This is a genomic window from Bradyrhizobium sp. 138 (assembly GCF_023074075.1).
Lineage (GTDB): Bacteria > Pseudomonadota > Alphaproteobacteria > Rhizobiales > Xanthobacteraceae > Bradyrhizobium.
Map to the genome: position 1 here is coordinate 55,675 of NZ_JADPKT010000020.1, position 56,082 is coordinate 111,756.

53 protein-coding genes (2 of these 53 cut by a window edge) are annotated in these 56,082 nt (G+C 64.6%); 35 read left to right on the top strand and 18 right to left on the bottom strand.

Annotated features, from left to right (window positions below; all coding sequences use genetic code 11):
• Positions 1 to 209 carry the 3' portion of an SRPBCC family protein gene (locus IVA79_RS10810; protein ID WP_247552667.1) on the top strand. 331 nt of this gene lie to the left of the window's left edge, so the window shows 209 of its 540 coding nt (coding positions 332–540); its start codon lies beyond the left edge, outside the window; the stop codon is at positions 207 to 209.
• A gap of 30 nt (positions 210 to 239) precedes the next feature.
• Positions 240 to 653: a VOC family protein gene (locus IVA79_RS10815; protein WP_247552669.1), complete on the top strand. Its 414-nt coding sequence runs from the start codon at positions 240 to 242 to the stop codon at positions 651 to 653.
• A 108-nt stretch (positions 654 to 761) separates the two neighbouring features.
• Here IVA79_RS10815 and IVA79_RS10820 read toward each other — a convergent pair whose 3' ends face one another.
• The 3 genes from IVA79_RS10820 to IVA79_RS10830 form a co-directional block, all read right to left on the bottom strand.
• Positions 762 to 1,118: a hypothetical protein gene (locus IVA79_RS10820; protein WP_247553002.1), complete on the bottom strand. Its 357-nt coding sequence runs from the start codon at positions 1,116 to 1,118 to the stop codon at positions 762 to 764.
• Between the two features lie 560 nt (positions 1,119 to 1,678).
• Complete coding sequence (locus IVA79_RS10825; protein ID WP_247552672.1) at positions 1,679 to 2,116, bottom strand: hypothetical protein; 438 nt, start codon at positions 2,114 to 2,116, stop codon at positions 1,679 to 1,681.
• A gap of 127 nt (positions 2,117 to 2,243) precedes the next feature.
• A complete protein-coding gene (locus IVA79_RS10830; RefSeq protein ID WP_247552674.1) occupies positions 2,244 to 3,032 on the bottom strand; it encodes an SDR family oxidoreductase in 789 nt (262 codons plus the stop codon).
• A gap of 295 nt (positions 3,033 to 3,327) precedes the next feature.
• On the opposite strand from IVA79_RS10830, the gene IVA79_RS10835 reads away from it, so the two are divergent.
• From IVA79_RS10835 to IVA79_RS10850, 4 genes are all read left to right on the top strand, one after another.
• Positions 3,328 to 3,732 (top strand): YciI family protein, encoded by a 405-nt coding sequence (locus IVA79_RS10835; protein ID WP_247552676.1) that lies wholly within the window; start codon positions 3,328 to 3,330, stop codon positions 3,730 to 3,732.
• Between the two features lie 54 nt (positions 3,733 to 3,786).
• Positions 3,787 to 4,152: a hypothetical protein gene (locus IVA79_RS10840; protein ID WP_247552678.1), complete on the top strand. Its 366-nt coding sequence runs from the start codon at positions 3,787 to 3,789 to the stop codon at positions 4,150 to 4,152.
• A gap of 128 nt (positions 4,153 to 4,280) precedes the next feature.
• Positions 4,281 to 5,021, top strand: coding sequence for a TetR/AcrR family transcriptional regulator (locus IVA79_RS10845; RefSeq protein WP_247552680.1), 741 nt, complete (start codon positions 4,281 to 4,283; stop codon positions 5,019 to 5,021).
• A 120-nt stretch (positions 5,022 to 5,141) separates the two neighbouring features.
• Positions 5,142 to 5,633 (top strand): DUF2852 domain-containing protein, encoded by a 492-nt coding sequence (locus IVA79_RS10850; RefSeq protein ID WP_247553004.1) that lies wholly within the window; start codon positions 5,142 to 5,144, stop codon positions 5,631 to 5,633.
• Positions 5,634 to 5,783: 150 nt separating this feature from the next.
• Here IVA79_RS10850 and IVA79_RS10855 read toward each other — a convergent pair whose 3' ends face one another.
• Positions 5,784 to 6,947, bottom strand: a complete 1,164-nt coding sequence (locus IVA79_RS10855) for an acyl-CoA desaturase (RefSeq protein ID WP_247552682.1) — start codon at positions 6,945 to 6,947, stop codon at positions 5,784 to 5,786.
• A gap of 316 nt (positions 6,948 to 7,263) precedes the next feature.
• Here IVA79_RS10855 and IVA79_RS10860 point away from each other — a divergent pair, with 316 nt between their 5' ends.
• Positions 7,264 to 8,031 carry a serine acetyltransferase gene (locus IVA79_RS10860; RefSeq protein ID WP_247552684.1) on the top strand — a complete coding sequence of 256 codons (768 nt, stop codon included), beginning with the start codon at positions 7,264 to 7,266 and terminating at the stop codon, positions 8,029 to 8,031.
• Between the two features lie 129 nt (positions 8,032 to 8,160).
• Positions 8,161 to 8,418: a hypothetical protein gene (locus tag IVA79_RS10865; protein ID WP_247552686.1), complete on the top strand. Its 258-nt coding sequence runs from the start codon at positions 8,161 to 8,163 to the stop codon at positions 8,416 to 8,418.
• A gap of 146 nt (positions 8,419 to 8,564) precedes the next feature.
• Here the strand turns inward: IVA79_RS10865 and IVA79_RS10870 are convergent, their stop codons facing one another.
• A complete protein-coding gene (locus IVA79_RS10870) occupies positions 8,565 to 9,083 on the bottom strand; it encodes a DUF2231 domain-containing protein (RefSeq protein ID WP_247552688.1) in 519 nt (172 codons plus the stop codon).
• A 559-nt stretch (positions 9,084 to 9,642) separates the two neighbouring features.
• Between IVA79_RS10870 and tolQ the strand changes: the two genes are divergently transcribed.
• From tolQ to ftsH, 10 genes are all read left to right on the top strand, one after another.
• Entirely contained in the window at positions 9,643 to 10,359 is a 717-nt protein-coding gene (gene tolQ / locus IVA79_RS10875) for a protein TolQ (protein ID WP_028138400.1), read from the top strand.
• Positions 10,360 to 10,402: 43 nt separating this feature from the next.
• Positions 10,403 to 10,852: a protein TolR gene (gene tolR, locus IVA79_RS10880; RefSeq protein WP_220008967.1), complete on the top strand. Its 450-nt coding sequence runs from the start codon at positions 10,403 to 10,405 to the stop codon at positions 10,850 to 10,852.
• A gap of 3 nt (positions 10,853 to 10,855) precedes the next feature.
• Entirely contained in the window at positions 10,856 to 11,815 is a 960-nt protein-coding gene (locus IVA79_RS10885) for a protein TolA (RefSeq protein ID WP_247552691.1), read from the top strand.
• Between the two features lie 41 nt (positions 11,816 to 11,856).
• Positions 11,857 to 13,203: a Tol-Pal system beta propeller repeat protein TolB gene (gene tolB / locus IVA79_RS10890; protein WP_247553006.1), complete on the top strand. Its 1,347-nt coding sequence runs from the start codon at positions 11,857 to 11,859 to the stop codon at positions 13,201 to 13,203.
• Between the two features lie 237 nt (positions 13,204 to 13,440).
• Entirely contained in the window at positions 13,441 to 15,762 is a 2,322-nt protein-coding gene (locus IVA79_RS10895) for an EAL domain-containing protein (protein ID WP_247552693.1), read from the top strand.
• A 206-nt stretch (positions 15,763 to 15,968) separates the two neighbouring features.
• Positions 15,969 to 16,694: a hypothetical protein gene (locus IVA79_RS10900; protein WP_247552695.1), complete on the top strand. Its 726-nt coding sequence runs from the start codon at positions 15,969 to 15,971 to the stop codon at positions 16,692 to 16,694.
• A 289-nt stretch (positions 16,695 to 16,983) separates the two neighbouring features.
• On the top strand, positions 16,984 to 17,472 hold the full coding sequence (gene pal / locus IVA79_RS10905; RefSeq protein WP_247552697.1) for a peptidoglycan-associated lipoprotein Pal: 489 nt from the start codon (positions 16,984 to 16,986) through the stop codon (positions 17,470 to 17,472).
• Positions 17,473 to 17,674: 202 nt separating this feature from the next.
• Positions 17,675 to 18,730, top strand: a complete 1,056-nt coding sequence (gene ybgF / locus IVA79_RS10910; protein ID WP_247552699.1) for a tol-pal system protein YbgF — start codon at positions 17,675 to 17,677, stop codon at positions 18,728 to 18,730.
• A gap of 78 nt (positions 18,731 to 18,808) precedes the next feature.
• A complete protein-coding gene (gene tilS, locus IVA79_RS10915; RefSeq protein ID WP_247552701.1) occupies positions 18,809 to 19,867 on the top strand; it encodes a tRNA lysidine(34) synthetase TilS in 1,059 nt (352 codons plus the stop codon).
• A 290-nt stretch (positions 19,868 to 20,157) separates the two neighbouring features.
• On the top strand, positions 20,158 to 22,083 hold the full coding sequence (gene ftsH / locus IVA79_RS10920; protein ID WP_247552704.1) for an ATP-dependent zinc metalloprotease FtsH: 1,926 nt from the start codon (positions 20,158 to 20,160) through the stop codon (positions 22,081 to 22,083).
• A 121-nt stretch (positions 22,084 to 22,204) separates the two neighbouring features.
• Here ftsH and IVA79_RS10925 read toward each other — a convergent pair whose 3' ends face one another.
• Together IVA79_RS10925 and IVA79_RS10930 are read right to left on the bottom strand one after the other, a co-directional pair.
• Positions 22,205 to 23,410, bottom strand: a complete 1,206-nt coding sequence (locus tag IVA79_RS10925; protein WP_247552706.1) for a hypothetical protein — start codon at positions 23,408 to 23,410, stop codon at positions 22,205 to 22,207.
• Between the two features lie 140 nt (positions 23,411 to 23,550).
• Positions 23,551 to 24,753 carry a hypothetical protein gene (locus IVA79_RS10930; protein ID WP_247552708.1) on the bottom strand — a complete coding sequence of 401 codons (1,203 nt, stop codon included), beginning with the start codon at positions 24,751 to 24,753 and terminating at the stop codon, positions 23,551 to 23,553.
• A 276-nt stretch (positions 24,754 to 25,029) separates the two neighbouring features.
• Here IVA79_RS10930 and IVA79_RS10935 point away from each other — a divergent pair, with 276 nt between their 5' ends.
• Positions 25,030 to 26,475 carry a hypothetical protein gene (locus tag IVA79_RS10935; protein ID WP_247552710.1) on the top strand — a complete coding sequence of 482 codons (1,446 nt, stop codon included), beginning with the start codon at positions 25,030 to 25,032 and terminating at the stop codon, positions 26,473 to 26,475.
• A gap of 1 nt (position 26,476) precedes the next feature.
• On the opposite strand, the gene IVA79_RS10940 is transcribed toward IVA79_RS10935, so the two are convergent.
• The 4 genes from IVA79_RS10940 to IVA79_RS10955 all read right to left on the bottom strand — a co-directional run bounded on the left by IVA79_RS10940 (position 26,477) and on the right by IVA79_RS10955 (position 31,376).
• On the bottom strand, positions 26,477 to 27,160 hold the full coding sequence (locus IVA79_RS10940; protein WP_247552712.1) for a class I SAM-dependent methyltransferase: 684 nt from the start codon (positions 27,158 to 27,160) through the stop codon (positions 26,477 to 26,479).
• Positions 27,161 to 27,167: 7 nt separating this feature from the next.
• Positions 27,168 to 28,163: a glycosyltransferase family 2 protein gene (locus tag IVA79_RS10945; protein WP_247552714.1), complete on the bottom strand. Its 996-nt coding sequence runs from the start codon at positions 28,161 to 28,163 to the stop codon at positions 27,168 to 27,170.
• Between the two features lie 178 nt (positions 28,164 to 28,341).
• The gene (locus tag IVA79_RS10950; protein WP_247552717.1) at positions 28,342 to 29,844 is read right to left on the bottom strand and encodes a hypothetical protein; all 1,503 of its coding nucleotides are present in this window, start codon (positions 29,842 to 29,844) and stop codon (positions 28,342 to 28,344) included.
• 32 nt (positions 29,845 to 29,876) lie between these two features.
• Positions 29,877 to 31,376, bottom strand: coding sequence for a hypothetical protein (locus IVA79_RS10955; protein WP_247552719.1), 1,500 nt, complete (start codon positions 31,374 to 31,376; stop codon positions 29,877 to 29,879).
• A 410-nt stretch (positions 31,377 to 31,786) separates the two neighbouring features.
• On the opposite strand from IVA79_RS10955, the gene IVA79_RS10960 reads away from it, so the two are divergent.
• Entirely contained in the window at positions 31,787 to 31,951 is a 165-nt protein-coding gene (locus IVA79_RS10960; protein ID WP_247552721.1) for a Flp family type IVb pilin, read from the top strand.
• 91 nt (positions 31,952 to 32,042) lie between these two features.
• Here the strand turns inward: IVA79_RS10960 and IVA79_RS10965 are convergent, their stop codons facing one another.
• A complete protein-coding gene (locus IVA79_RS10965) occupies positions 32,043 to 32,960 on the bottom strand; it encodes a phosphatase PAP2 family protein (protein ID WP_247552723.1) in 918 nt (305 codons plus the stop codon).
• Positions 32,961 to 33,316: 356 nt separating this feature from the next.
• Between IVA79_RS10965 and IVA79_RS10970 the strand changes: the two genes are divergently transcribed.
• A complete protein-coding gene (locus IVA79_RS10970; protein WP_212088150.1) occupies positions 33,317 to 33,997 on the top strand; it encodes a TetR/AcrR family transcriptional regulator in 681 nt (226 codons plus the stop codon).
• Between the two features lie 151 nt (positions 33,998 to 34,148).
• Here IVA79_RS10970 and pyk read toward each other — a convergent pair whose 3' ends face one another.
• A complete protein-coding gene (gene pyk, locus IVA79_RS10975) occupies positions 34,149 to 35,585 on the bottom strand; it encodes a pyruvate kinase (protein ID WP_247552725.1) in 1,437 nt (478 codons plus the stop codon).
• Complete coding sequence (locus IVA79_RS10980; RefSeq protein WP_247552727.1) at positions 35,582 to 36,178, bottom strand: DUF1036 domain-containing protein; 597 nt, start codon at positions 36,176 to 36,178, stop codon at positions 35,582 to 35,584. The genes pyk and IVA79_RS10980 overlap by 4 nt, the downstream gene beginning before the upstream one ends.
• Before the next feature lie 175 nt (positions 36,179 to 36,353).
• Between IVA79_RS10980 and IVA79_RS10985 the strand changes: the two genes are divergently transcribed.
• The 3 genes from IVA79_RS10985 to IVA79_RS10995 all read left to right on the top strand — a co-directional run bounded on the left by IVA79_RS10985 (position 36,354) and on the right by IVA79_RS10995 (position 38,985).
• Positions 36,354 to 36,659, top strand: a complete 306-nt coding sequence (locus IVA79_RS10985; protein WP_247552729.1) for a DUF1244 domain-containing protein — start codon at positions 36,354 to 36,356, stop codon at positions 36,657 to 36,659.
• A gap of 204 nt (positions 36,660 to 36,863) precedes the next feature.
• The gene (locus tag IVA79_RS10990) at positions 36,864 to 37,136 is read left to right on the top strand and encodes a DUF2312 domain-containing protein (protein ID WP_008136868.1); all 273 of its coding nucleotides are present in this window, start codon (positions 36,864 to 36,866) and stop codon (positions 37,134 to 37,136) included.
• An 85-nt stretch (positions 37,137 to 37,221) separates the two neighbouring features.
• A complete protein-coding gene (locus IVA79_RS10995) occupies positions 37,222 to 38,985 on the top strand; it encodes an adenylate/guanylate cyclase domain-containing protein (protein ID WP_247552731.1) in 1,764 nt (587 codons plus the stop codon).
• Between the two features lie 52 nt (positions 38,986 to 39,037).
• Here the strand turns inward: IVA79_RS10995 and IVA79_RS11000 are convergent, their stop codons facing one another.
• From IVA79_RS11000 to IVA79_RS11010, 3 genes are all read right to left on the bottom strand, one after another.
• Positions 39,038 to 40,654, bottom strand: a complete 1,617-nt coding sequence (locus IVA79_RS11000; protein WP_247552733.1) for a DUF882 domain-containing protein — start codon at positions 40,652 to 40,654, stop codon at positions 39,038 to 39,040.
• 273 nt (positions 40,655 to 40,927) lie between these two features.
• Positions 40,928 to 43,135, bottom strand: coding sequence for a L,D-transpeptidase family protein (locus IVA79_RS11005; RefSeq protein ID WP_247552735.1), 2,208 nt, complete (start codon positions 43,133 to 43,135; stop codon positions 40,928 to 40,930).
• Between the two features lie 342 nt (positions 43,136 to 43,477).
• On the bottom strand, positions 43,478 to 44,974 hold the full coding sequence (locus tag IVA79_RS11010) for a sigma-54 dependent transcriptional regulator (protein ID WP_247552737.1): 1,497 nt from the start codon (positions 44,972 to 44,974) through the stop codon (positions 43,478 to 43,480).
• 127 nt (positions 44,975 to 45,101) lie between these two features.
• Between IVA79_RS11010 and IVA79_RS11015 the strand changes: the two genes are divergently transcribed.
• Entirely contained in the window at positions 45,102 to 46,982 is a 1,881-nt protein-coding gene (locus IVA79_RS11015; protein ID WP_247552739.1) for a M3 family oligoendopeptidase, read from the top strand.
• A gap of 9 nt (positions 46,983 to 46,991) precedes the next feature.
• On the opposite strand, the gene IVA79_RS11020 is transcribed toward IVA79_RS11015, so the two are convergent.
• Positions 46,992 to 47,774, bottom strand: coding sequence for a sterol desaturase family protein (locus IVA79_RS11020; protein WP_247552741.1), 783 nt, complete (start codon positions 47,772 to 47,774; stop codon positions 46,992 to 46,994).
• Positions 47,775 to 47,860: 86 nt separating this feature from the next.
• Here IVA79_RS11020 and IVA79_RS11025 point away from each other — a divergent pair, with 86 nt between their 5' ends.
• From IVA79_RS11025 to IVA79_RS11070, 10 genes are all read left to right on the top strand, one after another.
• Positions 47,861 to 48,547 carry a TetR/AcrR family transcriptional regulator C-terminal domain-containing protein gene (locus IVA79_RS11025; RefSeq protein WP_247552743.1) on the top strand — a complete coding sequence of 229 codons (687 nt, stop codon included), beginning with the start codon at positions 47,861 to 47,863 and terminating at the stop codon, positions 48,545 to 48,547.
• An 80-nt stretch (positions 48,548 to 48,627) separates the two neighbouring features.
• Positions 48,628 to 48,852, top strand: coding sequence for an AbrB family transcriptional regulator (locus IVA79_RS11030; RefSeq protein WP_027532460.1), 225 nt, complete (start codon positions 48,628 to 48,630; stop codon positions 48,850 to 48,852).
• Between the two features lie 12 nt (positions 48,853 to 48,864).
• Complete coding sequence (locus tag IVA79_RS11035; RefSeq protein ID WP_247552745.1) at positions 48,865 to 49,260, top strand: type II toxin-antitoxin system death-on-curing family toxin; 396 nt, start codon at positions 48,865 to 48,867, stop codon at positions 49,258 to 49,260.
• Between the two features lie 97 nt (positions 49,261 to 49,357).
• Entirely contained in the window at positions 49,358 to 49,510 is a 153-nt protein-coding gene (locus IVA79_RS11040) for an aa3-type cytochrome c oxidase subunit IV (protein WP_018317799.1), read from the top strand.
• A 138-nt stretch (positions 49,511 to 49,648) separates the two neighbouring features.
• Positions 49,649 to 50,776, top strand: coding sequence for a Re/Si-specific NAD(P)(+) transhydrogenase subunit alpha (locus IVA79_RS11045; protein WP_247552748.1), 1,128 nt, complete (start codon positions 49,649 to 49,651; stop codon positions 50,774 to 50,776).
• An 11-nt stretch (positions 50,777 to 50,787) separates the two neighbouring features.
• Positions 50,788 to 51,105, top strand: a complete 318-nt coding sequence (locus tag IVA79_RS11050; protein WP_008546224.1) for a proton-translocating transhydrogenase family protein — start codon at positions 50,788 to 50,790, stop codon at positions 51,103 to 51,105.
• Between the two features lie 39 nt (positions 51,106 to 51,144).
• Positions 51,145 to 52,542: an NAD(P)(+) transhydrogenase (Re/Si-specific) subunit beta gene (locus IVA79_RS11055; RefSeq protein WP_247552750.1), complete on the top strand. Its 1,398-nt coding sequence runs from the start codon at positions 51,145 to 51,147 to the stop codon at positions 52,540 to 52,542.
• A gap of 218 nt (positions 52,543 to 52,760) precedes the next feature.
• The gene (locus IVA79_RS11060) at positions 52,761 to 53,558 is read left to right on the top strand and encodes an alpha/beta hydrolase (RefSeq protein WP_247553008.1); all 798 of its coding nucleotides are present in this window, start codon (positions 52,761 to 52,763) and stop codon (positions 53,556 to 53,558) included.
• Positions 53,512 to 54,990: a sodium:proton antiporter gene (locus tag IVA79_RS11065; RefSeq protein WP_247553011.1), complete on the top strand. Its 1,479-nt coding sequence runs from the start codon at positions 53,512 to 53,514 to the stop codon at positions 54,988 to 54,990. The genes IVA79_RS11060 and IVA79_RS11065 overlap by 47 nt, the downstream gene beginning before the upstream one ends.
• Before the next feature lie 49 nt (positions 54,991 to 55,039).
• On the top strand, positions 55,040 to 56,082 hold the 5' portion of the coding sequence (locus IVA79_RS11070) for an ionic transporter y4hA (RefSeq protein ID WP_247552752.1). 55 nt of this gene lie beyond the right edge of the window; 1,043 of the gene's 1,098 nt are visible here — the first part of the coding sequence; the start codon lies at positions 55,040 to 55,042; its stop codon lies beyond the right edge, outside the window.

The following is a 56,082-nucleotide window of genomic DNA, read 5'->3' on the forward strand; positions in this document are numbered from 1 at the left end:
TCGATTTCGAGCGGCCGTTCGAGGGCCACAACACCGCCGAGTTCACCTTTGTGCCGCAAGGCGATGCCACACTGATCACATGGGCGATGTATGGTCCGGCCCCGTTCCTGTCCAAAGTGATGCAGGTATTCATCAACATGGACAGCATGATCGGCAAGGATTTCGAGGCTGGCCTCGCCAGCCTGAAGAAGCTTACCGAGAAGCAATAAGCCTCACGACCAGCGAAAAGGAGAGAAACGATGCTCAATCCCTATCTGTTCTATCAGGACAATTGCGAAGCGGCGTTCAACTATTACGTCAAGGTTCTCGGCGGCAAGATCGATGCGATGTTGCGCGCCTCGGACGCACCGCCGGAGATGCCCGCCACGCCAGGGCGCGAAAAGACGATCATGCACGCGCGGATGACGTTGCCCGACGGCAGCGTGCTGATGGCTTCCGACGCTCCGCCCGAGCATTTTCACAAGCCGCAGGGCTTCTCGGTCTCGCTCACGGTCAAGGATCCCGCCGATGGCGAGCGCAAGTTCAACGCGCTCGCCGAAGGCGGCGCCGTCACCATGCCGTTCAGCAAGACGTTCTGGGCCAAGGGCTTTGGCATGTGCGTCGACAAGTTCGGCATTCCCTGGATGGTGAACTGCCCGGCGGAAGGAATGTGAAGCGTGCGATCGCGCGCATGATTAGTTGACCTGCAGTCCCCTCTCCATTTTGCTGGAGAGGGGACGCATCGGTTCAATGCGTCATGTCCGGATCAGTCGTGAGCGCGCTCACTGGACCGATCCGGTCACCTCCGCATCGGGCGGCGGCGATTGCACACAGCTGGGGCAGATCACGAGCTTGGTGCCGAGCCGCTTGTCGTTCTCCGCTTCGATCTCGTCATGTACCGCCCACCAGGCCTCGGAGTAGGGCCGCAAGGTGCCGAGCACGCGTTCCCGCTCCTGATTGGGATCGCCCGCCACTTGCGCCGGGGGCGTTGCGCGCCGCTTCGCGATAGGAGGGCGGTTCGAGCTTTTGTTGGGATCTTGGCCGAGGCCATCCCAAGCGATCGGACGACGCTCCTGCGCGACTGCGCATCCCATGAGCGCTGCGCAAAAAGCGAGCAAGACGAAGGCGTGTCGTATCATGCCGGACCCAAAGTTCGGTGCGCGATACGCAAGCGCCGCGTTGGAAACGCGCATCGCATGGACAAATGGAACTTAAGGCAAACAAAGTTTGGCCGGCATGGCCGAGACGAACGTTACGATTCGCATCACTTTGCGCAATCAGTGAGGCCGCATCGTGAAACTGTGCGGATCGCAACGCACAACAATTGGCGCAATATTGGGCTGTAATCTGCACGTCAGAATCGTTATTGGTGATTCATAAAATCTACAAACTGGGGTGGACGTCACTTGTAAGGGGAGCGACCGATGGCGGCGGCGCTGCAGATCAATTTTGCCCTTTGGGGGATGCTTATCTGCGCCAGCATCAAGCTGGTGCCGGTGATCCAGACTCTCTACTGAAGGCAGCCATCGCATTGAAGGCAGCCTTGGCGTGATGGCGCAGGGCCCCGGTGCGCGCGTGGTGCGAGCACCAGGGAACCTGCCTTATGGCCTGGGCCTGCCACGCCAAATGCCCAAATGCCTTTGGAGTGACGCGTTCACATCACTCGTTCGCGTTACATGAGTGGCGGCTGCCAAATTCGTCAGCGGCAGCGCGGATAGATCGCAGCGAGATCACGGCCCTTGAGCAAGAGCAACCGCGCGGTGAGGCCGCCACGGCGGCTGATCCAGTCGCGTACCGGGCCGGGATAGGCCGCAAGCACCGTGACCGATGCTTCCGGCTCGGCATAGAAGCGACCGCGCCGGTCCACCGAACGGGCCGCATGGAAGCCGAGCACGGCGCGCTTGGTGACGCAGATGCGCTCGCCCGGCACGATGCTCAGCACCAACGTGCAGGCAGACAGGCAAGGGCCGTCGATCACCACGCGCTCGCCGCTCTCGCGCACCTTTTCGAACAAATCGAGGAACGGCCCGACCTGCCCGCCCGGAGACTGGATGATCCGGATTTCGGCGGCTGCTGGCGTGACGGCGAGCAGTGCGCATGCAAGCATCGCGGCTTTGAGCAATGAGATGCGTCGCATGAAGCCTCCACCGATTCGATTTTCGTAGGGTGGGCAAAGCGCAGCGTGCCCACCGTAGTCACCGCAAATCCGGAAGAAGTGGTGGGCACGGCGCGCACGCGCCTTTGCCCACCCTACAATTTCGTACCTACCCGTTGCGGCGTTGACCGCGCAGCGTCGGCAGGCCGATGCCTGCCGCATCGAAACCGCCGTCGACGGCCAAAATCTGTCCGGTGATGTAGCTCGCATTCGCCGAGCACAGGAAGTAGATCGCTTCCGCAAGCTCCTCCTCGAGGCCGTAGCGGTTGAGCGGAATCGCGTCGTGATAGTCGGCGCGGATCTCCTTGGTGTGCACCTGCTTCGCCATCGCCGTGTCGACCGGCCCCGGCGCGACCGCGTTGACGCGGATGCCGAGCGAGGCGAGCTCGACCGCAAGCTGCTTGGTGAGGTGCGCCAGCCCCGCCTTGCTGGTGCCGTAGGCCGAGCGCAGCGTCGAGGCGCGCACCGCCGAGATCGAGGTGATGTTGACGATGGCGCCGCCATTGGCCTCGCGCATCAAGGGCACCGCCGCCTTGGTGCAGAGGAACGGGCCGGTGAGGTTGACCTCGAGCACGCGCCGCCAATCGGTCTCCGACGTCTCCATCAGCGGCGCGAACACCGCGATGCCGGCATTGTTGACGAGCGCATCGAGCCGGCCGAACCGCCGCTCGATCGCCGTCATCGCAGCGCTCACGGCGGCTGGGTCCGAAACGTCGCAGGTCAGCGCCAGCGTCGCCGCGCTTTGGTCGATGTCGGCGACCGCCCGGCCGAGCAACTCGCCCTCGATGTCGAGCAGCGCCACGCGCCATCCTTCGGCCAAAAACTTCTTCGCGGTCGCAAGCCCGATGCCGCGCGCGGCTCCGGTGACGAGGGCGGCTTTTTGCGGAGCTGGCGGCATTGTCTGATCGGTCCTGTGTCCGAAGAGGGGGCGGCGCGCGTGAGCGCCGGAGCCCTTTTACTTCGGTTTCGTTCCGACAAGAAAGCCTCGAGCCGAACCTATCGAGCCCGACCGGACCCCGAATGCCTCCGCCGCCGTCGCTTTGGCGGCCCCCAAATATTTCTAGGCGCCGCTGTCGGTTTGGCGAGAGGTCATTCGTCTTGGAGGAGAACGCGGGCCGGCTGATCGCATCCCCGGGGGAACTCTCACGGACTTCGTCGCGCCCCGGAATGACAGCGAGTAACGAGGAGCTCCCATGCGATTCATGATGCTGATGATCCCGCTCGGCTACGAGAGCGCGCCGCCGGACGTTCAGCTCGATCCCGAACGTGTCGCGGCGATGATGCGCTACAACGAGGCGCTGAAGGATGCGGGCGTGTTGATCACGCTCGACGGCCTGCATCCGCCGTCGATGGGTGCACGGGTTTCGTTTGCGACCGGCGAACCCATTGTCACCGACGGCCCATTCGCCGAGGCCAAGGAAGTCCTGGGCGGGTATTGGATGATCGAGGTGGCCTCGCGCGCCGAGGCGATTGCCTGGGCAAAGCAGTGCCCGGCCTCGCCGAACGAAATCATCGAGATCCGGCAGGTGCAGGAGATGGCCGACTTTCCGCCTGACGTGCAAGAGGTCGCAGCCGGATTCGACGATCTGAAGAAGTAGCCGGCCGCCGGAAAATTCGCAGCTAGCGTCAATCAATCAACAACGGAGAGAGCGATGAGCACCGAACACAAATTCCTCGCCGTCTATCTCGGCAGCGTGAGCGGCCAGAAGATGAAGGCTTGGCATGCGCTGCCCGAGGCTGAACGGAAAGCAAAGGAGCAGGAGGGCATGGCCGCCTGGCACGGCTGGGTCGAGAAGCATAAGGACGTCATCGTCGAGATCGGCGGCCCACTCGGCAAGACCCGCAGGATCGACGCGAATGGCATCACCGAGATCAGCAACGCGCTGACCGGCTTCACGGTGGTCCGCGCGGCCTCGCAGGAGGCGGCTGCAAAACTGTTCGAGAACCATCCGCATTTTGCGATCTTCCCGGGCGAGGCGATCGAGGTGATGCCCGTGCTGCCGATTCCGCAGATGTAGCTGCGGAAGAGGCCAATCCCGGGCGCGATGCCGTCGCTCCGACCCAGCGTCAGCCGTGGAAGTACGGGTTAATCACGCCCTATTCCCGCTAGTGACCTTCGCGCCCAGCTCATGTAAAGGTCGTTCACATGAGCTGGCGCAAGGAGCAGCGCCGCGCCGAGCGCGGCTATCACCACGGCAATCTGAAGGAGGCCCTGTTGCAGGCCGCTCTCGGGTTGATCGCCGAGAAGGGCGCGGCCGGCTTCACCTTCGCCGATGCCGCACGCATGGCCGGCGTCAGCGCGGCGGCGCCCTATCGGCATTTCCGCGACCGCGACGAACTGCTGTCCTCGATCGCCCAGCGCGGCTTCGAGCAGTTTGAGTCGCGCCTGGCTGCGGCCTGGGACGACGGACGCCCCGACACCGTCACCGCGTTCGAGCGTGTCGGCAAGGCCTATCTGGCCTTCGCCCGCGAGGAACCCGCCTTCTACAACGCGATGTTCGAATCGGGCGTGCCGGTGGATGCCAATCCCGCACTCCAGGCCGCCAGCGAAAGCGCATTCAACATCATTCGCGCCGCAGCCGAGCGGCTCGCGGCCCTGACGCCGCCAGGCACGCCGCGGCCACCGGCGATGATGATGGCCTTGCACATCTGGTCGATGGCGCATGGCGTGGCCTCGCTGTTCTCCCGCGGCGATGCCGCGCGGCGAAAACTGCCGATGTCGCCGGACGAGCTGTTGGAGGCCGAGGTGCTGATCTATCTCCGCGGCCTCGGCTTCCCGACCGACCGTCGTCCCGCAGGCAAGAGCGCCGAGCCGCCGCCGGTGCCACCGGAAGCGTCCTCCGGTTCAGGCGTGCCTCCAGGTGGACCCTGGGGCAAACCGAAATAAAATTACGCAAATGATCACGCGGGCGTGTCAGGCGACCGGCTTGACAAAATCGCGGAATGGGCTAGCTATGTAAATGTTATTTACATTCACAACGGCGCAGATGCCGTGATGGAGATGGAAATGGCCTACACCGCTGATGTCAATCGATGGCGCGGCCCCACTGACCAATACCAACAGTACGAGCGCCCTCGCATGCTCGATACGCCCTGGCATCCTGGCTGGATCGCCGTGACCATCCTCGGCTTCATCATCTGGTGGCCGATCGGACTTGCCCTTCTCTTTTTCACACTCGGGAGCAGAAGAATGTCGTGCTGGAGCCACCAGGATCGCTGGCAGAACAAGATGGAGCGGATGCAGTACAAGATGGATCGCATGCGCGGCCGCATGGAGCGCAGTGGCTTCGGCTTTGGCTTCGGCCCGCCGTCCTCCGGCAACCGTGCCTTCGACGAGTACCGCTCCGAGACGCTGCGGCGCCTTGAGGAGGAGCAGGTCGAGTTCAGGAACTTCCTCGATCGTCTGCGTCACGCCAAGGACAAGGAAGAGTTCGACCAGTTCATGGCGCAGCACAAGACGCGTCCGACCCCGCCGCCGACCGATCAGCAGCAGGGCTGACCTTCAAGGCTGACACATCTCAAAGCCTTCAGGCGCATGCCCCCAAAGTCCTGATGGCCCCGAGCCGCCCGTCTGCGCAACAAGCAGGCGGGCGGTTTGGTTTTTGGGGAGGCGCGCCTCGCTAAGGCAGCGACGGCTGGATCGCCTTCGTCAGCGCACTGTCACGAGCTGCGCGCGCACCGAAGCGAGGAAGTGCTCGTAGGCGTGATCCACGATCTCGTTGAGCGACCGCGTTCGCGCGAAGATCGCCTTGGCCTCAGCGAGAAACTCCTCGCGCGTCGGGATCCTCGGCAGATGCAGATGGGTCAGCGCGTCGACGCCGTCATGCGCGCGATTGAGGATCTCGTGCAGCGTCGGCAGTTGCAGCTGGGCCAGGTCGGCCCGGTGCAGTGCAGATGAGATCGCGTGCGCCACGGCCTGTGCATCGAAACGTCCGGCAAGCTGGTGGGCTGCCCGATTGATGACCCGGGCGCCGAGCGGCTGCTCGTTGCGCAGCACCTGTTCGGGCGGCGCCTTCATGTTCCAGACGACGCCGATCCACGACAGCACTTTGAGGACGTAATAGGTGACGTCGACTTCCCACCAGCGAAAGCCCTGGCGCACGCTGCTCTGGTAGGCGTGGTGATTGTTGTGCCAGCCTTCGCCGAGGGTGAGCAACGCCAGCAGCCAGTTGTTGCGGGAATCGTCGCCCGTCACGTAGCGCTTGCGGCCGTGCACATGGGCCAGCGAGTTGATGCAGAAGGTGGCGTGATAGAGCAGCACCGTGCTCCACAGGAAGCCGACGACCAGACCCGACCATCCCGCAACCAGGAAGCAGAGCGCCGCAAGTACAGTGGCCGGCAGAAGCTCGAGCCGATGCAGCCACATCAATTCCGGATAGGCCGCGAGATCGCCGACCTTCACCAGATCGGTCGTGTCGTGCTCGCGGTAAAAGATCCAGCCGAGATGGCTGTACAGGAAGCCGCGCTGACGCGGCGAATGCACATCCAGTTCGGTGTCGGAATGCAGATGGTGATGTCGATGCTTGGCCGCCCACCACAACACGCTCTTCTGCGCGGTGCTTTGCGCAAGGCAGGCCAGGATGAATTGAAACACCCGGCTGGTCGCAAACGCGCGATGCGAGAAGTAGCGGTGGTAGCCGGCGCCGATCGCAAACATCCGCAGGCAATAGAGTGAGACGCAGATCGCGACCGCCGGCCAGGTGATGCCTGACCAGATCGCCGCAAAGCAGCCGAGATGGACCAACACGAACGGCACGGCGGAGGGATACATGATGTCGTCGTGGTGGTCGTCGGCGGGCGCGTTAGGCGACATGTCTTGGCGTGACCTCAGAGGTAACGGGAATCCGGGATTCGCGTCGGCAGCACGGAGGGCCGCCGGGTACGAAAAACCCGCGGATGGCGGACCACCGCGGGGGTTTGAACGAACTGCTTTGCCTGGGCATCCCCGGCCAAAGCAGCATCGGCCGAAAACTCGACTGACTATATATGGTCGCGGATGCCCGGCACGCAACCACGTAGCCTCACGGGGAGCTCCAGCGCGGTGCTCAGGTAGCGTCGTGCCGCTCACGGCATGGTGCAACGGGGTCCCCACGGGCTATATTTGAAGCTCCAAAACATCGGAGGCGGCGATGACGGCAGCTGTGACCGCGACGAGCGATAGCCTCTGGCAGAGGATACGCGACGAGGCGCGACTTGCGGTCGCATCCGATCCCGTCTTCGGCAAGCCGCTCGCTGAAGCTGTCCTCGCCCATGACGGCTTTACGGCGGCTCTGGCCGATCTCATCGGGCGCAGGCTTGGCGGCAGCCTCGCCGAGCAAACGCGCTTCTCGGCCTTTTCGCGCGACGCCTTTCGCCACGCGCCGGAATTGATCGAAGCGTCCGGTCGCGACCTGCAGGCCATCGCGCGCAGCGATCCGGCCATCGCCGGCCTGTTGGCGCCGCTGCTGCATTTCAAGGGCTATGTCGCGCTGCAAGCCTGGCGCGTCTCGAACTGGCTCTGGCGTCATGATCATCGCGATGCAGCGCTACTGTTTCAGAACGAGGCGTCGAACGTGTTGCAGGTCAGCATTCATCCGGCGGCCAGCATCGGCTCGTCCGTCTATCTCGACCACGCCACGGGCATCGTGATCGGCGCCAATGCCGTGATCGGCGATGAGATCACCATCCTTCAGAATGTCAGCATCGGCCGCAGCAGTGAGCTGCCGGCGCGCTCGCCGCGCATCGGTCGCGGCGTCTTCATCGGCGCCGGCGCGACCATTTTGGGCGATATAAGGATCGGCGAATTCGCCAGGATCGGCGCCGACACGGTCGTGACCTCCGACGTTCCCGGCGGCTGCACCGCGGTTGGAAATCCAGCGCGGCTGACCAATTGCCCCGAGCCGGCCTCGGCGGCATGACGCGCCTGCAACGGCGACGCCGTGGTCCGGGGTAGCCTGTCAGAAAAACCCGGGCCCCTTAGAACCTGGTCGCGATGAGGCCCGACCAAGCCTCAACGGCGTTTTTCGCCTGTGCCGACGGGTACGACCATGACCACCGCTGAATGTAAGCAGACCAGGCAACGCATCGCGCTGTTCGCGCGTGCCTCGGACCTGTTCGACCAGTTCGGCTGCTCGCTGCCGCTCGCGATCGCGCTTCTCAATGGCTGGCCGACCGAGGTCAAGACCTATCAGGAATTCGTGGAAAGTGGCGCCTGGCACCTCTTTCTGAGCGGCGCCCTCTATTTCCTCGCCGCCTTCGCGCTCAGGCGCGCGGTCTCATTTGCGGCAGCGGGTCTGGCGCCATGATCCTACTGCGCGATTTCGCACTCTTCGTCCTGCCCGTGCTGATCGCGGCGGGCGGATGGCTGTATGCGCTCAGCTTGCGCCGGCGGAGGCGCCCGTAAGGCGCCGCTAGCGTCGCCGAGATCGGTCTTCGGCAACGCGCGCTGGATTCAGGCGGCGCGGCGGTGGCTCTCGCCGCCATGATCGGGCGTGACCGGCTCCGAGCTGGTCTGGCCCGGCGCATCCAGCACCGCAACGTGGTACCGGTAGACCATCTCCCAGCCCTTCCACCCCGTGAACAGGAGAATGCCGACCACGATCAGCGACAGCACCACGCCCCACGGCTTGATCGCGGCCTCCGCGCCTTGCGCGTAGCGGAGGTAGAAATTGACCAGGGCGAGCACGACCGCGGCGAGATTGCCGACCATGTGGTACCAGGCATCATTGAGGCGGCGGATGCGGGGCTCGTTCAAGAAGTCCGTAAAGCCGGCCGCGGCCGCAACGAGCGCCATGACGATGCCGGCGCCGATCAGCCACATCGCGGCTCTCGCCCAGAAATTGTCGCCGGTTCCAATGAAGGCCAGATCGGCGATGGGCGCGCCGACCAGACATGCGACGGGGAAGGGGATGAGCATGGGGTGGAGCGGGTGATCGCCGATCGCGGCGGTCGTCTTGGGGTTGATGGTCATGGCAGGACCCTCGCGGAAAGTGATTTTCGGGACAATTTTCCGGAAGAAGGGTGGTTCCTCGGTCGCGCCGTGCACGCGGAACTCTCGTGCCCTGAACGCAACGCAGCGCCCCTTTGGCGATGCGTTGCAGAGCCGGGGTCCATCTCTCCGCGTTGCCCGCCGGCTTCTGTTGGATCCCGGTTCTGCACCGCAACGCGAAGAGGTGTTGCGGCGCGCCCGGGACACCGGCCCCCTCCAACCGCCTGTGCCGCTTACCTTTCCCGCAGCCAAATTCACCCCTGGTAACCTCGCATTAACCAACGGCGGGCTCTGGTAAGGGCGGACAGTCGCGCCCAAAGCGTAAAGCCGAGGCCCGTCAAGGCCCGGGGCCAAAGGCCCATAGTTTTGACATCTTGGCAGGGAATGCAGACGGCCGGCTTTGGACGAGCCCCTGCACCCAGAAAGACAAGGCTTTGAGCGGGCTTGCCGGCCGCGCCGGTTCTAGCGCGGCCATCGGGGAACCGGCAGCCATTTGCTGGCCGGCACATCGGGTAACGATCGCCTTGAGAGGATACTGCTTATGAATCCGGCCGACGTGGCTCAGTCAGCCCTTCCGGTTGCCGCTTCCGCGGACGTGTCGCTGATTGCGCTGTTCTGGCAGGCTCACTGGATCGTGAAAGCGGTGATGCTGGGGCTGCTGGCTTGCTCGGTCTGGGTCTGGGCGATCGCCATCGACAAGATCTTCCTGTTCGCCCGCACCCGCCGCTCGATGGACCGTTTCGAGCAGGCGTTCTGGTCCGGTGAATCGATCGAGGAGCTCTATCGCACGCTTTCGGCCAAGCCGACGCACTCCATGGCGGCCTGTTTCGTCGCGGCGATGCGCGAGTGGAAACGCTCGTTCGAGAGCCATGCCCGTTCGGTCGCGGGCCTGCAGATGCGCATCGACAAGGTCATGAACGTCTCGATCGCGCGCGAGGTCGAGCGGCTGGAACGCCGCCTGCTGGTGCTCGCCACCGTCGGCTCCGCCGGCCCCTTCGTCGGCCTGTTCGGCACGGTCTGGGGCATCATGTCGAGCTTCCAGTCGATCGCGGCGTCGAAAAATACCTCTCTGGCGGTGGTGGCGCCGGGCATCGCGGAGGCGCTGTTTGCGACCGCGGTCGGCCTTATCGCCGCCATTCCTGCCACTATTTTCTATAATAAGTTCACCTCCGAGGTGAACCGGCAGGCCCAGCGGCTCGAAGGCTTCGCCGATGAATTTTCCGCCATCCTGTCGCGTCAGATCGACGAGCGGGGCTGACGGACGGCATGTATAGTGTGAAGGGCAATTTGGGCACGCGATCATGGCGATGAACGTTGCGAGTTCGTCCGGCGGCGGCGGGCGCCGAGGCCGGCGCAAACCCGTCGTGGCCGAGATCAACGTCACGCCGATGGTCGACGTGATGCTGGTGCTGCTCATCATCTTCATGGTGTCGGCGCCGATGCTGACGGTCGGCGTGCCGCTCGACCTGCCGCAGACCCAGGCCAAGAGCCTCGAGAACAACGACCAGAAGCCGATCCAGATGTCGGTCGACATCAAGGGCAAGGTCTTCATCAACGATTCCGAGATCGCGATCAACGAGCTGGTGCCCAAGCTGAAGGCGATCACGGACGCGCGCGGCGGGCTCGAGGAGCGCATCTATCTGCGCGCCGACAAGAAGGCGGATTACGGCACGGTGGCCAAAGTGATGGGCCTGTTGTCCGGCGCCGGCTTCAAGAAGCTCGCCCTCGTCACGGAAGCGGATCAGGGATAGGCCGTGAAGGTGAACGTCGACAAGACACTCGTTGCGTCGATTGCCCTCCACGTCCTCGTGCTGGGATGGGGGCTCGTCACCTTTAGCAGCAAGGCCTATGTCGCACCGGAAGAGTCGCTTCCCGTCGACATCATCTCCACCGACCAGCTCGCCAAGATGATGGCGGGGCAGAAGACCGGCAAGAAGGAAGAGCCGAAGCCCAAGGTCGAGAAGATCGCGGAGCCCAAGCCCGAGGACGACGCCGTCGGCAAGGTCACCGAGAAGAAAGAGCTGATCAAGACCAATTCGCAGCCCGAGCCGCCGCCGAAGCCCGTCGAAAAGCCGATCGAGAAGAAGCCCGAGCCGCCGAAGCCGGTCGCCGAGGCCAAGCCGAAGGAAGAGCCGAAGCCGCAGGAAAAGAAGCCTGATCCGGCCAAGGAAGATCCGATCGCCGAGCTGCAGAAGAAGCTGGACACCAAGAAGCCGCCGCCCAAGCCGGTGGAGCAGAAGGTCGCGGCGGTGCAGCCGCAGCAGCAGCCGAAGCCCAAGGAGCGCAGCTTCGATCCCGCGCAGATCCAGCGCGATCTCGACAAGCGCGCTGCGACCCGGCACGAGCTCACTGGCTCAGCGCTGAATGCGTCAGCGGCGTTGGGAGCGGCGACCGGGACTGCCGCCAACAACGTCGCGACGTGGCGTGGTGCATTCCAGGGCGCGGTCAAGCGCTGCTTCACGCCCACCTATAACGGGCAGGATGCCGATCAGTACGAGGCCGACATCGACATTCCCATGAAGATCGATGGATCGCTGGCGTCCGAGCCGATCGTCGTCGCGGTGAGGGGACCGTCGCGGTCGATCGCGCAAGCGGTGGCGGAGAGCGCCAAGCGCGCCATCGTGCAGTGTCAGGTCTATTCGTTCATGCCGAAGCAGCAGTACGAGAGCTGGAAGCTCATTCCGATGACTTTCGGCCTGAAAGATATGTTGTGACATCCGAACAAAAGAATTTTGCAATGAATGACGTCCGATCGATGAACCGCCGCCGCTTTATGACCCTGACCGGATCGACACTCGCGATGCTCGGGGGCGGCAGTGCCTTTGCCCAGGGCCAGCCGCGCCTCCGCATCGATCCCACCGAATTCCAGCCGATCCCGATCGCGATCACCAATTTCCTGCCGGGCTCGCCGTCCGACGGCGATGTCGGCAACGGCGTCACGCAGGTCATCACCAACAACCTGAAGCGCTCGGGCCTGTTCGCGCCGATCGACCAGGCCGCCTTCATCGAGCGCATCAACAACATGGACGTTGCGCCGCAATTCCAGAACTGGAAGACCATCAACGCCCAGGCCCTCGTCACCGGCCGCATGACGCGGCAGCCGGACGGCAGGCTCAAGGCCGAATTCCGCCTGTGGGACGTAATCAACGGCCAGCAGCTCGCCGGTCAGCAATATTTCACCTCGCCGGAATATTGGCGCCGCATCGCCCACATCATCTCCGACCAGATCTATGAGCGGATGACCGGCGAGAAGGGCTATTTCGACAGCCGCGTGGTGTTCGTCGACGAGACCGGCCCGAAGGAGCGCCGCGTCAAGCGGCTCGCGATGATGGATCAGGACGGCGCCAACGTGCGCTACCTGACCCGCGGCTCCGACCTCGTGCTGACGCCGCGCTTCTCGCCGAACTCGCAAGAGATCACCTACATGGAGTTCGGCCAGGGCGATCCGAAGGTCTATCTGTTCAACATCGAGACCGGCCAGCGCGAGATCGTCGGCAACTTCCCGGGCATGACCTTTGCTCCAAGGTTCTCGCCGGACGGCCAGCGCGTCATCATGAGCCTGCAGCAGGGCGGCAACTCCAACCTGTTCGTGATGGATCTGCGCTCGCGCTCGACCACGCGCCTCACCGACACGCCGGCGATCGACACGTCCCCGTCTTACTCGCCGGACGGCGCCCGCATCTGCTTCGAATCCGATCGCGGCGGCCGGTCGCAGATCTACGTGATGGCCGCGGGCGGCGGGCAGGCGCAGCGGATCTCCTTCTCCAAGGACGACACCAACGCCAGCTATTCGACGCCGGTGTGGTCGCCGAAGGGCGACTACATCGCCTTCACCAGGCAGGGCGGCGGACAGTTCGCGATCGGCGTCATGAAGCCGGACGGCAGCGGCGAGCGGCTGCTCACCTCCGGCTTCCACAATGAAGGCCCGACCTTCTCGCCGAACGGCCGTGTGCTGATGTTCTTCCGCGATCCCGGCGGCAACGGCGGACCCTCGCTGTACAGCGTCGACATTTCGGGACGCAACGAGCTGAAGGTGCCGACGCCGGGCTTCGCCTCCGACCCGGCATGGTCGCCGCTATTGTCCTCGACCGCGGGCCAATGATCGCGCGCTCGCAGCGTTCAATGTTGTCGAAAGAAATGCACAGATTTTTTCGGCTTCGGTGAGGAAAGCAAGCTTTCCTTCACCTTGAGCCCGGCAGGGCTTGCCTAGTTGCTTGAAATTTCAGCAGAAACGGGTTCGCCATTGCCGAAAAACAACTCGACTTTAACGATGTTCCCTCAGAAAGACTTCACTTGGGCTGGGTAAAAGTACGCGCCAAACAGGACGCGTAACAAGCCAATGCAACTGGCCGACCAGAAGCAGAGTGATCGAGACGAGCTGGAGCCGATACTCTACGCCGCTCTCATCAACTCCATGGTGCAGAATTTCTGGGCGATCTTCCTCGGCTCGGCCTCCGCGGCCGTGGCCGCGGTGATGACTGCGTTGAAGACGGGCGACGTCTGGCTGTGGCCGCTCGCGTTCCTGCTGATCGCCATCGGCACCGCGCGCGCATTCCAGATGCGCGGATATGAAAACCGCACCGAGGCGCTGTCGTTCGAAGAGGCCAAGCACCTGGAGCCGCGTTACTGGATCGGCGCGCTGAGCTACGCGGCGGTGCTCGGTGTGTGGGCCTTCGTCGTCATCTACAACGACAACGATCCGGTCGCCGACATGCTGTGTGTCGCCATCGGCATCGGCTATACCGCGGGCGGCGCCGCCCGCAATTACGGACAGCCCCGGGTGATCCAGTGGCACGTCGCGCTGGCCTGCGGTCCGATGTCGCTCGCCTTGCTGCTGCACGGCGGATTCTACCACATCGGTCTCGCCATCCTGCTCGTGTTCTTCTTCATCGGGCTCAAGAACATCAACCTCAGCCTGCACGCGATCTTCGTCAAGGCGTTGACCTCGAGCTTCCGCGAATCCGCGCTGGCGAGCCAGTTCGACACCGCGCTCAACAACATGCCGCACGGCCTGTGCATGTTTCGCGCCGATGGCCGCCTTGCGGTGATGAACCACCGCTTCGGCGAGCTGATGGCCCTGCCAGAAGACCTCGTCAAGCGCGGCGCCACGGCCGCCGATATCGCGTCGGCCTGCGTCTCCGCCGGGTCGATCTCGGCGGAGAGCGGTGACCAGATCCTGGCCGAGATCGAGCATGGGCGGGTCCGCGAGATCATCACTGCCGATCCGGATTCCTCGCGCGGCCGTACGCTAGCGTGGACGTTCCAGCCGATGACCCGCGGCGGCACAGTGCTGCTGCTGGAAGACATCACCGAACGCACCAATGCGGAAGCCCGCATCAGCCATCTGGCCCGTTACGATGAGCTCACGGCGCTGCCCAACCGGGTCAGCTTCCACGACGAGATCGAGCGGCTGCTGAAGAATTCGCATCATGCCGAGCGGCTCTCCGCGCTGCTCTTCGTCGACCTCGACCAGTTCAAGCAGGTCAACGACACGCTCGGTCATCCCTGCGGCGACCAGCTGCTGTGTGCCGTCGCCAACCGCCTGCGCGAGATGCTGCGCCCCGAGGATTTCGTCGCCCGCTTCGGCGGCGACGAGTTCGTCGTGTTCCAGCAGAACATCTCTTCGCCCGAGGACGCCGCCGCGCTTGCCCGCCGCATCGTCGAGCGGCTGAGCGAGCGCTACCGCATCGACAATCACCTGGTCGAGATCGGCGCCAGCGTCGGCATCGCGCTGACCTCGCCGGACGGCGCCAGTGCCGACACGCTGCTCAAGAACGCCGACATGGCGCTGTATCGCGCCAAGGCGGACGGCCGCGGCACCTTCTGCTTCTTCCGCGACGAGATGGCGGCGACCGTCGAGGCGCGCCGCATTCTCGAGCTCGATCTGCGCAAGGCGCTCGCCAACGAGGAGTTCGAGCTGTTCTATCAGCCGCTGGTCAATCTGAAATCCGGCAAGATCACCACCTGCGAGGCACTGCTGCGCTGGAATCATCCGGTGCGCGGCACGGTCTCGCCGGTCGACATCATTCCGGTCGCCGAGGACATGGGCCTGATCGTCGATCTCGGCCGCTGGATCCTGCGCCGCGCCTGCATGGAATGCATGAAGTGGCCGGAGGGCGTCAGCGTCGCCGTCAACTTCTCGCCGCAGCAATTCCACCAGCGCGACGTGCTGAGCGAAATCCGCTACGCGCTCGAAGTGTCGGGCCTGCCGGCGCATCGGCTGGAGATCGAGATCACCGAGTCCTCGCTGCTGCGCAACACCCAGCTCACCCACGACATCCTGTCGCAATTGCACGCGCTCGGCGTGCGCATCTCGCTCGACGATTTCGGCACCGGCTATTCCAGCCTCAGCTATCTGCATAATTTCCCGATGCAGAAGGTGAAGATCGACCGCTCCTTCCTCGAAGGCATCGACACCGACCGCCCGCTGACGCTGCTGCGCGGCGTGGCGCGGCTGTCCGCCGATCTCGGCATGGCCGTCGTGGTCGAGGGCATCGAGACCAACGAGCAGCTCGATCTGATCAGCGCCGACGGCACCGTCTCCGAGGCGCAAGGCTATCTGTTCAGCCGCCCGGTGCCCGCCGTGCGGATGCGCCAGCTGCTCAACGCCTCGCATGGACGGCGCAGCGAAGGCCAGCTTCAGGTCGTCGGCTTCGCTTAAGTCCGCTTCTCGGAAACCTCCCGTCATTTCAGGCTGTTGCACGGCCACCGTAGTGCTACGGGGTTAACCCTAACCCTTCGATTGCTTTGCATACTTGTTAAGGAGGTGTTAATAAATCATCACGCCCGCGCAAGTTGTCTTGCAGGAAGTTGTCTTGCAGGAATCTGCTTCGGATGCCGTGGCGTGAGTGTGGGTAAGGAGTTGGAATGCAGTCCTCAGCCAGATCTGTCATTTCGGCTGTTGGACGAGGAGCGGAGCTTCTGACCGACGTCGATTATCATCTTGCGGAAACCGTCGCGGAGAAGGAGGAGATCTACAATCTCCGCTACCGCGCCTATTTGCGGGAAGGCGCCGTCAAGCCCTCGGCGGACGCACGGGTCACCGACCGCTACGACGAGCTGCCGAACGCATGGACCTTCGGCGTCTATCTCCATGGCGAGCTCTGCAGCTCGGTGCGCATCAGCGTGCTGACGTCGGAATGGCGTGAATCCACCTCGGCCGACGTCTTCCCGGACGTCCTGCTGCCGCGGCTCGATCGCGGCGAGGTCATGATCGACCCGACCCGCTTCGTCGCCGATCCCGACCAGGTCAAGCGGGTTCCGGAATTGCCCTATCTGACGACCCGTCTCGCCTACATGGCCTGCGAGCATTTCAGTGCCGATCTCGGCCTTGCCATCGTGCGTCCCGAGCATCAGGCCTTCTACCGGCGGGTGTTTCTGCACGAGACCATCGCCGAGCCGCGGCTGGTTCCGGGCCTCACCAAGACGTTCGGTTTGATGGCGGCGGACTTCCCGACCTTCCGCAAGAAAGTGTTCGAGCGCTATCCGATCATGCGGTCGACCGCCTTCGAACGGCGGATGCTGTTCGGGCGCGGCGGCCAGCGTCAGGTGCCGCAGCGCCCTGCGCTCGTGGCGGAAGCCGCGCACGCCTGAGCCGGCCCGTCCTGGATCCAACTTGGTCGGGGTTCTGAGCTGGGGAGTTGGCCCCAGCCCGCCACGCATTCCCAAAATTCAGGCGAAAGGCGGCGTTTTGCCGTCTGACGCGGCTTGCCTTCACCCTCGCGCCACATTTACAACCCATTAACCATGACGGGTGCTTTTCGCTGGTTGGGGGCATTTGATCGGCTGAGGCAAGGTTCCGTCAAGGTTGACGGAACGTTCGCTTAACCAACCCCCTGTAGACCGGACAGCAGTGGACTAACGTGAGCGTGGAGGCTCCGGAATGAAACATCCTATGCGTATCCTCCAGGGATTGAAGCTGGTCGCGGTGCTCGCCGTCGCGCTGTCGATGGGCGCCTGCGCCAACAAGAATGCCGCGACGGATGCGATGGCCAATGCGGCGACCCCGGGAAGCCAGCAGGACTTCGTGGTCAACGTGGGCGACCGCGTGTTCTTCGAAAGCGACCAGACCGATCTGACCCCGCAGGCGATCGTGACCCTGGAGAAGCAGGCGCAGTGGCTGCAGACCTATCCGCGCTACAGCTTCACCGTCGAAGGTCATGCCGACGAGCGCGGCACCCGCGAATACAACATCGCGCTCGGCGCCCGGAGAGCCCAGTCGGTGCGTTCGTTCCTCGCCTCGCGCGGCATCGATCCGAACCGCATTCGCACGATCTCCTACGGCAAGGAGCGGCCGGTCGCCGTGTGTAACGACATCTCCTGCTGGTCGCAGAACCGTCGTGCCGTCACCGTGCTGAACGCGAGCTCCTGAGCCCGCGATACTGACACTCAGTCAGGCGCCGTTCATCTTCCAAAACCGATTATGCCGGCGCCCTCTCGGGCGCCGGTTTCGTTTCAGCAATCCGTGACTTAAAACCCCGTGGTGCCAGTCACAGTTTTGGCGTACTCCCCTTCAATGTGTGGCGCGTCGAATGTTCCGTCGCAGGCCATTTCGCTTTCGTCGTCAGGGCAAGATGTCATCCAGATTTAAGGTCTTTACCGGCACCGTGGCGATGGCCACGCTGCTCTCCTTGGGCTCGCCTGCATTCGCGCAGTCGGATGATGATCCCGAGATGCGGATCGAACGGCTGGAGAACCAGCTGCGCCAGCTCACCGGCCAGAACGAGGAACTGCAATACCGCAACCGCCAGCTCGAAGAGCGGCTGCGGGCGCTCGAAGGCGGCGCGCAAGCCGCGCCCGGACAGGCGCCCAACGTCGCGGCGATGCCGCCCGCCCAGGTCGGACCGGGTCAGGTCGCGCCGGGCTATCGCCAGCCGCAGCAGCAGGCCGTGCAGCCGAATTACGAGCAGCCGCAGATCACAGCGCCCGGGCCGATCGTCCAGGAGCAGCCGGCGCCCGGCGCACCCGGCAGCCGCCGCCGCGGCGATGCCTTCGATCCGAACCAGAACCCGAACGCGCCGGGCGCACCGCGCGCGCTCGGCGGCGGCCAGCAACCGATGTCGGCAGGCAGCCAGGTCGGAGCTCCCGGCGGCCGCGGCGCCGGCGAGCCGCTCGATCTCGCCAACACCGCCCCCCGCTATCAGCCGCAGGCCGCGCCGCCGGCCGCGCAGCCCGGCTATCCGCCGGCTCAGTCCGGGCATCCCGCGCCATCAGGCGGCACTGGCCTCGCCACCCTGCCGCCCTCGGCAACGCCGCGCGACGAGTTCGATCTCGGCATCGGCTACATGCAGCGCAAGGACTATGCGCTTGCCGAGCAGACCATGAAGAACTTCACGCAGAAATATCCCAGCGACCCGCTGCTCGGGGATGCGCAATACTGGCTCGGCGAGAGCTATTTCCAGCGCCAGCAATATCGCGATTCCGCGGAGGCCTTTCTCTCGGTCACCACCAAATACGAGAAATCGGCCAAGGCGCCGGATGCGCTGCTGCGGCTCGGCCAGTCGCTCGCCGCCTTGAAGGAGAAGGAGGCCGCCTGCGCCGCCTTCGGCGAGGTCGGCCGCAAATATCCGCGCGCCTCCGCCGGCGTCAAAACCGCGGTCGACCGCGAGCAGAAGCGGGTGAAGTGCTGACGTCCGGAGTCCTGACAACACGGACGGTGCTACGCTAGACATCGTAGCCGTCCGCCCGCGACGGTCAGGGCCTGCGTCATGTCAGACGACGACAATTCTCCGATCTCGGCGCGCGAGGCGAAGCGGCTCTTTGCCGGGCTGAAAGCTGCGCCGGCGCTGGTGCTCGCGGTTTCCGGCGGGCCCGACTCGGTCGCGCTGATGTGGCTTGCCGCGCGCTGGCGGCGCGCTCTTGCGCGCGGGCCGGAGCTCACCGTCGTCACGGTCGATCACGGCCTGCGCCCGGAAGCGGCCCGCGAGGCGCGCGAGGTCAAGCGGCTCGCCACCGAGCTTGGCCTGTCGCACCGGACCCTGCGCTGGCGTGGCGCGAAGCCGAAGACGGGGCTGCCTGCGGCTGCGCGCGAGGCGCGCTACCGCCTGCTCGCCGAAGCTGCGAGGGCCGTCGGCGCCAGCCACGTGCTGACCGCCCATACCCGCGACGATCAGGCCGAGACCCTGGTGATGCGGCTGCTGCGCGGCAGCGGACTTGCCGGGCTGTCGGCAATGGCCTTCCTCAGCGAGCGCGACGGGATCGTGCTGGCGCGGCCGCTGCTCGACGTCCCCAAGACGCAGCTGATCTCGACCTTGAGGCGCGCGAAGGTCCGTTTTGCCGACGACCCCACCAACCGCGACATCGCCTATACCCGGCCGCGGCTGCGCGCGCTGCTGCCGCTTCTCGCGGCCGAGGGCGGCGATGCCCGCACGCTCGCGCGGCTCGCGGCAAGGCTGGCGCGCGCCAATGCGGCGGTCGAAGTGCTGGCCGACGGCGCCGAGCGCTTCCTCCGTTTGCGGGATCGCGGCGATGCGCCGCAGGCGGGGGAGCGAAGCTTCGAGGCCTCAAGCTTTGCCGTCCTGCCGGACGAGGTCCGGCTGCGGCTCCTGCTGCGGGCCATCAACGCGCTCGGGCATGAAGGGCCGGCGGAACTCGGCAAGGTTGAAACCCTCTTGGCCGCGCTCGATCAGGCCATCGCCGCACGTCCTCGCGCAGCCGCAAATGGCCGGCCGTCCCTTAGGCAGACCCTCGCGGGAGCCTTGATCAGCCTTGCCGGCGGGCGTATCCACATCGCACCGGCGCCGGCCCGACGGCGCAAGGGCCGATAAGTGCGGAAGAGGGCGGATCATGACACCGGCCATTTCGGCCCCGCGCCGTCAGGACACCTTAACCAGGCAGGAAAAACCCCGCCTTGGGCGCCATTATTTCAGCGGGAATCGCTCTAAGATGGGCTAAATAGTCCCATCTCGTTCCCTTGGCATCGACCGGGGTGGCACCTAAATTGTATGCGTCTAGCCGAGAGGATTCCTTGGGGATTTTCTCTAGCTTGCCCAAGTAGCACCTGAAGGTAACTCCTGAAGGACCAGGCCGCGATCCGCGCGACCACGAAGGAAGATCGATGAACGCCAATCTGCGCAATTTCGCCCTCTGGGTCATCATTGTTTTGCTGCTGTTGGCGTTGTTCACGCTCTTCCAGAATCCGGGCCAGCGGGCCTCCTCGCAGGACATCGCCTTCTCGCAGCTGCTGAGCGAGGTTGATCGCGGCAATGTGCGCGACGTGGTGATCCAGGGCCCGGACATCCACGGCACCTTCACCAGCGGCTCCAGCTTCCAGACCTATGCGCCGAACGACCCGACGCTGGTGAAGCGCCTCTATGACAGCAAGGTGCAGATCACCGCGAAGCCGCCGGGCGACAACGTGCCGTGGTTCGTCTCGCTGCTGGTCTCCTGGCTGCCCTTCATCGCGCTGATCGGCGTATGGATCTTCCTGTCGCGGCAGATGCAGGGCGGCGCCGGCAAGGCGATGGGCTTTGGCAAGTCGCGCGCCAAGATGCTGACCGAAGCGCATGGCCGCGTCACCTTCGAGGACGTCGCCGGCGTCGACGAGGCCAAGCAGGACCTGCAGGAGATCGTCGAGTTCCTGCGCGACCCCGGCAAATTCCAGCGCCTCGGCGGCCGCATTCCGCGCGGCGTTCTGCTGGTCGGCCCTCCCGGCACCGGTAAGACTCTGATCGCGCGTGCGGTCGCGGGCGAAGCCAACGTGCCGTTCTTCACCATCTCCGGCTCTGACTTCGTCGAGATGTTCGTCGGCGTCGGCGCCTCTCGTGTGCGCGACATGTTCGAGCAGGCCAAGAAGAACGCGCCCTGCATCATCTTCATCGACGAAATCGATGCGGTGGGTCGTCACCGTGGCGCCGGTCTCGGCGGCGGCAATGACGAGCGCGAGCAGACGCTGAACCAGCTGCTGGTCGAGATGGACGGCTTCGAGGCCAACGAGGGCGTGATCCTGATCGCCGCCACCAACCGTCCCGACGTGCTCGATCCCGCGCTGCTGCGCCCGGGCCGCTTCGACCGTCAGGTCGTCGTGCCGAACCCCGACGTCGTCGGCCGCGAGCAGATCCTCAAGGTTCACGTCCGCAAGGTTCCGCTGGCGCCGGATATCAACCTCAAGACCATCGCGCGCGGCACGCCGGGCTTCTCCGGTGCCGACCTGATGAATCTCGTCAACGAGGCTGCGCTCACCGCCGCCCGCCGTAACAAACGGATGGTAACGCAGGCCGAGTTCGAGGAAGCCAAAGACAAGGTGATGATGGGCGCCGAGCGCAAATCGCTCGTCATGACCGAGGAAGAGAAACTGCTGACGGCCTATCACGAGGGCGGCCACGCCATCGTCGGCCTCAACGTGCCCGCGACCGATCCGATCCACAAGGCGACCATCATCCCGCGCGGCCGTGCGCTCGGCATGGTCATGCAGCTTCCCGAGCGCGACAAGCTGTCGATGTCTCTGGAGCAGATGACCTCGCGCCTTGCGATCATGATGGGCGGCCGCGTCGCCGAAGAGCTGATCTTCGGCCGCGAGAAGGTGACTTCGGGTGCCGCCTCCGACATCGAGCAGGCCACGCGCCTTGCCCGGATGATGGTGACGCGCTGGGGCCTGTCGGAAGAGCTCGGCACGGTCTCCTACGGCGAGAACCAGGACGAGGTGTTCCTGGGGATGTCGGTGTCGCGGACGCAGAACGCTTCCGAAGCGACGGTCCAGAAGATCGATTCCGAGATCAGGCGTCTGGTCGAGGAAGGCTACAAGGAAGCAACCCGCATCCTCACCGAGAAGCATGCCGACCTCGAAGCGCTGGCCAAGGGCCTGCTCGAGTTCGAGACGCTGAGTGGCGATGAGATCGTCGACCTGCTCAAGGGCAAGAAGCCGAACCGCGAATCTGTGCTCGAGCCGACCACGCCGCGCGCCTCCGCGGTGCCCCCGGCCGGCAAGTCGCCGCGCCCGCGCCCCGATGCCGATCCCGGCCTGGAGCCGCAGCCGCAGGCGTAATCGCGGGGCTGCAGATGAGATCGAAAAACGCGGCGGAAACGCCGCGTTTTTTGTTGGGAAGGTATTCGACGTCTCGCCCCGCTGTCGGCGGGGCGAGATCGTTGCTCCCGAAGCAGCTTGCTCAGATCAGGAAGTCGGTCGCGTGCAGGTTCGCCGCGTTGACGCCGTCGAGCGTGATGGAATCGTTCGCCGACAGTTGGATCACGGCATCGCCGGCGGCATTGTCGCTGATCAGGCTCGACAGCGCCGCCCAGTCCGCGAACCCGTAATCGTGCACATTGATCAGGTCGTGCTCGGTCACGGTGCTGCCGACCGCCTTGTTGCCCTGATCGAAGTCGGTGATCAGGTCATTGCCGGAGCCGGTGTTGAAGACGAAGGTGTCGCTGTTGCCGCCGCCCGAGAGCTGGTCATCGCCGGCGCCGCCGTTGAGGATATCCCTACCGCCGGTGATCGAGCCCGGCGTTGCGGGGTCATAGTTCGCGGCATCGCCATAGAGGTGATCGTTGGTCCCCCCGCCGGTGAGAATATCGTTACCGCCCTGGGCATTGCCGGACATGGTCCGCGCATCGCCGAAGAGCTCCGGGTGAGAAAACTGGATGGTGTCGATGCCATCGAACTTAAGTGTGACAACGTCATCTCCCCCTTGGGCATTGTCGGTCAGCGAGGTCATCGAATCTCCGGCTCCGAATGCGAAGGTCATGACAACGTCGGTGCCGAAGGTGAAGGTGATGTTGTCGTTGCCGCCATGCGCATCGCCGCCGATGGAGCCGATGGCATCGCCGCTGGCTCTCGCTGAACCCTCCATCGTGTCCAGAGTGATGTCGAGCGTGTCATTGCCGCCCTGCGCCGTGCCGGTCATGGAACCGCCGGCATCTCCGGCGTACACATTACTCCAGTCTCGCCAGCCCACCGCGCCGATGAGGGTGTCACTGCCGCCGTGCGAATTGCCCGACATATCTCCGGCGACGTCGCCGAAAGCCTGCACGTTGGTGTACATCGAATCGGCCTGGACATCGATCGTGTCGTTGCCGCCTCTGGCGTCGTCGGTCATCGCCTGGGCATCGCCGACCACGAGGGCTTCGTTCCAGCCGTAGTGGAAGTTGACCGTGAGCGTGTCGTTGCCGCCATGGGACCGGCCATGCAACGTCGTGTCGTCCTCGCCGAAGATCGTGACATCCGCCTCGGGCTGGCTGATGGTCGCCGTCACGGTGTCGTTGCCGCCCCAGGCGTCCGAGGTGGCCGGAAAGTTCGGATCTCCGTAGAGGGTTTCGATTTGGCCAAACTGGTCGAGCAGGACGTCGATGGTGTCGTTCGGCAGATATTGCATGGCGTAACTCCCATTTCATGGTCGGAAGCGGGCCGGGCGTCGGCGAAACTCTTGCGCGACGTGTTGTGACCACGCTTCACGGAGACGAATCTAGTTTCGGTGGATGGCGGAGGTTTTGCAGGAATTCTGATTCGACTTCTTCAGATGATGAAGTCGGTCGGATGCAGGTTGGCCGCCTGAATCCCATCCAGCGTAATCGTGTCGTTGGCGGAGAGGTGAACCACGGCATCGCCGGCGGCATTGTCGCTGATCAGGCTCGACAGCGCGGTCCAGTCCGCAAAACCGTAAGCGTGCACGTCGATCAGATCATGCTCGACCGCGGTGCTGCCGACGGCCTTGTTGCCCTGGTCGAAGTCGACGATCGTGTCGTTGCCGGAGCCGGTGTCGAAGACGAAGAAGTCGCTGTTTCCCCCGCCCCACATCCGGTCGTCACCGGCTCCGCCGTTCAGCGTGTCGGCGCCGCCGGTGATCGAACCTGGCGCCGCCGGTTCATAGACGCGCGCATCGCCATACATGAAATCGCGGCCCGCGCCGCCATTGAGGATGTCGTTGCCGCCATGGGAATTGCCTGCCATGGTCGGCGCATCGCCGTACATCTGCGCGCCGGCCTCCGCATTCTGGCCGTTGAGCTTGACGGTGAGTACGTCGTCGCCGCCCTGTGCGAGATCCATCAGGGATGTCGCGGAATCCCCGAACAAGGCTCCGGCCGAGATGACGCTGTCGCCGTTCAGGGCGACGGTCAGGCTGTCGTTGCCGCCGTGCGCGAGGCCCCTCAGGGAACCGATGGCGTCGCCGCTGACAGTCGCCCCGCCGTCCGTCGTGAGCACGCTGACGTCGAGCGTGTCGTTGCCGCCGCGCGAGGTATCCATCATGGAACCACCGGCATCGCCGGCGAACAGGTTGGCGCCGCCGCGCCACGCGATCGAGCCCATGATGTCGTCATGGCCGCCCTGCGCGTTGCCGGAGATGTCGCCCGCGACGTCGCCGAAGGCCGAAATCGTCGTGTAGATGGTGCGGCCGGCATCCGCGACGATGGTGTCGTTGCCGCCCTTGGCGTCGTCGATCATCGATTGGGCATCGCCCACCACCAGGGTCGTGTTCCAGCCGCCGCCGATGTCGGCGATCAGCGTATCATTTCCGCCCTGCGAGTGACCGAGCAACATCGTGTGGTCGTCGCCGAAGATCGTCAGTCTCGTATTGAGCTCGGTGACCGTAGCCGTCACGGTGTCGTTGCCGCCCCAGACGTCCTTGGCCGCGGGAAAGCCGGGGTCTCCGTACACGGTCTCGATCTGACCAAATTGGTCAAGCGCGACGTCGAAGGTGTCGTTCGGCAGATGCTGCATGGCGTAACTCCCATTTCATCGTCGGAAGCGCGCCTGACGCCTGCAGGTTTCTTTTTTTGCAAGACGCGTTGTTGACCACGCTTCACCGGGAGCAATCTACCTTCGGTAGATGGCAGAGATTTGTAGGAATTCGGGAGAGAATTGGATTGCATGCTATCGCTCGCGGAGCATCGCGCGCGGACTTCCGGATCTGCCGTCGTCGTCCGGCGAAAATGCGAGAAACATTCGAGAAACATTAAAGAAGAACTTAACGCTTGCGTCCTATTTTGGCCCGCCATGACTGACCAGGTCGTCCACAGCGCGGTTCAACCGTTTTCGGCACGTGCGGCGCTCCCTTGGGCAGTAGGCCTCAGCGTCTATGCCCTGCTGCTGATCGCCGGGCCGCGGCTGCTCGGTGATCCCGACAGCTATTCTCATATCGAGGTCGGGCGTTGGATCATCGCGCATGGCACTCTGCCAACGAGCGATCCCTTTTCGTTTTCGAAGCATGGCGCGCCCTGGATCACGTTCGAATGGCTCTCGGAAGTCGTCTACGCCGGAGCCTACGCAGTGTCCGGCTGGCCCGGCGTCGTCGTTGTCGCAGCCGCGGCGATCGCGCTCGCCTTCGGCCTGTTCACCTCCTTCCTGTTGCGCGAGCTTTCGCCAACCCTGACGCTGCTCATGGTGATCGCAGCCGTCGTCCTGCTCGCGCCGCACATGCTGGCGCGGCCGCATGTCCTCGTGCTGCCGGTGATGGTGACCTGGGCGGCTGCGCTGGTGCGCTGCATGGATCGCGGCGGGCCTCCGCCATACTGGGCGCTGCCGCTGCTGGTCCTGTGGACCAATCTGCATGGCAGCGTGGTGCTGGCGCTCGGGCTGATCGGCCCGGCGGTGCTCGAGGCGCTGGCGCGTGAGGAGCGAAGCGAATGGCCGCGCCTGCTGCTGCGGTGGCTACCGTTCTCGGCACTTGCGGTTGCCGCGTCCTGCCTGACGCCGCACGGGCCGGAACCGCTGCTGATGCCGCTGACGACACTCGGCCTCGGCTCTGCGCTCGCCTGGATCGGGGAATGGCGACCGCAGGATTTCAGCCATATCGGTGGCTTCGAGTTGCTGCTGCTGGCGGGCATTTTTGCGCTCTCGCGCGGCGTGACGCTGCCGGTCGTCCGGACCCTGGTGGTGATCGGCTTGCTCCATTTCGCGCTGGCGCAGGTGCGCAATGCGGATCTGCTGGCCATGCTGGCGCCGCTCTATCTGGCGGCCCCGTTGGGTCGGCAGTTCGGCAAGCGGAGCGCGGACGATGCGGAGGGCTCCTCGCGCGGCCTGAATTGGGTCGCGTTCGGTGTCTTGGTCGCGATGAGCGGGGCGGCGCTGGCGCGCGACATACGGCCGGTTGCCAACATCACCCCGCAGGCTGCCATCGCTCAAGCCGACCTCGCCAACGCGGGGCGCGTGCTCAACGATTATTCCTTCGGCGGCTATTTGATCTTTGCCGGCATTCCCACCTTTATCGATGGTCGGGGCGAGCTGTACGGGGGACCGTTCATCGACCGCTACAATCGTGCCCTGGCGCTGGTGGACCTCGCAGATCTACTCAAGCTGCTCGACGAATATGACATCGGCGCGACGCTGCTCGCACCGCGGACACCGGCGGTCGCGATGCTCGACCGGCTGCCCCAATGGCAACGCGTCTACAGCGACGATGTGGCGGTTGTGCACAAGCGGCGAGATACGCCGCAAAGATAGCTCAGACGGTCCCGAAGGCGGCGTATTGCCCGCCGAGCCACACGCCGCTCAGGGCTCCTTCGAGGCGCCGCGCCGGCTTGGTGTCCCAGGGGAGCAGCAGGAAATGCCGCGCGCCGATATCGCGCAAGCCCCCCGCAGCCATCAACTTGCGGGTGGCGCGGGCACCGAGCAAGACGGCATCCCGGTCGAACTCACAGCGCGCAACGGCCAGGCGCGTCAGCGGATTGTACGGATTGTGCTCGATCACGCAGACGAGCCCGCCGGGGCGTGTCACACGCCGCATCTCGGCGATGAACTGCGCCCATTCGGTCGGCACGACATGGTGCATCACGCAAACGGCCGCAACCAGATCGAAGCTGGCGTCGTCGAACGGAAACGTGCGGCCGTCAAACTCACGGTAGTCGACCCCGCCGTTGGCCGTGCGGGCCTGCGCCAGGCTGGCCGATGAAACGTCGATGCCGCTCAAGCGGCCGACCATGCCGTGCAACAGGGGGTGAAGGCTGCCGACACCGCAGCCGACGTCCAGCATGTCGGGCCTCTCCGCGTCCAGCCGCTGCGCGATCAGATCGCGCAGCAGATCGGCCTTCGCACGCATGAAGAAATCATGCGGCAGGCCGGAGAAGTCGATCGAGGATTGGACGACGTCGCGATACTTGTCGTGATAGCCGTCGAAGAGTTCGGTCATGCGCGGGTCACTCGTTGACGGCGTGGATCGCAGGCGCTGCCGCCGCCTCGGCGCGATCGAAGCCGGCGCGCGTCTGCACCACATAGAGCGGGCGCCGTTTCACCTCGGCATGGATGCGGCCGACATAGAGCCCCACGATCCCGGTCATCAGCATGTTGATTCCGCACAGCAGGGACACGACGACGATGGTCGACGACCAGCCGGTCACGAGATGGCTGTCCTTGCTGAGCCACAACAGGATCACCCAGCCGCCGTAGAGCAGGGCCAGTCCCGAGACCGTCAATCCGCACCAGATCGCAAGCCGCAAGGGAAGATCGGAAAAGCCGAGCGCGGCGTTCATCGCGAGCCGCACCATCTTGAACAACGGGTATTTGGTTTCGCCCGCTGCGCGCTCGAGGCGATGGAAGGCGACCTCGGCCTGCCGGAAACCGAGCCATGCGATCATGCCGCGCACGAAGCGGTCCTGCTCCGGCATCTGCCGTAGTGCCTCTAGCACCTTGCGATCGATCAGGCGGAAGTCGCCGACATCGGCGGGGATGCCGACGGAGGACATCCTGCCGAGCAGCCGGTAGAACAGATGCGCGGTCGCGCGCTTGAACCGGCTTTCGCCCTCGCGCGACAGGCGGCGGGCATGGACGATGTCGTTGCCTTCCTTCCACTTCGCGATCAGTTGCTCGATCACTTCGGGCGGATCCTGCAGATCGGCATCCATGACGATGATTGCGTCACCTTCCGCGGCGTCCATGCCGGCGGTGATCGCGATCTGATGGCCGAAGTTTCGCGACAAGCCGATGTAGCGAAAGCGCGGATCGCGCTTGGCGAGCGCCTGCAGCACGATCGAGCTGGAATCCTTGCTGCCGTCGTCGACGAAGATCGCTTCCGCCGGACCGTCGAGCCGGGACATGACCTGATCGAGCCGGCGCAACAGGACCGGCAGCACGGCTTCCTCGTTGAAAACGGGGATGATCAGGCTGTAGCGGATCGAACTGGAATTGGCCGCCATGCGAGAGATTCCGACTGGGTTGCAGGGCTTGAACCTAATTCACCGGTGGTTAAGGTCGCCTTGCCGCAAACGTTAAGGATCGAGGGCGCCGCGGCGGGTTCGTACCGCTGGACCAGGGGCGGGGAGCGAAGCGGAATGGTGAAGCCGGATTAACCATGCCGTGCAGCCGCGGCTTGGTCTAGGACCCGCGGCGGATCTTGTAGAGAACAAATCGCTCTGAGGTGTCCAACACCTCCAGCAGATCCGGCAGCGGGTTCGCCGCCGGCGGTCCGAGCACATAGAGATAGTCGTAGTCCAGGTACCAGGTGCGGATGAACGGCGGAACGTCCGCGGGCGGCTGACGTGTCGCAATCGCGTTGAGCAGGCTCGACGGCACCGGCCCTCCGTAGGGAATGGCAAGACGGCGCACGGCTTCGCGTGCCCGCACCGGCTGCTTGCCCGCTTCCGTGAATAGATTGGGCACGAACGCGTTGGCATAGTGCACGGCCAGCGTCGGCGCATAATACATTGGGTACGAGGTGAGGTCGGCGAACGGCGGGTCTCCATTGTCGCCGGTGCTGCCGACGAGGATGCGGGAGCCGCGATCGATCTTGTGGAACGACCGGATCATGGCCGCATAGTCGGCGCGGTAAGGCAGCCACACCGCGAGGACGATGGCGAGATTGAGCAGTATGATGCCGCTGATTGCGGCGAGCGCAGCCATTCTCCACGCCTGGCTCGGCAACGACAGCGAGCAGAAGGCCGGCAGGATCAGAGCTGCAGCCGGAATCACGCGAAGGTCGACAAACGAGGTTCCGAACAGTTTCGAGGGAATGACGAGGTAGAGCAGTGCAAAGCCGATCGCGAGCCAGATGCCGGCCGGCTCGAGCTTGAGGACGCCGCGCCTTGCGGCGAAAAGCAACGCGGTCATCAGCGCCAATCCGGTCACGGCCGATGCCGTCAGACTGTAGCCATTCAGGATGCGCAACGGCCAGACCGGCTTGAATCCGAGGAACCAGCTCGTCCCTTCGCTTCCGATCGAACCTGCAGTCATCTGCATGATCCCGAATAGCACAAGCGCCGGCAGGGCCAGCGCGCCGAGCCGCGCGGCCGCGACCCGGTACGATATTCGCTGATGATTGATGCGGGAGAGCTCGTAGAGGCCAAGCGTCGCGCCGTAGATGCCGAGGGAGAAAAAATGCGCCGTGTATAGCGCTCCGACGAAGAGCGTGTTGGCGAGGAGACGCAGAGGCCAGGGGCCCTCCGCCAGCATCAGATAGACGGCGATGCCCCAGAGCGCGAGGCCAAGCCCGAACTCGAAATTCACGAAGCCCCAGCTGAACGGCAGACAGTAGAGGAACGCGAGCGCAGCGAAGCCGGCAAGATGAACCCGGCCCTTCCGGGCCCATTCGAGCAGCAGCGCGCCGGTGACAATCAGCAATTGGCTCAGCAGCAGAAACAGCCGTGTGGCGGCCTCGACGCTCATCAGCCGCGCCAGCTGCGGGACCAAGAGATCCATGCCGAGGTTGGGATAGAACGCCCAGGCCACCTCGTAATGCGGATTGGCGTCGGGAGTGCCGCTCTGGCTCAGAATGTACATACGGGCGAGGTGATTGGGATAATCGACCATCGCGGGAATGGGGGTCAGCAGCACCGGAAGGAACGAGACGGCCGCCAGCATTGCGAGAACGGCGATCGCCACGGAGCGGTCCGAGTCAACGCGAGCCGGGATCGTCAAGGTCGGCCTGTCGAGGGCATCACGGCGGCGCTGTCCGCATGATCTCGCACGTGGATCACGGCGATGTCGTCCGCATAGATCCGCTTCCAGCCCTTGAGCTGGTCGAGGATCTGCGGGCCCGGCGCATCGGCAGCCAGGAGCGTCGCGTCGATCCTGTACTCGTCGAGCAGGCGGGGCAGCAGCTCGGGCTTCTGGCCTTCCGTCGCCTTGAAGAAGTCCATGATGAATTTCTCGCCATAGAGCTCGGCGCGGCCGTCGACGAAGACCGGAATATCGCGCGAGATCAGATAGCCGCCGAACCGATAGGCGTTGAAAATGCGCTGCACCTTGCGTTGCTCGAGCAGGTCGACGGCCGCGACCGGCGTGTGCGTCATGGTGAAGGTGAAGCGGTGGTGCCCCATGTAGAGCGACGTCGAGGTCCAGCTTGCGGCCACGATCATCAGCGCGCCGAGCGCTGTGACATAGCGGGCCGGCCAGCGGTCGGCACCGCTGACGTCAGGCGCCGGGCGTGGGAACATCTCGCCGAGCGGCTTTGCCAGCACCAGCGGCACCAAGAACGCGAATGCCTCGATGCTCCTGACATGGGTCAGCGCGCTCCAGGTCAGGAACAGGATCAGGACGATCCGGGGCGCCGACAGCACGAGGCCGCGATAATAGCCGAATGCGATCAGGCCGAGCAGGGCGCCTTCGAAGGAGGTAAACGTGGCGAAGTTCGCCGGCATCCATTCGTAGATCAGCGACAGCAGCTCGCCAAGGCTGAGGATATTGGTCGCGCCCTGCAGCGTCCGCCAGCCGTACGGCGTGCAGCAACTCGCGATCAGCGCGGCGATTCCGAACAGCACCCAGCGCATGAATAGTCGAAGCCGGCGTCCCTTCCCGGCATGCTCGACCGCCTCGAGCGAGATCGGGCCGATCAGCGCGAGGCCCAGCACGAAGCCGCCATGCAAATTGGCCCAGAGCACCATCAGCGGCAGCCAAGTCCAGGACGGCGCGGACTTGCGGTCGGCAGCCGCCATCATCAGGCCGACCCACGCCACCATGACGGGCAGCGCCAGGATATGCGGACGCGCCAGCACATGATGGTTCGACAACAGCAGCGCCAGCATCGCGAACAACACTGCGCGCGGAGTCTCGATCTGCGCGGCGAGCAGATGGACGAAGATCGCGACCGTCAGCGCGATTGCGACCGCGGTGAGGATGACGGGACCTGCCCAATCCCATTGTGCATGGGAATAGGCGAACAGCACCTGCGACAGCCACGACGTCGAAATCCAGGGCGCGCCGGTTCGCGTGAAGGAATAGAAGTCCGTGGTGGGCATGGCGCCGTGATCGAGGATCCATTGCCCGATCTTGACCTGCCAGAACGTGTCGGAGTCCTGTAGCCGGGTGTCGCCGAGGTAAAGGAAGAACAGATAGGCGCCGGCACCGACGCACAGCGGCACCAGGGCCCTCGCGCGGCTCTGCACCGCGATGCTGTTGGCAAAGGAAAGGGACATGCCGCCTCGTCGTCCTGTTATGCTGTCGGTCGAACATGATCCGGACCCGGAGGGCCGCGTGAGCGCAAGGTGTGGTGCGGTCTTCCGAGACGATCACGCTCAAACGATCATCTGAAGTGCGACGAAGATTCATCTCGTCGCGCTTCAGTCCGAGCGGGCGGCATTCGACCACGGGCGGTCATAACTTCGAGTAAACCGGCAGGATCAGGCCGGATTCAAGTCCCGACAATTTAACGGATTGTTTTAGATTTCGATTTACCATCGGCGAATACACGCAAACCGCTCTGTGTTTACGCAGTCGAATTAACTGCGGCGCAATTCTTTGCCTCTACGTTCGGTTCCATGGTCGGGCTGGGAAGCCGATAAAGACCAGATCAGTTGTAGCCTCGTGTACTCATTTGGAGCACTCCATGAAGAACCTCGTTGCGCGTTTCGTGAAAGATGAATCCGGCGCCACCGCCATCGAATACGGCCTGATCGCCGCCGGCATCGCGCTGGCGATCATCACCGTCGTCAACAATCTCGGCACCACGCTGAACGCCAAGTTCACCTCGATCTCGACCAGCCTCAAGTAAGGCCGGACGAACCAGAGACTTTCGAGAGCCCCGTCCTTGACGGGGCTCTTTTCTTTGGGCCCGGCTTGTCAGCTCAGCTTTCAGTTCAGTTTCAGTTTTCCTGGACGAGGCTTGCCAGTCCAGTCGACGAAGCCGGCGCGACAGACCCGCGCGGCGCGCGGCTCCAGTCGAGGCAGAATTTGACGGCCCAGATCGAGGCTGCGGCGAGCGCGATGCCCGCAGCGACGTCGATGATATAATGCGCGCCGATCACCGGCGTCGCCGCGATCATCATCAGGTTGAGCGCGGCCGCGATGCCGCCGATGCCGCGCACCGGCCACAGCGCCCACATGTAGAGCACGGCCGATGCCGCGTGAAAGCTCGGAAACGAGACGATGCCGGACAGAAAGAACAGCCGGAGCTCATGCAGGCTGCCGTCCCGAAGTGCGAGGATGTCGCGGAGCTGTCCGGCATAGACCGCGGTGTTGATCTCGGGGAAATGCGCGGCCGGCAAATTCAGTGCGTAATAGGTGCCGATCGCGGGCACCACCGCGGAGATCGTGATGGTGACCGCGAGCGCGAGGCTCATCGCGAGCATGAACAATTGCAGACGCACATAGCGCGCCGTCAATGCCAGCACGACGGGAATGCCGAGCAGCGGAAGCTTGATCAGTCCGTAGGCGTGCGCGAGGCTCATCGCGAGCCAGGGATGATCGTTGACGTAGCGCGCGATCGGTTCCGGATCGAGGCCCAGTGCCCGGTCGATCGCCAGCAGCGCCTGGTCCTGCAGCGGCCAGTTCAGCTTGCCGGCGACGTAGCTCAGTGGTCCGACAATGGCGCAGGTGAGAATGATCTGTCCGATGGTGCCGAGCGAAAACACCAGCTTCGGATCCGCCAGCTCGCCTTTGATGATCCGATGGCCATAGGCGGCCGCGACCAGCACCACGGCGATCGCCACGGTCACGCAATAGGCGACCGGCTCGAGACTGAGTCCCGTGGAGGGAAGGCCGAGCGCCAGCAGGGCACCCATCCCGAGAATCGGAAACCAGTTGAGATGGAAAAGCTGCCAGGCGGTCCGGGAGTCCGTATCGTGCATGGTGCACCGAAATGGAATGGCATTGCCTCCGGACTGTTACGGACCGGCTTTAAGGTCGCGATAACAATCGTGGTTATCGGACTTACAAACATTGCATGGGACTTTTAGACGTTTGCGGCGCGGCCTCTGGGCTGGCGCTCCCGTCCGGTCGCCGTGACGCCTCACGCATTTCCCATCTTGTCATCCACCCTGAATAGTTGTTCAGTCCTTGCGGGGCGATTTGCATCTTTTGCGTGACGAAGCGTTCAGCCGCGGGGCGTGCGGCAAGCGTGTGGGACAGGAAGCGCGCCATGGTTTATCGGCGGACGCATCAAGTGGTTAAGCGCCTTGCGGCGCGGCGCAGCGCGATTCTCACGGCGGCGCGGGAGACGGCGGCGGAAGGCGGGATGGCGGCGGTGCAGATCGCGCCGGTCGCGGTCCGGGCCAATGTCGCGGCTGGCACGGTCTACCGCTACTTCCCCTCCAAGGCCGAGCTGATCTCCGAACTCATTGCCGAGGTCTCCCGCGACGAGCTCGCGGCGATCCGCCGGGCAGCCGATGCCGCGCCGGGGCCGTCCTCGGCATTGGCCGCGGCCGTGACGACGGTGGCGGTCCATACCCTGTCGCAGCGCAGGCTCGCCTGGGGCATCCTGGCCGAGCCCGTCGATGTCGATGTCAGTGCCTCCAGGCTTGCCAGCCGGCGCGAGATCGCGGGCGAGATCGCGTCCCGCATCGACGCGGCCGTGCGCGCCGGCCATCTGCCGGCGCAGGACACCGCGCTCGCCGCCACCGCGTTGCTCGGCGCGCTGCATGAGGCCCTGGTCGGACCGCTCGCGCCCGACAATCTCGACGACCCCGTCAAGATGCGTGACGCGGTGCAGACGGTGACGCTGCTGGCCCTGCGCGCGGTCGGCGTCATGGACGCCCGCGCCCGTGGTCTGGTGGTACAGCAGACCCTGCTGCCGACGACGAAGGCGCTGGTTGGGGCGTAAAGTCGGCCGCGCGGCCGGGGTGGCGGCCTGACCCCGCTCAGGGTCTTGACCGAGCGAGCCTTTTCGCAAAACCGCAGCAAGCCCGCCGGAAGCTCCGGCTACTTTGCATGGGGTTGTTTTTCGACTTTTTGTTCGGCCCGCCCTGGCGGGGCTACATGTTCGCGTCGCCCTCGGGGCCGACCGAGGCGATGCGCACCATGTTGGTGGTGCCGGGGATGCCGAGCGGCACGCCGGCGACGATGATCACGCGCTGGCCGGCGCGGACGAAACCGTCCCGGAACGCGATCTGGCCGGCGCGGCCGACCATGTCGTCCTGGTCGCGCGCGTCCTCCGCCACCACGCAATGCACGCCCCAGACCACCGCGAGCCGTCGGCCGGCGGTGATGTTCGGGGTGATCGCCACGATCGGCGGCTTCGGCCGCTCGCGCGCGACGCGCACGGCGGTCGAGCCCGATGAGGTCCAGCAGATCAAGGCGGGCAGATCAAGCGTCTCGGCGATCTGCCGTGCGGCATCCGCGATGGCATCGCCGGCGGTGGATTCCGGCGCGGGGCGCTGGGCCATGATCACCGAGCGGTAGGTCGGGTCGCGCTCGACCTCCTCGCCGATGCGGTTCATGGTCGAGACCGCCTCGACCGGGAATTTGCCGGCCGCCGATTCCGCCGACAGCATGATGGCGTCGGCGCCCTCATAGACGGCGGTGGCGACGTCGGAGACCTCGGCGCGGGTCGGCACCGGCGACTGGATCATCGATTCCAGCATCTGGGTCGCGATCACCACCGGCTTGCCGGCGCGGCGCGCCATCCGCGTCATCTGCTTCTGCAGGCTCGGCACGCGCTCCAGCGGCAGCTCGACGCCGAGGTCGCCGCGCGCCACCATCAGCGCGTCGGAGGCCTCGATAATGTCGGCGAGGCGGTCGATCGCCTGCGGCTTCTCGATCTTGGCCATCACAGCGGCGCGGCCGCGGATCATCTTCTTGGCTTCGAGCACGTCGTCGGCGCGCTGCACGAAGGACAGCGCGATCCAGTCGACGCCGGTGACGAGCGCCGCCTCGAGGTCGGCGCGGTCCTTCGGCGTCATGGCGGAGACCGGCAGGTCGGTATCGGGCAGGCTGACGCCTTTGCGGTCGCTCATCTTGCCGCCGACCACGACACGCGTCACCGCGTGCTCCTTGGAGGTTTCCTCGGCGATCAGGCGTACCTTGCCGTCATCGAGCAGCAACGCATGGCCGGGCCGCAGCGCCGCCAGGATCTCCGGATGCGGCAGGTGGACGCGCGTGGTATCGCCGGGCGCCTTGTCGGAATCGAGCGTGAAGGTCTGGCCGTTCTGGAGCTGCACCGAGCCTTCGGCGAAGGCACCGAGCCGGAGTTTCGGGCCCTGGAGGTCGACCAGGATGCCGATCGGCCGGCCGTAGCTGCTCTCGACGTTGCGAATCGTCGCCACCAGCTCCCGCATCTTGTCATGCGGGGTGTGGCTCATGTTGATGCGAAACAGGTCGGCGCCGGCTTCGAACAGGCGGCGGATCATCGCGAGATCTGAAGAGGCCGGTCCCAGGGTCGCGAGAATCTTGATACGGCGAAGACGCCTCATGGCTTATTTCCAGACGGGGGCGGGGCAGCACCTGGCGGAAGGCCAGGCGCGGCGGGGGGCGTACCACCGGGCGGGCTATTGGGCAAACCCGGAACCCCGCCCGGGCCAACCGGACCGGGCAGGCCGGGTACGCGTTGCTGCGCCGGCTGTTCGTTGGCGTCGGTCAGCTGCACTGTCCACGCGCGCTGCTCACCGGTGTCGACCTCGAAATAGCCGGTCCGGTCGTAGCCGCGCGCGAGGCAATCCTCGGTGCCGCGGATGGTGAACTCCTTGTCGCGCGAGCACATGAAGGCCTGCCCCGACCACTCGCCGCCGCGGTCATAGTCGATCGCGTAGATGTAATAGTATCGGGCGACCAGCGTTCCCCGCAGCAGGGTCTCGCAGGAGCGCGACGAGATGTTCCACCAGCCTTCGGTGGTCCAGCCCTCCGCGTCCTTGTAGCCGAGCGCAATGCCGACCCGGCTCGAGGTGTTGTTGCAGAGGCGGAAATCGGCGGAGGCCGGACTGGCGCAAAGGCACAGCCAGGCGATCACCAGCACCGGGACCAACCGGGCGAGCAGGCGAAGCGGGGGGCGGGGAGATTCGGCAATCATTGTCGCGGTAGCTATACCAGATCATTGACGATTTGGCGTAGGCCCAGGAACCGCTCCAAGACAGCGGCAGCACCCGGTTTCGGCCGGTTTGCGCCGGGATGTGGCAAAATCTGTGACAGAGCCCCACCTGATCCCGTAAGGATGACGCCAAAGGGGCAGACCCAAGGGATACACCATGGCAATCGACGAGAAGACCAAAACCGAGCTCGAGGCAGCCGCTTTCCGGCGCCTGGTCGATCATCTGAAGACGCGGACGGACGTCCAGAATATCGACCTGATGAATCTGGCGGGCTTCTGCCGCAACTGCCTGTCCAACTGGCTCAAGGAAGCCGCGGACGCCCAAGGCGTCGCCTTGAGCAAGGACGAGAGCCGGGAGGCCGTCTACGGCATGCCCTATGAGACCTGGAAAGCGAAATATCAGGGCTCGGCGACGCCCGAGCAGCTCGAGACGATGAAGAAGGTCCATCCCCACGGGCATTGAGCAGTCTCGGCCCGACCTCGCCGCGCGCTGAGTCGCACCACACAACAGGTTTCTTTGAGCTGCCGCAGGAAGATGTGGGCGTGCTGTGGACGAGCGCGATGCTGCCTTGAACGCGACCGGCGCCAACCCTAAGGGTTCTACCCAGCACGCGCGGTGAGGATGCCGGCGTCACCTCGTTTTGCCAGTTCCATTGGGAGTACCTAGATGGCCACCTCCGCCGCCGTCCGCGACGACGAGCCCGCGACGAAATTTGCCAAGGACCAGCTCAAATCCATCATCGAGCGCATCGAGCGGCTGGAGGAAGAGAAGAAGGCGATCTCCGACGACATCCGCGACGTCTATGCCGAGAGCAAGGGCAACGGCTACGACGTCAAGGCGCTGCGCACCATCGTGCGTATGCGCAAGCAGGACCCCAACGAGCGCGCCGAGGCCGAAACCATTCTCGAAACCTACATGCAGGCGCTGGGAATGATCTGAGGCGTCTCGCCCTTGATGTTGCGCGCGCATCGAGCTTGGGCGAAATCCCTTCATCTGCTAGAGTGCTCGGTGAAGGGACCGAGCGATGGATGTGCCTGGACCAGAGCGCAGGCTCGCCGCGGTCCTCGCCGCCGACATGGTCGGCTTTAGCCGTCTCATGGAGGTCGACGAGGCGGGTACCCTTGCGCGCCTCAAGACCCATCGCGTCGAGCTCATTGATCCGGCCATTGCCAAAAATCGCGGCGTCATCATCAAGACGACCGGTGACGGCATGCTTGCCGAATTCCACAGCGTCGTCGATGCCGTGTTATGTGCCGCCGAGGTTCAGCGTCGTATGGCGCGGCGCAATGCTGACGTCCCGCCGCCGCGATGGATACAATTCCGCATCGGCATCAATCTCGGCGATGTCATCGTCGATCAAAACGACATTTTCGGTGACGGCGTCAACATCGCGGCGCGACTGGAGGCGCTCGCCGAGCCTGGAGGGATCTGCGTTTCAGGCGCGGTGCGCGATCAGGTTGGCGACCGGCTGGACGGGGTTCAATTCGACGATCTCGGCGAGCAGAACGTCAAGAACATCGCCCGCCCGATCCGCGTCTTCCGCATCCGACTGGCGGAGGGACCTGCGAGCCTGCCCGACGCGACAAGGGCTGTTACGTCACCGGTGGTCTCGAAGAAGCCGTCCATCGCCGTGCTGCCGTTCGCCAACATGAGCGGCGATCCGGAACAGGAGTTCTTCGCCGACGGTCTCACGGAAGACATCATCACCGAGCTCTCGCGCTTCCACGATTTGCTCGTCATCTCCCGAAACTCGACCTTCGTCTACAAGGGCAAGGCCGTAAAGGTGCAGGACATCGGCCGCGAGTTCGGCGTGGACTACGTCATCGAGGGCAGCGTGCGTAAAGCCGGGGGGCGTGTCCGCGTCACGGTGCAGCTGATCGACGCGGAAACCGACCGTCATATCTGGGCCGAACGTTACGATCGCGAGCTCCAGGATATTTTCGCCATCCAGGACGAGATGACCCGCGCAATCGTCGCGACGTTGCCGGGTCGGGTCGAAGCGGCAGCGCATGACCGCACCAAGCGCAAGCCGACCGAGAACATGCGGGCCTACGAATGCGTGCTGGCTGCGAAACTCCTGCACCACCGTTCAGCGCGCGAGGACAATGCGCAGGCCCAGATACTGCTCAACCGGGCGCTGGTGATGGATCCGAATTACGCCCACGCTCACGCCTGGAAGGCGTGTGTGCTCGGCCAGTGCTGGATTTATGGCTGGTGCGCCGACCGCGACGCGACCTTTGAGCAGGTGGCCGCTGAACTCGAGATCGCCTTGGCGCTCGACGACAACGATGCGGACGTGCACCGGATTCTCGCCGCGCTCAATCTCACGCGCCACGACTATGAAAAAGCAACCTATCATCAGGAGCGTGCGCTGGCTCTCAATCCGAACTACGATCTCGTCGTCGTGCAGCAGGGAGAGCTGCTGACCTGGCTGGGCTTGCCTGAGGAGGGCATCGACTGGATCAGGAAAGCGATGCGTCTCAACCCCCATCATCCCGAGCGATTCTGGAGCCATCTCGGTCGCGCATATTATTGCGCGGAGAAATACGCCGAGGCCGCCGAGGCGTTTTCAAGGATAACGCGGCCCGACTATACCCATCACGCCTTCCTTGCCGCGATATTCGCGCAGATGAACAATGCCGTCGCCGCTGGCGCTCACGCCGCTGAGGTCCTGAAGCGCGAACCGGGATTCTCGGTGGCAGCCTATCTTGCAACGCTGCACTACAAGCGTGAGATCGACCGCGAGCGTCACGAATCCGGCCTCGTCAAGGCTGGCCTGCCGGCATGATCGATGCGGCGAGGAACGGAGGCAGGGGGAAAGCCTTGCCGGGCTGCAGCTTTCAGCGCAGCGCGGCCGTCCGCACGACGAACGACGTCGTCTGGAGCTTTGCGGTGGCGCTGCCGGAGAAAGTCTCGCAGGACAGGCCCTGCATCGGATCGTCGACAAAACCCATCGCGATCACGGCCCGTGGCTTGACGAAATAGGCGCGTAGCGCGGCCGTGTCGAGCTCGCCCATCAGCGTGACCGACATCGCACGGCTGGCGCTCGGGGACAGCATCACGATCTTGAGCCAGATGCTCTCACTCTTTGCGGCGGAGAGGCGGGTCGCGGTTGCGACCATGCCGTCGGTGCTCTTGCCGACCACCGTGTTGATCTCGCTCGCTTGAGCCATGCTGCGCGACGCGGCGGGGCGGGGCGTGCGCGGGATCGGTGCCGAGGCGGCGACGACGTTGGCGCGGTCGACCGGAGAGGCAGCCGGCGCGTAAGCCAAGGCCCGGAAGGCTGCGTTGGACACGCTTGCGGTTGGCTGCGGGTCGGTGGCGGCGGCGAGCGCCTGCCGCGCCTTCAATGCGGCGACCTGGGCCGGCGTTGCCTGCTGCGGCGCGGCCGGGACGTCATCCCAGAAGCCACGGGCATTGATGATGTCGGCCGGGGTCTCCAGCTTGCCGTCGACCGATTTGCCGGCCGCCGGCTTGTCAGCCACCGGCGCGGGCTTCGGCTTGGGCGGCGCAACGAGCTGCGCATCGGCCGAGGCGAGCTGGATCGTGGCGGCGATTTGCGGCTTGGCGCGCGGCGTCGGCACCGGTTCGGCGGGCTTGGCGGCGGCTGCGACGACGGTCGGGGCCGCCGGCTTTGCGGCCGGCGCAGGTGCGCCCTCGTCATCCTCGTCGCTGGCGGCCGGAGCTGCCGACTTGCCCTTGAACAGGGCGGCAAAGAAATTCGGCTTGCTGCTGGACTCCTCGCCGCTGCCACGTCGCTCGATCTCGGCCTTGGCGAGCTCATAGTTCTTCAGCGGCACGCCGTCGGTCGGCAGATGCACCGTCTTTCCATCCGGGAAGACGCGGGCGAGCTGGTCATGAGTCATGCGCGGCCAGTGCCGGACGCTGCCGGTGTCCAGATGCACGAAGGGCGAGCCTGAGGTCGGATAGAAGCCGACGCCGCCGCGCTGAAGGCGCAGGCCGGCGAAGCGGATCTGCTCCAGCGGCACGCCGGGAATGTAGAAGTCCATCGCATGGCCCAGCATGTGCTGGCTGGCGCGCGCCACACCGGAGGAGCGGCGGCGAAGCATGGCGTTGGTGGCAGGGGAACGGTAGGAGGAGATGATCTGGATCGGCTGTTTGGCGTCGACGTCGCGGTAGACTTCCCAGAGGATGTCGAACAGGCGACGGTCCATGACCGTCTCGTCCTGGGTGCGCCAGTCGCGCAGGAAGTGGTTGAGCTGCTTCAGCGCCGCCTCGTCGTAGCGGCCGTCGCGCTTGAAGGTGACGGTGAGGTCTTCGCCGGAATGGGTGTGGTGGAAGGAGAGCGTCTTGGTTTCGTTCAGCGCGGCGGCGTTATGAACCGAACCTGCGGCAGCAAGCAGCAATACGGCAGCGAGGCCGATCCGGTAACCGGCCTTCACTCCCGCATGGGACAACGACAGCACAGCGAATTGGCGTGCGAGACCAGTCAGCACGTATGAGCCCACCCAGTCGACGAGCGTTCAAAATGGACTCTCCCGCCAACCCCGTTAGCGCGCGAAAGAGGATGAACGCTTTCTTAAAGCGAGAAGGTTAATTCGAGGTTGACCTTCCCGCCCCCAAACCAAGTCAGAATACAATCCTAACCGGTTGACTGTGGCAAAAAAACGCCCGCGGCCCGGGCCCAGGTCGACAATGGTTAACGTTAAGCGGCCCCATCCATGGGACGGGACCGCTGATTTCGTTGCAGAATTTCCCCCGAGCCGGGCTTAGCGGGTGAACACCCGCTGCTGCTGCTGGGGCCGGCGACCGACCGGAGCCGGCGGCGGGGTCGGGGCTCCGCCTCCGAACAGCCGCTCGAAGAAGTTCGGGCCGGACGAGCCGAAGCCACCGCCGTTGTTGGCCACCGCCACGCCCGAGGGCAGGGTGGTCGCCGGGCGCGAATAGCTCGGCTGCGAGTGGGCCACGACGGCCTCGAGGTCCTTGCCGCGGTTGTTCTTCAGAATGTTGATCATGGTCGCGTCGCGGCCATAGACGTCCTTGCGGAATTGCAGCTTACCGGCGTCATCCACGAACGCGGTCTGATAGGTGATGTTGACCGGGACCGGCGTCGGGAATTTCAAATCGATCTCGCTCTTGCCGTACATGCTGCGCACGCGCTCGGGCGTGTATTTCTCGTTCGGCATGGTGATGTTGAGCAGCACCGAGGCGTACTGATCGGGATTCTGGACGCGCATGCAGCCATGGCTGAAGGCGCGGTCGTCCCTTGCGAACAGGTTCTTGTCCGGCGTGTCGTGCTGATAGACCAGGAACTTGTTCGGGAAGTTGAAGCGGATGCGGCCGAGCGCGTTGGCTTCACCGGGCGGCTGTGAGATGTGCACCGAGCCGTCGCGGTTCTGTTCGAGCTTGAGGCCCATGCGCTGGAGCACGGTCGGGTCCTGCTGCAGCGCCGGCAGGTACTCGTTGTAGACGATCGACGGCGGCACGTTCCAGGTCGGGTTGACCGTGATGTACTTCATCGTCTCCGTCAGCAGCGGGGTCGCATGCGTGCCGGGCTTGCCGGTGACGACGCGGGTGGTCCAGACCTGCTGGCCGCGCTGCATCACCTTCAGCGTGTAGTCGGGAATGTTGAGGATGACATAGGCATCGCCCAGTGCGGGCGCGCCGAGGTCGCGCGGCAGCCAGCGCCAGCGCTCCATGTTGACCAGCACCACGTCGATCTGCTTGTCGCGCTTCGGGGTGTTGAGCGCCTTGACCGTCTTGTCGTCGAGGATGCCGGTCGCCTTCAGCTCGGCGCTGCTCTGGAATTTGCGCACGGCGTCGGCGACCGCCGCGTCATAGCGGGTGTCATTCGCGTTTTCGGCGAGGCCGAGCTTGGCGCGCAGCTGCGGCACGCGCGGATCTTCCACGACGATCTCAGCCTGCTTCTTGCCGGCCGGGGTGTATTTCAGCGCCGGACCGTCGGCGATCTCGATCACCGGTCCGTTGCCCAGGCCGCGAAGCTCCGCGAGCTTCGCCTTCAGCTCCTTGTAGAGCTTGTGCGGCGGGTTGTAGCTGTCGAGCGCAGCGGAGGCGTCCGTCGCGGTCGTGACCTTGGCGAGCACCTCGTTCGGGTCGACCGGATGCTCGGGATAGAGGATGTCGCCGCTGACCTGCGACCAATGCATGCGGCCGCTCTGGGCCTGGCGCGCATAATCGAACATGCTGGCGGTGAGCTTCAGCTCGGCATCGGCGAGCGCATCGGGCGTGGTGGCGCTGGCGAAATCCGGCACCGCATAGTCGGCGGGGTTGAGACCGTCGGAGGCCGCGTCCTTCAGCCGCGCGATGACGCCCTTGGCCGCAGCGGTCAGGCTGCCGCCCTGCGTCCAGACCGGCGCGAAGTCGCGTGCGCCATAAAACTTCTCGATCGCGGCGCGCTCGGTCTTGCGGTCGAAATAGCGCGACGTCTTGGCGCCGATGATGTCCTTGAGCTTGTCGGCGACCGGCTGGTCGGCGGCGGGAACGTTGCTCGCGGCCTTCACCGGCTCGGCGGCAGGCGCCGCAGCGGGTGCCGCAGGCGCAGCCGGCGTTGCCGTCGCGGTGTCGGCCTTTGCAGGTTCAGATTTGGTGGGCTCGGTTTTCGCGGTCTCGCTCTTCGGCGCCTCGGGCGCGGGCGTGGTGGCGACGTCGGCCGGCTTCGTCTCGACCTTGTCGGCGGCCGGTGCTGGCGCAGCTTCTGCCTTCACCGGATCCTTCGCAGTTTCCTTGGTGGAATCCTGAAGCGTCGCGGTGGTGTCGAGCTTGATGTCGGATGCGGTCGGCGGCGGGACGTTGGCAGGCTCGGGACGCGGGATCGCGGCTTCGATCGCGAGTTCGGCAGCGCTGCTGCGCGCCTGATCCTGCGCCAGGGCTGAGCTGGCCGACACCGTGAGGAAGGTTGCCGCGACCGTCATCAAGACACGGTCAAAGCCCGCACGGTGGTTCAAACAGTCACGCATTGTGTCGCACCCCTCGGGTGAACTGCCCCTCGTGGAACAGCTTCGTTATCGCCTATGAGCTTCGGCTAAATCGCGCCGGCCTCTCGAAAGTTGCACGCCTGCACGCAACGATACGCAGACGATATACAGGCCCCGGTTTTGCAGCCAGCGCCAACCGGGACAACTCACGCCAAACTGACTTCAAGGGAGCCTCTTGGCAACGGATTGTGCGCTTGCCCCCCGCGCTTTTCCCTGTGTCTGTCACTTCCAAGTCACGGTTCAAGACGCAGTCGAATTCCTTCGTCATGGGAACGGCTTACAGCCGGTCTCGCATCGTCACGCGAACCTCGGTTCGCATGAGGTTCAGTGCGTCTCCTCGCCGCTTTTCCCGCCATGTCCGGGAACCCCGGCCTCGTCGAGTTTGCGGTAGAGGGTGGACCGGCCGATTTTGAGGCGGCGGGCCACCTCGGACATCTGGCCGCGATAATGCGAGATCGCGAATCGGATGATCTCGCTCTCCATGTCCTCGAGGGCGCGGACATCGCCGGTCGGGGTCAGCATGGCGAGAGTTCCCGCGGCGGGGAGCGGTGCGATGGGTATTTCATTACCTGATACCACCGAAGGGGTCGCCGCCGGCTCGAGCATCAGCGGCGCGGTCGGAATCTCCGTGACGGGATGCGGCTGCGAGGCGAGCAGAGGAAAATCACTGACGCCGAGCTGGTCGCCCTCGCTCATCACCACCGCGCGGTAGACCGCGTTTTCAAGCTGGCGGATGTTGCCGGGCCAGTCGAGCTGGGCGAGATGCGCCATGGCCTCGCCACTGATGCCGGTGATCTGGCGATTCTCCTCGGCGGCAAAGCGCGCCAGGAAATGCCGGAGCAGATGCGGGATGTCCTCGCGCCGGGCCCTGAGCGAGGGGATCGTCAGCGGCAGCACGTGCAGGCGATAGAACAGGTCTTCCCGGAAATGTCCCTGTTTCACCCGCTCCAGCAGCCGGCGATTGGTCGCCGAGACGATGCGGACGTCGACCTTGACGGGCTTGCGGCCGCCGACGGCCTCGACTGCGCCTTCCTGGAGCGCCCGCAGCAGCTTGACCTGCGCGGTCAGCGGCAGCTCGCTGACCTCGTCCAGAAACAGCGTGCCGCCATGGGCTTCGACGAACTTGCCCATGTGCCGCTCGGTGGCACCGGTGAAAGCACCCTTTTCGTGGCCGAAGAGAATGGACTCGACGAGGTTGTCGGGGATCGCGCCGCAATTGACGGCGACGAAGGGCTTTGCCTTGCGCTCGCCGCTGCCATGGATGGCGCGCGCGAACAGCTCCTTGCCGACGCCGGACTCGCCTTCGATCAGAACGGGAATCGCGGAGTTCGCCGCCTTCTGCGCGGCGCGCATCACGCCTGCCATCGCTTCGGAGCGGGTGATGATGTCGGAGAAGGTCAGCCGGCCCTCGCGGCTGTGCCGGATGCGCTGCAATTCGCCCTTGAGCGCGGAGGCGTTGAGCGCATTGCGCAAGGAAACCTGGAGGCGCTCCACGCCGACCGGCTTGACGACGAAATCGGCTGCACCGGCGCGCATCGCCGAGATCACGTTGTCGATGCCGCCATGGGCGGTCTGCACGATGACGGGGACGCTGAGGCCGGCTTCACGGATCTTCGCCAGCACACCCATACCGTCGAGGCCGGGCATCACGAGATCGAGGATGACGGCATCGATCGGCGCTGCGTCGGGGGCGGTGAGGGCGGCGATCGCGGCGTCGCCGGAATCCACGACGACCGTCTCATAGCCGCATTTCTGCACCATGTTCTCGACCAGCCGGCGAGCTACGGCGTCGTCGTCGGCGATCAAAATACTGGCAGCCATGGTGTTCCCCGCACGCTACTACTATCTGTCTCGAATCGGGGCACTCTGGCCGAAGCCGATTAACGCACTCTTAAACCTTGATGCCCCAGCCCGCCGCCGCGATTGTTGAACACAGGTTTCCCACACAATGAATTCGCGCTCCAAGAACGCTCTCCGCAAGCCTGCCCTTAAAAAATCCGCCGCCAAAAAATCTGCCGCCAAGGCAAAACCCTCCGCAAAGCCTGCGAGCAAGACCGGCAAGCTTCCGGAGTGGAACCTGGCCGATCTCTATTCCGGGATCGATGCGCCGGAAGTCGCGCGCGATCTCGAAAAGATGGATGCCGACTGTGTCGCGTTCGAGACCGACTACAAGGGCAAGCTGGAGACAGGGACAGCAAACGAAGATGGCGGAAAATGGCTCGCGGAGGCCGTGCGACGCTATGAGGCGATCGATGATCTCGCCGGCCGCCTCGGCTCCTATGGCGGTCTCGTCCATGCCGGTGACAGCGTGGACCCCAAGATTTCAAAGTTTTACGGCGATGTCTCCGAGCGGCTGACGGCCGCGTCGACGCATCTTCTGTTCTTCGCGCTCGAGCTCAATCGCGTTGATGACGATATTTTGAACCGCGCGATGCAAGCCCCCGAGCTCGCGCATTACCGTCCCTGGATCGAGGATCTGCGCAAGGAGAAGCCGTATCAACTCGACGACAAGCTCGAGCAGCTTTTCCTGGAGAAGGCGCAGACCGGCTATTCCGCCTTCAACCGGCTGTTCGACCAGACCATCTCCAGCCTGCGCTTCAAGGTGGGGTCCAAGGAGCTGGCGATCGAGCCGACGCTCAACCTGTTGCAGGACCGCGACGGCTCAAAGCGCAAGAGCGCGGCGGAGGCGCTCGCCAAGACCTTCAAGGCCAATGAGCGCACCTTTGCGCTGATCACCAATACGCTCGCCAAGGACAAGGACATCTCCGACCGCTGGCGCGGCTTCAAGGATGTCGCGGATTCCCGGCATCTGAACAACCGCGTCGAGCGCGAGGTGGTGGATGCGCTGGTCGCTTCCGTGCGCGCCGCCTATCCAAAATTGTCGCATCGCTATTACGCGCTGAAGGCGAAGTGGTTCGGCAAGAAGCGGCTGGCCTATTGGGACCGCAACGCGCCGCTGCCCTTTGCCGCGACCGACGTCATCGGCTGGCCCGATGCACGCAACATGGTGCTGACCGCCTATCGTGGCTTCTCGGCCGAAATGGCCGATATCGCCGAGCGATTCTTCACCGATCGCTGGATCGACGCGCCGGTGCGGCCTGGCAAGGTACCGGGCGCGTTCTCGCATCCGACCACGCCGTCAGCGCATCCTTACGTGCTGATGAACTACCAGGGCAAGCCGCGCGACGTGATGACGCTCGCGCACGAGCTCGGCCATGGCGTGCATCAGGTGCTGGCGGCGAAGAATGGCGCGCTGATGGCGCCGACGCCGCTGACGCTGGCGGAGACCGCGAGCGTGTTCGGCGAGATGCTGACCTTCCGGCGGCTGCTGGCGCAGACCAAGAGCGCCAAGCAGCGCCAGGCGCTGCTGGCCGGCAAGGTCGAGGACATGATCAACACCGTGGTGCGGCAGATCGCGTTCTATTCGTTCGAGCGCGCCGTCCATACCGAGCGCAAGAACGGCGAGCTCACCGCGACGCGGCTCGGCGAGATCTGGCTGTCGGTGCAGGGCGAGAGCCTGGGGCCCGCGATCGAGATCAAGGCGGGCTACGAGAATTACTGGATGTATATCCCGCACTTCATCCACTCGCCGTTCTACGTCTACGCCTACGCCTTCGGCGACTGCCTCGTGAACTCGCTCTATGCGGTCTACGAGAACGCGGCCGAGGGTTTTGCCGAGCGCTATCTCGACATGCTCGCGGCCGGCGGCACCAAGCACTATTCCGAGCTGCTGCGGCCGTTTGGATTGGATGCCAAGGATCCTAAATTCTGGGACGGCGGTCTCTCGGTCATTGCCGGGATGATCGATGAGCTGGAGGCGATGGGCTGAGGCGGCGCTTTAGCCGGTCGCGTTGGGGCCGCGGCCGAGGCTGTTCTGCCCGGCCGCAGGTTCATTCACGTCGACGAAGCCGAGCATCGCACCGAACCGGTTGGTCGCCGGCGTGTCGAAGCCGACCGCACCCTCGAAGCTTGCCGGATTGCGGAAGGTGCCGAACAGCATGTCCCAGATCGGCAGATCGCCATAGTTGAAGGCGTGCACATCGCGCTGGTGATGGATGCAATGTGCCTCCGGCCGCTGGATGATGAAGCCGAGCCATTGCGGCGTGCGCACGTTCATATGCTGGAAATAGCCGTAGAAGGCGGCGATGTAGCCGGTCGCAGCGGCTGCGACCGGATCGAGCCCGAGCACCAGCGTCGTCACCACGGAGGCGATCGCAAAGAATGCGAGTGTCTCCAGCGGATGGAACAGCGCTGCGCCCGACATGTCCATGCGTTGCGGGCTGTGATGAATCTGATGGAATAGTCGCCACATCAGCGGAAATGTGTGCGCGCTGCGGTGCCAGCCGTAATTGACCAGCGACAGCACGACATAGCCGAGCATCGCACCGCCGGCGACGCCGAGGCCGGTGAGGTCCATCAGCCTGTGCCGCTCCAGCCATGTTTCCGGCATCAGCAACGGGGTCAGCGTCGCCAGCAGGCCCTGAACCGTGAGGAAGCAGAAACCTCTGAGCCGCCAATAAGGAATGTCCGGGAACTGCCGCGCCGGGATCAGGCGCTCGATGGCCAGCATCGCGAGATAGGTGAGGGGCACCAAAAGACCGAACACATCGATCGCAGACATCGTTTCGGCTCCAGCCTTACGGTGTAAGTCGATTCCACAATAGCGCCTTGCGGTGTAAGGTTGCAAGTGGTTTCGATTCGGATGTCATGACCAGAAAAGCCAGAGCGGGCCGGAAAGCCTCGTCTGCCCCGCGCAAGCGCCGGGCGGTGCGCGAAGGGGGGCTGTCCCGCGAGCGGATTGCGGCCGTCGCCATGGCGCTGGTCGATCGCGATGGACTGGTCAAATTCTCGACGCGCCGGCTCGGCGAGGAACTCGGCTGCGAGGCCATGAGCATCTATCATCACTTCCCGAGCAAGGCGCATTTGATGGATGCGCTAGTCGACCTGATGCTTGCGGAGGCGCAGGTCGTGATGGAGCCGCAATGGGACTGGCGCGAGCGCCTGCGCCGATCCGCCCACGGCTTCCGCGCCATGGCGCGGAAGCACCCGGCATTCTTCCCGTTCTTCGCGGTGCACCGGCTCAACACGCTTGCCGGCGTTGCCTATATCGACGGCATCATCGGCATTCTGCGCGAGGCCGGTTTTTCCGATCGCGAGGCGGCGATCTATTTTCGCGTGCTCGGCTATTACCTGACGGGAGCGGCGCTGGACGAGACCGCGGGCTACGCGCAAGGCCCGTCGTCGCCCGAGCCAGTCTCGAACGAGACCATCCTCGCCAGTTTCAAGCATCTTGCCGCCGCTGCACCCTACTTCCAGCCGGCGCATTTCGGGGCGACGTTCGAGACCGGACTTGAAATCCTGCTCGATGGGATTGCGCGCGTCCGCGGGGCATAAGGCGGGGTGTAAAACATTTGTTGAACGGGCATTGGGATGGTGTTATACATATGTATAACGTCTCAGCGTGTGGTGAAGCCGTGAAAATCGAGATCAAGAAGATCGGCAATTCGGATGGGCTGTTGCTGCCGCGCGAGCTGATGCAGCGGCTCGATCTCAAGCGCGGGCAGCAATTGCATATCGTCGAACTGCCCGGCGGTGGTTTCCAGCTGCTGCCCTATGATCCGGATTTCGAGCGGACGATGGAGATCGCCGACGAGATCATGGACAAGTATCGCGACACGCTCGCCGCACTCGCGAAATAGTGGCGTCACGCGGTGAGCGAGCCTCGAGAGCCGCTATGGATCACCTACGAGCAGGCTGTCGCGATTCATAGCCGGCAGCTTCGCCGCTTTGGTGGCGCGCCGGGGCTGCGCGATGAAGGCATGCTGCGATCTGCGCTGGAGCGCCCGATCAATAAATGGCGCTACGAGCAGGCTTCGATGGATGAACTCGCCGCGGCCTACGCCTTCGGTCTCGCGAAGAACCACGCATTCGTCGATGGTAACAAGCGCATCGCCTTCATGGCGCTGATGGTCTTTTTGCACAAGAACGGCGTCGCCTTTAGTCCCGATCCTGCGGAAGCGACGACCATCATTCTCTCCCTTGCCGCGGGCGAAGTCAGCGAGCAGAGCCTTACGCGCTGGATCCAGGACAATCGGAATTCCAAATGACCCGATTTGCGGGAAAACCCCGCCTCCGTGCCGTTGCCCTGCCCGAAAGTTTGCGGTATCCCAGCCCAAGAATTCGACTTTCGACTGGGGACATTCCATGGCTGATCATAGCGAAGTGGCGTACAGCACCGCCGACGGCAACGACTACGTTGCGCACGAGCAGACCTACGAGGGCTTCATCAAGCTGGTGAAGTACGGCACGGCCTCGGTCGCGCTCATCGTGATTCTGATGGCGATCTTCCTGACTTGATCTATCCGGCTGCTGCACACGCCAGCGGCAGCAACTGCCCAGAATATTTGCATCAAAGCCGGTACTAAAACCGGTATCGAACGCCGCGGGAAGTAACGCTTAAGTTTGCGCGCGCTGTCCCGCGCCGCCGGAGGGCCTATGAAGATCGCCGTTGCCAAGGAAATCGATCCGTCGGAGCCGCGGGTCGCCGCTTCGCCCGATACGGTGAAGAAGTTTAAGGCGTTGGGCGCCGAGATCGCCGTCGAGCCGGGCGCCGGCCTCAAGTCGGGCCTGCCGGATTCCGAATTCACCGCCGTGGGCGCCACCGTCAGCGCAGACGCGCTGAACGACGCCGACATCATCATCAAGGTGAAGCGCCCCGAGGCGTCCGAGCTGTCGCAATACAAGCGCGGTGCGCTCGTCATCGCCATCATGGATCCCTATGGCAACGAGGCCGCGCTGAAGACGATCGCCGATGCCGGTGTCTCCGCCTTCGCGATGGAGCTGATGCCGCGCATCACACGCGCGCAGGTGATGGACGTGCTGTCCTCGCAGGCCAACCTTGCCGGCTACCGTGCCGTGATCGAGGGCGCCGAGGCCTTCGGCCGCGCCTTTCCGATGATGATGACGGCGGCCGGCACCGTGCCTGCCGCAAAAGTGTTCGTGATGGGCGTCGGCGTCGCCGGCCTGCAGGCGATCGCGACCGCGCGCCGCCTAGGGGCCGTCGTGACCGCGACCGACGTGCGGCCCGCGACGAAAGAGCAGGTGGAATCGCTCGGCGCAAAATTCCTCGCCGTCGAGGACGAAGAGTTCAAGAACGCGCAGACCGCCGGCGGCTACGCCAAGGAGATGTCCAAGGAATACCAGGCCAAGCAGGCCGCGCTCACCGCCGAGCACATCAAGAAGCAGGACATCGTGATCACGACCGCGCTGATTCCGGGCCGGCCGGCGCCGAAGCTGGTCAGTGCCGAGATGGTCAAGTCGATGAAGCCGGGCTCGGTGCTGGTCGACCTCGCCGTCGAGCGCGGCGGCAATGTCGAAGGTGCGAAGCCGGGTGAGGTCGTCGACCTCGATGGCATCAAGATCGTCGGCTACACCAACGTCGCCGGCCGCGTTGCGGCCTCGGCCTCCAGCCTCTACGCGCGCAATTTGTTCTCCTTCATCGAGACCATGGTCGACAAGAAAGAGAAGAAGCTCGCCGTGAACTGGGACGACGAGCTCGTCAAGGCCACCGCGCTCACCAAGGACGGCGCCGTGATCCACCCGAACTTCCAGCCGAAGGTTTAAGGAGAGCCGCCATGGAGCATGCAGCACAGCTCGTCGACCCCTTCATCTTCCGGCTGTCGATTTTCGTCCTCGCCGTTTTCGTCGGCTATTTCGTGGTGTGGTCGGTGACGCCGGCCCTGCACACGCCGCTGATGAGCGTGACCAACGCGATCTCCTCGGTGATCGTGGTCGGCGCGCTGCTCGCGGTCGGCGTCGGCATGGTTTCGAGCGGCTCGGGTTGGGCGCGGGGCTTCGGCTTCGTCGCGCTCATCTTCGCCTGCGTAAACATCTTTGGCGGCTTCCTTGTCACCCAGCGCATGCTGGCGATGTACAAGAAGAAGTCGAAGTAAGCGGCCACCTCGGGCTGAAGGGATCAATGGGGACCTGAGATGAGCGCCAATCTCTCTGCATTCTTGTATCTCGTGGCGGGGGTGCTGTTCATCCTGTCGCTGCGCGGGCTGTCGAGCCCGGCATCGTCACGCCAGGGCAATCTGTTCGGCATGATCGGTATGGCGATCGCGGTCGCCACCACCCTTGCGAGCCATCCGCCGGCCGATGGCCTAGCCTGGGTGTTGGTCATCCTCGCGGTCGCGATCGGCGGCGGCGTCGGCGCGGTGATCGCCCGCCGCGTGCCGATGACCTCGATGCCGGAACTGGTCGCCGCCTTCCACTCGCTGGTCGGCATGGCCGCGGTGCTGGTCGCCGCCGGCGCGTTCTACGCGCCCGAGGCCTTCGACATCGGCACTCCCGGCAACATCCATACGCAGAGCCTGGTCGAGATGTCGCTCGGCGTCGCCATCGGCGCGCTGACCTTCACCGGCTCGGTGATCGCGTTCCTGAAGCTGTCCGCGCGGATGAGCGGCGCGCCGATCATCCTGCCCGCCCGCCACATCATCAACATCGCGCTCGCATTGGCGCTGGTGTTCTTCGTCGTCCGCCTCGTCCTCACCGGCGGCGCGTTCGACTTCTGGATGATCACCATCCTGGCGCTGGCGCTCGGCGTGCTCATGATCATCCCGATCGGCGGCGCCGACATGCCGGTCGTGATCTCGATGCTGAACTCCTACTCCGGCTGGGCCGCCGCTGGCATCGGCTTCACGCTCGGCAATTCCGCGCTGATCATCACCGGCGCGCTGGTAGGTTCTTCGGGTGCGATCCTGTCCTACATCATGTGCCACGCGATGAACCGCTCCTTCATCTCGGTCATCCTCGGCGGCTTCGGCGGTGAGACCGCCGCTGCCGGCGGTGGTACGGGCGAGCAGAAGCCGGCCAAGCTCGGCTCGGCGGATGATGCGGCCTTCATCATGAAGAATGCGCAGAAGGTCATCATCGTGCCCGGCTACGGCATGGCGGTGGCGCAGGCCCAGCACGCGCTGCGCGAGATGGGCGACATTCTCAAGAAGGAAGGCGTCGAGGTGAAATACGCCATTCACCCGGTCGCCGGCCGCATGCCCGGCCACATGAACGTGCTCCTCGCCGAAGCCAACGTGCCCTATGACGAGGTGTTCGAGCTCGAGGACATCAACTCCGAATTCGCGCAGGCCGACATCGCCTTCGTGATCGGCGCCAACGACGTCACCAATCCGGCGGCCGAAGAGGACAAGACCTCGCCGATCTACGGAATGCCCGTGCTTCAGGTCTGGAAGGCCGGCACGGTGATGTTCATCAAGCGCTCGCTGGCCTCCGGCTATGCCGGCATCGACAATCCGCTGTTCTATCGCGACAACACCATGATGCTGCTCGGCGACGCCAAGAAGGTCACCGAGAACATCGTCAAGGCGATGTAGCCGCGCGAAGGAAACGGACCGTGGCCCTGAACAAGGAGTGGTACCGGTCCCATCGCATGCCGCCCAAGGCGACGCGCGCACAGCGAGTTGCATGGCACGCCGCCCACAAGGCGGCGTGCGGCTGCCGCGACGTTCCGGCGAGCCTCCGGCCCGATGTCATGAAATTGCTGTGGAGCCGTCGCAAGCCCTGAGTTTAAACCGGGGCCGGCCGCGCAATGATCACCATCGCCAAATGGACCGTCATCCTGCTCGTGACTGTCTATCTCGCCGGGCTCGTCGTGCTTTATGTCCGGCAGCGCGAGATGCTGTTTCCGATCCCGCCCGTCGGTCGCACTGCACCCGATGCCGCAGGTTTGCCCGAGGCAGAAGAGCATGTCCTGACCACCTCCGATGGCGAGAAGGTCATCGCCTGGCACGTGCCGGCGAGACCCGGCCGTCCCGTGATCCTGTACTTCCCCGGCAATGGTGATTTTCTCGCCGGCTGCGTCAGCCGCTTCAAGGCGATGACCGCTGACGGTACCGGCCTCGTCGCGCTGTCCTATCGCGGCTATGCCGGCTCGAGCGGTGCGCCTAGCGAGCAGGGCCTGCTGCGCGACGCGGCCGCCGCCTACGCGTTCACTAGCGCGCGCTATGGGACGGAACGAATCGTTGCCTGGGGCTTTTCGCTCGGGACGGGCGTGGCGGTCGGGCTCGCATCCGAGCATCCGATCGGCAAGCTGATCCTGGAAGCGCCCTATACCTCGGCGGTGGACATCGCCGCATTTTCATTCCGGTACGCGCCGGTGCGTCTTCTGATGCGCGACCCGTTTCGATCCGACGAGCGAATCGCGCGCGTCACGGTGCCGCTGCTGTTCATGCATGGCACCAATGATCTTGTCATTTCCATCGTGTTCGGAGAGCGTCTGTTCGCGCTCGCTCACGGACCCAAGCAGTTCGTTCGCTTTGCGGGCGGCGGACACGACAATCTCGATCAATATGGCGCGATCGAAACGGCGAGAGATTTCATTGGCAGTTGACCGATTGTCCGCACGTTACGGTTCCGCGCTCGCCGTCTTCTGCTTGACGCTTTTGCCGCAGAATGCGCTTGCAGCGACCGGGCTCGACGGCGCGGCGATGCGCTGGCCCTATGCGCTGCCGTTTGCCGGCCTGTTGCTGTCGATCGCGCTGGGGCCGCTGCTGTTTCCAAAGATCTGGCACCATCATTACGGCAAGATCACTGCGGCCTGGGCGCTGCTGGCACTCGCCGCGCTCGTCGTGTTCGCCGGCGGCATGCCGACGCTGAAGGCGCTCGTTCATGCCATGCTCGCCGAATATCTCGGCTTCATCGTGCTGCTGTTCTCGCTCTATGTCGTGGCCGGCGGCATTCTGATCACCGGCGACATCAAGGCGACGCCGGCGAGCAATTTGGGGATCCTTGCGCTCGGCACATTGGGGGCGAGTATCGTCGGCACCACGGGCGCCGCGATGATCCTGATCCGTCCCTTGATCCGGGCCAATCGGCCGCGGCGCCACAACGCTCATGTCATCGTCTTCTTCATCATCCTGGTCGCCAATGTCGGCGGCGCGCTGAGCCCGCTCGGCGATCCCCCGCTGTTCGTCGGCTTCCTGCACGGTGTCGACTTCTTCTGGACCACGCGGACCATCTGGTTTCAGACCGCGATCGTGGCCGGACTGCTGCTCGCCATCTTCGCCGCCATCGACGTCTGGCACTTCCGCAGCGAGCCGCAGCCCGACGACAAAGGCCGCCAGGAGCCGATGCGCATTCGTGGCCTCGTGAATCTCGTGCTGATCGCGGCGATCGTCGCGAGCCTGCTGGCGTCGGCGATGTGGAAGCCGGGCATTGCGTTCGACATTCTCGGCACCAAGCTCGAACTGGAGGACGTCGTGCGCAATCTGGCGCTGCTGGCCATCGCCGCGCTGTCGGTGTGGCTGACGCCCGACGAGCACAGGCAGGCCAATGGCTTCACCTGGGAGCCGATCCGCGAGGTCGCAAAGCTGTTCGCGGGCATTTTCGTCGCCATCATCCCGGTCATTGCCATGCTCAATGCCGGCCATCACGGCGCCTTCGCCTGGCTGCTCTCGGCCGTGACGGGACCGGACGGTGCGCCGCGCGAGGTCGCTTATTTCTGGTTCACGGGCCTGATGTCCGCGTTCCTCGACAATGCGCCGACCTATCTGTTGTTCTTCGAGCTCGCCGGCGGCGACCCGCAAGTGCTGATGCATCAGCTCTCGGGCACGCTCGCTTCGATCTCCATGGGGGCGGTCTACATGGGCGCGCTCACTTATGTCGGCAATGCGCCGAACTTCATGGTGAGCAGCATTGCCAGCGAGAACGGCATCAAAATGCCGAGCTTTTTCGGCTATCTCCTGCGCGCGGGCGCCGTGCTGATCCCGCTGTTCCTGTTGCTGACGATGCTGCCGGTGGCGCCGATCCTGCACTGGCATTGAATCTCGCGCCTGATTTGCTACTGCTCATTCAAGCAAATGGAAGCGGTGGATGAGCGCGCATAATCCGATGCCCCGGTCGGCCTGGATCTTTCCGGCGCTGGCCGTGCTGTTGTTCGCAGTCGTCAGCGCGACGGGCTACGTGTTCACGCTCTCGCCGAGCGGGCTTGTCTTCGCCATCGTCCTCCTGGTCATCCTGTTCGGCGCGGTGTTCGCCGCGGTGCATCATGCCGAAGTGATCGCGGAGCGGGTCGGCGAACCCTATGGCACGCTGGTGCTGACGCTCTCGGTGACCATCATCGAGGTGGCGCTGATCACCACGATCATGCTGGGCGACAAGCCTGCCCCGGCGCTGGCGCGCGACACCGTGTTCGCCGTGGTCATGATCGTCTGCAATGGCCTCGTCGGGCTCTGCATCTTCATCGGCGGCCTGCGCTATCGCGAGCAGGGTTTTCAGCTCTCCGGCGCCAACGTCTATCTCAGCGTCCTGTTCGCGCTCGCGACCATCACGCTGATCATGCCGAACTACACCACCACCACGCCCGGGCCGGTCTATTCGGCAGTTCAGCTCGGTTTCGTCGACGTGGTCACGCTCGCGCTGTACGGGGTGTTTCTCTACACCCAGACGGTCCTGCACAAGGATTACTTCGTCCATGAACGGGTGGAGGGCGAGAGTGGCGAAGCGCATCCGTCGGGCAAGATGCTGGCGCTCAGCGTCGTGCTGCTGCTGGTTGCGCTGCTGGCGGTCGTGCTGCTCGCCAAGAAATTCTCGCTGGTGGTCGACGCCGTCGCGGCCAAGATCGGCGCGCCGCCCGCCTTTACCGGACTTCTGGTCGCGCTCCTGATCCTGATGCCCGAGGGCCTCGCGGCCGTCTCGGCGGCCCGCAAGAACGACCTCCAGAAGAGCATCAATCTCGCGCTGGGCTCGTCGCTGGCGACCATCGGGCTGACCATCCCGGCCGTCGGCGTTGCCACCTACGCGCTCGATAAGGAGCTCGAGCTCGGCCTCAACGCTCAGGGCAGCGTGCTTTTGCTCCTGACCTTCTTCCTGAGCATGCTGACCTTCGGCACGGGCAGGACCAATGTCCTGTTCGG

What these genes read in the sequence shown, in the direction of transcription:
- IVA79_RS10815 (WP_247552669.1), top strand. Translation starts at nt 240, where the DNA reads ATGCTCAATCCCTATCTGTTCTATCAGGACAATTGCGAAGCGGCGTTC.
- IVA79_RS10820 (WP_247553002.1), bottom strand. Translation starts at nt 1,118, where the DNA reads ATGATACGACACGCCTTCGTCTTGCTCGCTTTTTGCGCAGCGCTCATG.
- IVA79_RS10825 (WP_247552672.1), bottom strand. Translation starts at nt 2,116, where the DNA reads ATGCGACGCATCTCATTGCTCAAAGCCGCGATGCTTGCATGCGCACTG.
- IVA79_RS10830 (WP_247552674.1), bottom strand. Translation starts at nt 3,032, where the DNA reads ATGCCGCCAGCTCCGCAAAAAGCCGCCCTCGTCACCGGAGCCGCGCGC.
- IVA79_RS10835 (WP_247552676.1), top strand. Translation starts at nt 3,328, where the DNA reads ATGCGATTCATGATGCTGATGATCCCGCTCGGCTACGAGAGCGCGCCG.
- IVA79_RS10840 (WP_247552678.1), top strand. Translation starts at nt 3,787, where the DNA reads ATGAGCACCGAACACAAATTCCTCGCCGTCTATCTCGGCAGCGTGAGC.
- IVA79_RS10845 (WP_247552680.1), top strand. Translation starts at nt 4,281, where the DNA reads ATGAGCTGGCGCAAGGAGCAGCGCCGCGCCGAGCGCGGCTATCACCAC.
- IVA79_RS10850 (WP_247553004.1), top strand. Translation starts at nt 5,142, where the DNA reads ATGGCCTACACCGCTGATGTCAATCGATGGCGCGGCCCCACTGACCAA.
- IVA79_RS10855 (WP_247552682.1), bottom strand. Translation starts at nt 6,947, where the DNA reads ATGTCGCCTAACGCGCCCGCCGACGACCACCACGACGACATCATGTAT.
- IVA79_RS10860 (WP_247552684.1), top strand. Translation starts at nt 7,264, where the DNA reads ATGACGGCAGCTGTGACCGCGACGAGCGATAGCCTCTGGCAGAGGATA.
- IVA79_RS10865 (WP_247552686.1), top strand. Translation starts at nt 8,161, where the DNA reads ATGACCACCGCTGAATGTAAGCAGACCAGGCAACGCATCGCGCTGTTC.
- IVA79_RS10870 (WP_247552688.1), bottom strand. Translation starts at nt 9,083, where the DNA reads ATGACCATCAACCCCAAGACGACCGCCGCGATCGGCGATCACCCGCTC.
- tolQ (WP_028138400.1), top strand. Translation starts at nt 9,643, where the DNA reads ATGAATCCGGCCGACGTGGCTCAGTCAGCCCTTCCGGTTGCCGCTTCC.
- tolR (WP_220008967.1), top strand. Translation starts at nt 10,403, where the DNA reads ATGGCGATGAACGTTGCGAGTTCGTCCGGCGGCGGCGGGCGCCGAGGC.
- tolB (WP_247553006.1), top strand. Translation starts at nt 11,857, where the DNA reads ATGAACCGCCGCCGCTTTATGACCCTGACCGGATCGACACTCGCGATG.
- IVA79_RS10895 (WP_247552693.1), top strand. Translation starts at nt 13,441, where the DNA reads ATGCAACTGGCCGACCAGAAGCAGAGTGATCGAGACGAGCTGGAGCCG.
- IVA79_RS10900 (WP_247552695.1), top strand. Translation starts at nt 15,969, where the DNA reads ATGCAGTCCTCAGCCAGATCTGTCATTTCGGCTGTTGGACGAGGAGCG.
- pal (WP_247552697.1), top strand. Translation starts at nt 16,984, where the DNA reads ATGAAACATCCTATGCGTATCCTCCAGGGATTGAAGCTGGTCGCGGTG.
- ybgF (WP_247552699.1), top strand. Translation starts at nt 17,675, where the DNA reads ATGTCATCCAGATTTAAGGTCTTTACCGGCACCGTGGCGATGGCCACG.
- tilS (WP_247552701.1), top strand. Translation starts at nt 18,809, where the DNA reads ATGTCAGACGACGACAATTCTCCGATCTCGGCGCGCGAGGCGAAGCGG.
- ftsH (WP_247552704.1), top strand. Translation starts at nt 20,158, where the DNA reads ATGAACGCCAATCTGCGCAATTTCGCCCTCTGGGTCATCATTGTTTTG.
- IVA79_RS10925 (WP_247552706.1), bottom strand. Translation starts at nt 23,410, where the DNA reads ATGCAATATCTGCCGAACGACACCATCGACGTCCTGCTCGACCAGTTT.
- IVA79_RS10930 (WP_247552708.1), bottom strand. Translation starts at nt 24,753, where the DNA reads ATGCAGCATCTGCCGAACGACACCTTCGACGTCGCGCTTGACCAATTT.
- IVA79_RS10935 (WP_247552710.1), top strand. Translation starts at nt 25,030, where the DNA reads ATGACTGACCAGGTCGTCCACAGCGCGGTTCAACCGTTTTCGGCACGT.
- IVA79_RS10940 (WP_247552712.1), bottom strand. Translation starts at nt 27,160, where the DNA reads ATGACCGAACTCTTCGACGGCTATCACGACAAGTATCGCGACGTCGTC.
- IVA79_RS10945 (WP_247552714.1), bottom strand. Translation starts at nt 28,163, where the DNA reads ATGGCGGCCAATTCCAGTTCGATCCGCTACAGCCTGATCATCCCCGTT.
- IVA79_RS10955 (WP_247552719.1), bottom strand. Translation starts at nt 31,376, where the DNA reads ATGTCCCTTTCCTTTGCCAACAGCATCGCGGTGCAGAGCCGCGCGAGG.
- IVA79_RS10960 (WP_247552721.1), top strand. Translation starts at nt 31,787, where the DNA reads ATGAAGAACCTCGTTGCGCGTTTCGTGAAAGATGAATCCGGCGCCACC.
- IVA79_RS10965 (WP_247552723.1), bottom strand. Translation starts at nt 32,960, where the DNA reads ATGGGTGCCCTGCTGGCGCTCGGCCTTCCCTCCACGGGACTCAGTCTC.
- IVA79_RS10970 (WP_212088150.1), top strand. Translation starts at nt 33,317, where the DNA reads ATGGTTTATCGGCGGACGCATCAAGTGGTTAAGCGCCTTGCGGCGCGG.
- pyk (WP_247552725.1), bottom strand. Translation starts at nt 35,585, where the DNA reads ATGAGGCGTCTTCGCCGTATCAAGATTCTCGCGACCCTGGGACCGGCC.
- IVA79_RS10980 (WP_247552727.1), bottom strand. Translation starts at nt 36,178, where the DNA reads ATGATTGCCGAATCTCCCCGCCCCCCGCTTCGCCTGCTCGCCCGGTTG.
- IVA79_RS10985 (WP_247552729.1), top strand. Translation starts at nt 36,354, where the DNA reads ATGGCAATCGACGAGAAGACCAAAACCGAGCTCGAGGCAGCCGCTTTC.
- IVA79_RS10990 (WP_008136868.1), top strand. Translation starts at nt 36,864, where the DNA reads ATGGCCACCTCCGCCGCCGTCCGCGACGACGAGCCCGCGACGAAATTT.
- IVA79_RS10995 (WP_247552731.1), top strand. Translation starts at nt 37,222, where the DNA reads ATGGATGTGCCTGGACCAGAGCGCAGGCTCGCCGCGGTCCTCGCCGCC.
- IVA79_RS11005 (WP_247552735.1), bottom strand. Translation starts at nt 43,135, where the DNA reads ATGCGTGACTGTTTGAACCACCGTGCGGGCTTTGACCGTGTCTTGATG.
- IVA79_RS11010 (WP_247552737.1), bottom strand. Translation starts at nt 44,974, where the DNA reads ATGGCTGCCAGTATTTTGATCGCCGACGACGACGCCGTAGCTCGCCGG.
- IVA79_RS11015 (WP_247552739.1), top strand. Translation starts at nt 45,102, where the DNA reads ATGAATTCGCGCTCCAAGAACGCTCTCCGCAAGCCTGCCCTTAAAAAA.
- IVA79_RS11020 (WP_247552741.1), bottom strand. Translation starts at nt 47,774, where the DNA reads ATGTCTGCGATCGATGTGTTCGGTCTTTTGGTGCCCCTCACCTATCTC.
- IVA79_RS11025 (WP_247552743.1), top strand. Translation starts at nt 47,861, where the DNA reads ATGACCAGAAAAGCCAGAGCGGGCCGGAAAGCCTCGTCTGCCCCGCGC.
- IVA79_RS11040 (WP_018317799.1), top strand. Translation starts at nt 49,358, where the DNA reads ATGGCTGATCATAGCGAAGTGGCGTACAGCACCGCCGACGGCAACGAC.
- IVA79_RS11045 (WP_247552748.1), top strand. Translation starts at nt 49,649, where the DNA reads ATGAAGATCGCCGTTGCCAAGGAAATCGATCCGTCGGAGCCGCGGGTC.
- IVA79_RS11050 (WP_008546224.1), top strand. Translation starts at nt 50,788, where the DNA reads ATGGAGCATGCAGCACAGCTCGTCGACCCCTTCATCTTCCGGCTGTCG.
- IVA79_RS11055 (WP_247552750.1), top strand. Translation starts at nt 51,145, where the DNA reads ATGAGCGCCAATCTCTCTGCATTCTTGTATCTCGTGGCGGGGGTGCTG.